Genomic DNA, 57120 nt, shown 5'->3' with positions numbered 1-57120 from the left:
CTCGAGGGGGAATCGAGACTATTTTCCAGGCGCAGAAAGCGGTTCTGGGAGAGTAATTATTTGGGGCGACTTAATCAGTCGCCTTTTTTATGTATGGCCTTTGGGCCAGCTATAAGATTAAAAGAACACGAGGAAAAATATCCATGAAAGCCTATCAGCGCCAGTTTATTGAGTTTGCACTGAACAAGCAGGTTTTGAAATTCGGCGAATTTACCCTGAAGTCAGGCCGTATCAGCCCCTACTTTTTTAACGCAGGCCTGTTTAATACCGGTCGCGACCTGGCTTTGCTCGGCCGTTTTTACGCCGAAGCTCTGATTGACTCAGGCATCGATTTTGACTTGGTGTTTGGCCCGGCTTACAAGGGTATCCCTATCGCAACCACCACAGTGGTGGCATTGGCCGAGCAGCATGAACGCGATGTGCCTTACTGCTTTAACCGCAAAGAAGTTAAAGATCACGGCGAAGGCGGCACTCTGGTGGGTAGTCCGCTGCAAGGTAAAGTAATGCTGGTGGACGATGTAATCACCGCCGGAACCGCTATCCGTGAATCGATGGAAATCATTAATGCGAATAACGCGTCATTGGCCGGTGTGCTTATTTCCCTGGATCGCCAAGAGCGTGGTCGTGCGGATATCTCTGCTATTCAGGAAGTTGAACGCGATTACGGCTGTAAGGTGATATCAATCATCACTTTGGCTGACCTGATTGATTATCTGGAAGAGAAGGCTGAGATGGCCGATCATCTGGCCGCGGTACGTGCTTATCGTCAGCAGTACGGCATTTAATTTCAGTTTTAAGCATTATAAAGAAAAGGGCCATTGGCCCTTTTTTGCTTTCTATTTTTAGAACAAATTGCTTATAGCAGCTGTGCAGCAATCAGCGGCCAGCGGGTGTCGAAATCCTGCGTTGGGCGATACTTAAACTCTGAACGCACAAAGCGCGACAGCAGGCCTTCGCAAAATGCCAGCAATTGACTGGCGAGCAGGGTTTCATCAGTGGTATATCCTGCACCTTCACGCATTTTCTTTTCGCGCAGAACCTGGCGAAGCTGAACCTCAATACGTTCAAACAGCTGGTTGATTCGACCTTGCAACCGGTCTTGTTCAAACATCAATGCATGTCCTGTCATGATGCGAGTCAGACCCGGATTACGTTCAGCAAATCCCAATATCAACAGCAGAATGAGACGAAGCCTATTTAGCGTATCTTTCTCATCCTGCAAGATAAGATTGATACGGGTGATAAGGCTGTCCTCGATAAACTCGATAAGACTGTCAAACATCCGCGTTTTGCTGGGAAAATGGCGGTAAAGTGCAGCTTCAGATACACCGACATTGGCGGCAAGCTTTGCCGTAGTAATACGCTGGCTGCCATCGCTGGACTGGAGCATTTGCGCTAACGCCTGCAAAATCTCCTCGCGCCGGTTCCTTTTAGTATTTTCTTTTTCTGCCATGTCTGAATAGACCCTTGCTAAAAAACGGCTCAAAATTATAAAAAAACCGCACAATGGCCGCTTAAATCGAGAGATCTTGCGGCTTATCTACCCCCTCTGCTTTTGTCCAGCGATAGACAAAGCCCAGCCTTCCAGAAGCAGTGGAGTATAATTAGTGTTTATTGCATCGGCTTGATATAAATAAGGATCTGTTCAATATCCTGCGGCCCTGCACCGCGATGTTGAACAGATTCTTACTGGCGCCCAGAGTGACCAAAGCCACCTTCGCCACGTTCACTGCTGGTAAAGTCTTCAACCAGATTGAATTCAGCCTGAACTACAGGAACAAATACCATCTGTGCGATACGTTCGCCTGGTTCAATAGTGAAAGTCGTTTGACCACGATTCCATACCGACACCATTAACTGCCCCTGATAATCCGAATCAATCAGACCCACCAGATTACCCAAAACCACGCCATGCTTATGCCCCAAGCCTGAACGAGGCAGGATAACCGCTGCCAGATTGGCATCGCCGATGTGAATAGCCAGGCCGGTAGGAAGCAAAGTGGTTTCACCCGGATGCAGCTCAACGGCATTGTCCAGAACTGCACGCAAATCTAGTCCAGCGGAACCTGGTGTTGCATAAGCCGGCAATGGGAAATCTTTGCCAATGCGTGGATCAAGGATCTTAATGTCTATTTTTTTCATCATAACGGCTGACAATCTCATTTATTAAAGCTTGGCCAAGCTGCTGTTTATCACTGAGGGGTAAACGCAGATCTCCATGTTGCCAAAAAAGATGCAAAGCATTGGTATTGCTATTAAAACCATGCCCGGCAAGTGAAACATCATTTGCGCAAATCAGGTCTAGATTCTTCCTGATTCGTTTTTGTTGGGCGTATTCTTCCATATTCTGGGTTTCTGCGGCAAACCCAACGACATACGGCCGATGTTCTTTCATGGCACCAACCCCGGCGACAATATCAGGGTTTTTAACCATTTTAAGAGTGATTTCATCACCTTGTTTTTTTATTTTTTCGTCGGCTATCGTGATAGCACGATAGTCTGCCACAGCGGCGCAGGAGATAAAAATATGTTGAGAGGCGACGCCATTATTAACCGCGGCTTCCATTTCCAGCGCGGTAGTCACGTCGATTCTAGTCACATTTTTTGGCGTTTCCAGTGAAACTGGACCGCTGACCAGAGTTACCTGGGCACCGCGCCTGGCAGCGGCTTCGGCAATGGCAAAGCCCATTTTTCCTGAGCTGTGATTGCTGATGTAACGAACGGGGTCCAGCGCCTCACGCGTTGGTCCAGCAGTAACCATTATCTTCAGATGCTTCAAGTCCTGGTGAGGCGTGAAGTGCTCAACGGCCATGCCGACAATCACCATCGGGTCGAGCATGCGCCCTGGCCCTACGTCGCCACAGGCCTGGCTGCCTTCATCAGGTCCCCAAATCAATGTGCCGCGAGCCGTAAGTTGTTGCAGGTTTTCCTGAGTGACGGCAGCACGATACATCTGCTGGTTCATGGCAGGAACAACGGCGACAGGCGCAGCGGTAGCCAGACAGATAGTCGTCAGCAGGTCATTCGCCATCCCGGCATTGATACGCGCCAGTAAATCGGCGGTGGCGGGAGCGATGATAACCAGGTCAGCCCATTTACCGAGCTCAATATGGCCCATCGCGGCTTCTGCGGCCGGGTCTAGCAGCGAGTCAGAGACTGGATAACCCGAAACGGCTTGCAGGCTGAGTGGTGTAATAAAAGCTTTGGCCGCTTCTGTCATCACGACTCTAACTTCTGCCCCACGGTCGCGGAGCCGCCGTACCAATTCAGGTGCTTTGTAGGCAGCAATGCCGCCGCTGACGCCAAGCACAATATGTTTGCCGGAAAGTCCCGTCATCATGATTGTCCGATTGAAAGTCCAAAGAGGCGATATTTTAGCATACTGCTCATTCATGACAGCTATACGCTTTCATTATTAGCGAGGGGGTTTGCGGGTTTTGCGAGATGTCTCGCAGGATAAAATCTTCTGCAAACCTTGCGTTATCAGGCTGTGCGACAATCCTGGCTAATGAGGTGTGATGATGAAAAAGCACAAAATAGTTTGGAGCGGAGGGACGGGGCCAAGAGAAAAGTTGATCGCCCATGGGGCAGCCAGCTTGTCAGATTGTGAACTGCTGGCCATTTTTTTACACACTGGCGTGCGTGGCATGAATGTGATGGCGCTGGCAGAAAGTCTGGTTACACATTTTGGATCAATTTATGAAATTTTAGCTGCGGATTATCAGGACATAATCAGTTTTCACGGCATGGGGGCGGCAAAGTTTGCCCAGCTCTCTGCTGTGACTGAACTATCACAACGGCGCCATGCCCGTCAGCTCGCATGCGAAAATGTGCTGCTGAATCCACAGATAACCCGTCAGTATTTACAAAATCTGCTGTCAGATCGGGAGAGAGAGGTGTTTTTGGTACTTTTTCTCGACAATCAACACCGTGTTATTCGCCATGAGGAGATGTTTGCTGGTACTATTAGCAGCGTCGAAATTCATCCGCGTGAAATTGTGCGCGAAGCGATGAAGGTTAATGCGACAGCGCTGATTCTGGCGCATAATCACCCGTCCGGCAGAGCTGAACCCAGTTTTGCGGACAGAAGGGTAACCGAACAGATAGTAAAGGCGTGCCAACTGTTGGACATTCGCGTACTTGACCACCTGGTGGTTGGGGGAGGAGATACCGTCTCTTTTGCCGAGCGCGGTTGGCTTTAAACGCCTTTTTATAGATCCTTAGGGATCTTTAGCTGTTCGGGACTTGAGCACTTACGCTCTAGAGCGTATACTACGCCACCTTTGAGAATCTTGGGTTTGGCGTTAAGAGCCTATCTCAGCAGGTTTCATTACCGGGAAGCATCATGCATGCTGATGGTTAACCTGATGATTTATGGTTTTTACCCGACGACAGTGAGTCGGTTCTCAGTGGAGTTTGCTGAGATGGGCTCTCAAAGCCTGACGAGGCGGCCATACCCTATACGAAGCTCGAGCTGATTTGATTTTTGGAGAATAGACACATGTCCCGAGTCTGCCAAGTTACTGGCAAGCGCCCGGTGAGCGGTAACAACCGTTCCCACGCAATGAACGCGACCAAACGCCGTTTTCTGCCAAACCTGCATTCCCATCGTTTTTGGGTTGAAGGTGAGAAGCGCTTTGTAACTCTGCGTGTATCTGCTAAAGGTATGCGTGTGATTGATAAGAAGGGTATCGAAACGGTCTTGGCCGAAATTCGTGCCCGTGGTGAGAAGTATTAAGGAAAGGAACTGAAACATGGCTAAAGGTGTTCGCGAGAAGATCAAGCTGGTTTCTTCTGCTGGTACTGGTCACTTCTATACCACCACGAAGAACAAGCGTACTAAGCCGGAAAAATTGGAACTGAAGAAATTCGATCCAGTTGTCCGCCAGCACGTGATCTACAAAGAAGCTAAAATTAAGTAATTTTAGCGGATTAATAAAAACCCGGCCTCGGCTGGGTTTTTTTATGCCCAAAAATCCCCTTCGTACTTGAAGCCGTAGCTGTGCTATTCAGCCCATCCCTGGACTTCACCCCTCCGGGGCCGCTGTAAACAGCGTTCAAATCTGCTCCCGGCAGCTTTGTGGCTACACACTCTCACCCCAGTCACTTACCTGTGTAAGCTCCCAGGGACTCGTTCATTTGCCGCCTTGCTTCAACTCCAATTACTTCGGGGATAATTTTACTGCTTGAAGCCGTAGCTGTGTTGGCTACACTACTCGGCACATTAATGTCCCCAGGAATACTTCATGCCAGAACTACCAGAGGTTGAAACCAGTCGCCGTGGGATAGAGCCCTATTTGGTTGGCCACAAGATTATGCACGCCGTGGTGCGCAATGCCCGCCTTCGCTGGCCAGTCTCGCAGGAGATTATGTCGCTAAGCGATCAGGTGGTTATCAGCGTGCAGCGTCGAGCAAAGTATTTGCTGGTGGAGCTGAAAACAGGCTGGATTATTATCCATCTGGGCATGTCCGGTAGCCTGCGAGTATTAGCCGAGGAAACCGAGCCCGCCAAGCACGACCATGTAGATTTAGTGATGGATACCGGCTTTGTGCTGCGCTATACCGACCCGCGCCGCTTTGGGGCCTGGCTTTGGACGCAAGATTTAGAAGGTAGTAGCGTGTTGTCGCACCTTGGCCCTGAGCCGCTGAGTGAAGATTTTCACGCGGAATACTTGCGAGATAAATCGCAGAAGAAGAAATCGGCAATTAAGCCTTGGCTGATGGACAACAAACTGGTGGTTGGCGTGGGTAATATTTACGCCAGCGAATCACTGTTTGTGGCGGGAATTTCACCTGATCGTCCGGCAAATTCGCTGTCGTTAGAAGAGTACGCACTGTTGGTAGCGACCATCAAAGCGGTATTGCTGCGCTCGATTGAGCAGGGCGGAACGACATTGCGCGACTTTTTACAATCCGATGGCAAGCCAGGTTATTTTGCGCAGGAGCTGCAGGTGTATGGCCGCGCTGGCGAACCTTGTCGCGTTTGCGGCACGCCTATTCAAAGCAGCAAACACGCGCAGCGCAGCACCTTCTTTTGCCCGAACTGCCAGCGTTAGTCGGCGGCAATTTTCTCAAGCAGGGCTTTAGTAACGTGTTCAGGCAGGAATGGCGTGATATCTCCCCCATGTCGCGCCACCTCTTTAACCAGCGACGATGAAATAAACGACCATTCTTTGGAAGGCATCAGAAATACGCTTTCCAACGTCGGCATCAAGTGGCGATTCATACTAGCCAGCTGCATCTCGTATTCAAAGTCTGATACCGCCCGCAGTCCACGAACCAGAACGTTGGCTTGATGGTCTTTCGCGAAGTTTGCCATCAATGAGCTAAAACCGATAACTTCGACATTTGCGAGGTGAGAGGTTGCCTGAGCCGCCAGCGAAACACGTTCTTCGAGAGTAAACAGCGTTTTTTTGTGCGGACTGGCGGCAATGGCCAGAATGACTTTCTCGAACATCAAAGAAGCGCGGGTTACTAAATCCAGATGCCCGTTGGTCAGTGGATCAAAAGTTCCCGGATAGATTGCTTTGGTGCTCATTGTGGCTCGCTTTTTTGCAGTTGATGGCTGAAGGCCCACAGGGCCGCATACTTGTTGAAAGTATACTGCGCATTTACGCCAGCGATAAGCAGGCCCTGTTTACCATCTAGAAAACCTGCGCGTAGTACCCAGGTTTTTAAAAAAGCGGCCAGCGTATGGCTGATAATAGAAAAATAGCTGCAACGTTTGCCTTGTTGAAATCGTTGCTTTGCCCAGGCTTCGGCATAGTTCATCTGCTTACGCTGAAAGGCGAAAAAATCACGACAGGTCAAATGCAGCAGATCCCCTTTGAGATCGACAATTTTAGCATTGCCAGTATCTACGGCTTCATGCACCAGGTCATTGTTATAGCGAAACTTGTCGGCTTTATATAAGCGGCAGACGCGATCAGGATACCAGCCACTGTGGCGCATAAAGCGGCCCATGAACAGGTTGCGACGGCCCAGGCGATAAACTTTGCTGTCATCAGGCTGTTGCAGGCACGCTTCGATAGATTGACGTAGTTCAGGCGTAACACGTTCGTCGGCATCGATCATCAAAATGTAGTCACCGCTGGCATAGTCCTGTGCGAGCTGGCGCTGTTTGCCAAACCCTTGCCAGTCAGTATTTTCAAATACTTTAGCGCCTAAATCGCGGGCCAAAGCCGGAGTACCGTCGCTACTTCCTGAATCGAGGAGGATAATTTCATCTGCCCAACTGACTGAGTTGAGACAGTCTTCCAGTAGGGAGGCTTCGTTTTTAGCTATCAGCACCACCGACAGGCGTAGTTTGGCAGACATTATTTAATGACTCCGTGGGGGAAGATGAGGCTCCATCAGCTGCAACAGGCGTTGCAGTGCGCCCTGATTTTGACGCAGCACGTCTACCGCGTGGCGACCGTAGTACAAACGATAGTCTTCGTCGGTCAACAGCGTGGAAATCTCTTTAACCAGCGAGGCACTGTCTGTCACGGTAATCAGGCCATCCGCCTGCGCAAGTTTGGCGCAGATATCTTTGAAATTGAAGGTATGTGGACCCATTAGCACCGGTATTGCGTGCGCAGCGGCTTCCAGCGGATTATGACCGCCTCGTTCAACCAGACTGCCACCAACGAAAGCAACATCAGCAATTCCGTACAGTAGCATCAGCTCGCCCATGGTATCTCCGATTACCACCTGAGTTTGCGCCGAAGGCACTTCTCCACTACTGCGTTGAATATAGGTTAGACCCGCTTTTTGAGTTAAATCGCAGGCCACCGGGAATCGTTCAGGATGGCGCGGCACGAGGATCAGCAGCAGATTAGGAAAGGTTTTTAGCAATTCGCGGTGGGCTTCAAGCAGAATAGCCTCTTCGCCGTCGTGAGTGCTGGTGGCAATCCATACCTGACGACGCGAGGCCCATTGGCTGCGCAATGTCAGTGCGCGAGCGGCGAGTTCAGGAGTGACAGAAATATCAAACTTCAGGCTTCCGGTGACCGCAAGATGAGAGCGTTTAAGTCCTAAAGAGATAAAGCGTTCGCCATCCTCGGTATTTTGCGCCGCAATCAGGGTGATTTTTTTCATCACGCGCTGAATAAATTTGCCTATCTTGGCATAACCTTTGGCGGAGCGAGCAGACAGGCGCGCATTGGCGATCACTAGCGGAATATCTCGCTGATGCAGAGCAGAAATAAGATTTGGCCACAACTCTGTTTCCATGATAATCACCAGCTTGGGGCGAACCTGATCAAGAAAACGCTCGATGGAGCCGGGTAGATCATACGGCAGATAGACGTGGCTAACATCTTTGCCGAAAGCAGAAACGGCACGTTCCGAGCCAGTCGGCGTCATAGTAGTCACGGTGATCGGCAGGGAAGGATAGCGATGACGCAGCGCTCTTACCAACGGAACCGCGGCCAGTGTTTCACCCACAGAAACGGAATGCAGCATAATGCCGTCCGCCACGACCTTACCTTTGCAAAATCCATAGCGCTCTGCCCATCTTTTGCGATAGAGCGGCGCCTTCCGGCCACGCATCCAGAGACGAATCCAGATCAGCGGCTGAATGAGGTAAAGAAGAACGGTATACAGCGTTTGTAACATAATATCCGTAAAATCTAAGGGTAAAGGCCGAATTCTAAATTTTAAGCTGAGCGAAAGCCATCATTATTGATCGGCACTGATGGCTGCCAAAGCTGCATATTGCTTACAGATTGTCTGTAATTCAAAACGGGACAACGTTTTTGCATCGATAACCGGTGGGTTATTGTAGATATCCAAGATGGTTTCGGCTAACGAGTCGACGTTAATCTCAGAAAGGCCGCGAGCCAAATCTCCGATCAGGATCTCCTCTGGGCCACCCGGGCAGCGCGTGCTGGCGACTGGCGTATTCAAAATTAGCGCTTCTGCCAGAACGTTGCCAAAGCCCTCGCTGTCCGAACTCATGACCAGCAATTTGGCGTTTTTGATATATGGGAAAGGTTTTTTCTGGAATCCCAGGAATATAACCCTTTCGGCAATGCCCAGGCTTAACGCCAGCGTTTTGACTTCGGCGATTTTTTCTTCAGGACCCGTGCCCAAAAGAACTAAGGGCGCAGAAAGCCTGGTTTTGGCATAGGCCTTGAGTAAGCGATCGTGCCTTTTCTGCACATGAAAACGCGCCACGTGGATCAGATAAGGTTGGCCAGCTAGCTCACACTCTTCTGCCGCTAACTCTCTGGTATGCACTAAATCAAACGGATTGTTGATGACTTCCAGGTGCCTGGCGCGCACGCCCATATCCGTTAGCAAGTCTTTTCCGGCAAATTCGGAGACAGAAACAATATTTTTGTTCTGATATACCGACGCCATCTTTTGCTTTTTAAACCAACGATTCAGACCTTTTCTGTGACCCAGATAGGTGGATGACAAGACACCGTGAATGCAGAACCACAGGCGGTTGTCGGAATAGAGTGCGCTTTTACTGACGATACGGTCAGTTTTATGCAGATTAGAGATGATTAAATCAAATGCTGGCCCGGAGTGTTCTAACTCTTTGAAACATTCATCTAACTGCTTCGCTCGTCGAGATAACTCGTTGAGCTTGCGCCAGGGAGTGCGGCAATCATCGTTAACCACTTTGTATTCGAGCTGCGCCGGAATGGCGTAAGAACACACGTCGCGTAATGAAAGCAGAGCGACCTGATGGCCTTGCTGGATTAAACCTTCCGAAAGAGTCAGAACAACCTTCTCAGCTCCACCGCCCGGTAAGCCATCGATAATCATGAGTATGCGCATATTATTTTATTAGGCTCCAGTAGAGAGAGGTAAGCTGCGAGGAAGGCTATGGCGGCAAGATGTGGGGAAATTTTTACGCGTGGGCACTCTCTCGACCGAATAAATAGCTTTTCTCTTCAGCGTGGATGCATGAGTGGCTTGTGTTTCAAGCGCATCACAGACAAATTCGTCAGGTCGGTATTCTTGGGGTAACAGTGCCGGTCGAAAATGCTTCATGGAAATAACCTATCTGCCGTATCAATAATTTTTGGGCGAGTATTTCATCAAGATATCATTCGGAAGTTCGAGCACCATGGCGCCATGGTGACTAATGCGGCCAAAACTCCAGGGAACACGAGTGTTTGTTTTTTATCCGATTTTGATTCCAAATCGCCATCAATAGTTAACTAATTTAAAATTAAGCTGTTGATTTTAATCATATTAAACGAAATTAAATTAACGCGTAAAATGCCACTACCAGGCCGATTTTTAAGGCGAATACTGGTAACAGTCGAAAATGCTTCATGGGATCAAACTATTTATCGCATCAATCAATGCCTAAGCAGTGATTGCATCAAGATATCATTCAGAAGTGCGAGTACGATGGAATCGTCGACAACTGTGTGCTCTATTTGATCAGGTCTGGTTTAAAAAAAACATCAAACAATCAAAGCAGAGCCACCTGATGGCCCTGCTATATTAAACCTTCCTAAAAGATTAGAACAACTTTCTCAGCCCTATGGCCGAAGAAGCCATACATAATCATGAGTATGCGCATATTATTTTATTAGGCTCCAGTAGAGAGAGATAAGCTGCGACGAAAGCTTTTGCGGTGAGCAGTCGATGATTTTTTCACGCGCTCGTTCTCCTTCAATTGAACCCAGAGCCTGTTTTGGTAGTGCCATTACGGCCGCACGAAGACCTTCAATATCTAACGCATCACAGACATAACCGTTAACGCCAGCAGTAATAAATTCCGCGCCGCCGCAGGTTGGCGTGGTGATCACTGGTAATCCACAGGCCATGGCTTCCAGGATAACGTTTGGAAACGGGTCATACAGCGTTGGCAATAGCAGGCCGTCGGCCATCTGGTAAAAGTCCTGCGTTGAGGTTTGCATGCCAAAGAAATGCACCCGATTTGCGCATCCCAGGCTGGCACTCAACGTGCGATAGCGTTTTTCATCTTTATCTTGCCCCACGACCAGTAAATGTCGATCGGTAGGTGCGATAGCCTTGATTGCCGCGTCTAGGCCTTTTCGCTCAAAGCCTGAGCCGACGTAAATCAGGCAAGTGGCATCTGTAGGTATTTGATGCTTGACGCGTAGCGCATGGCGTTCCGCTTCACTCGGCGGCAAATAGCGTTGGCTATCGATAGCGTTATAAATGACGTAGATCTTGTCTTCAGGTACGCCAAACTCAGTAATGATTTCTTTTTTCACCATCTCGGCATTGCAGATAACCGCTTTTAACTCCGGAGCGGCGTACATCTGCTGTTCGGCCTGCATTACATAGCGATGGTAGCGATCGGCGAAAAGCTGTTTGCTTTTCCAGCCAGGCAGTACTCGGGAACGCTCCTCAAGCCAGCGACGATGCACACCGTCTCCGGCGCGAAAGATATCGCAGCCCGGAATACGCTCGTGGCTTTGTACCAGATCGAAGTCTTCTTTTTGCCACAGCTGGCGAGCTGCATTGGCAAATCCGCGTTCACGGCTAATCCGGCCAAATTTCCACGGGTCGCAAATGTGTACCTGCCATCCGGCTTTGACTTCACCCTGCCACTGACGAGTGATGACATTCAGCTCAAGATCCTGATTTTCCAACGCTTCTAATGCACGGGAAATAAACCGCTCTGCGCCGCCGTCAGGGCGATATTTTTGGCGCACCAGCGCCAGTCGAAAATGCTTCATGGGAGTAACCTTTCTGCCGCATCAATAACTACCTGAGCGGGAATTGCATCAAGATATCGCTCGGAAGTGTGAGTATTTATAGTATCGGGATCGGGCAGAGGACCATAGTCACCCGCCCAAATCACCTCGCCTTTGGCTTGCCAAGGTTTCCAGAAGGTTAGTTTGGAGGGACCAAAAAGCGCGACCAGTGGCGTTTGAAGCGCGGCGGCCATGTGCATGGGGACGGAGTCTACGCCGATAAACAGCGCTGCCTGGTCAATAAGTGCCGCAAGTTGGCGAAGGGTAAGTTTCCCCGCCAGCGAGGTGATATTTAAGCCAGGGCACAGGACCAAGATTTTTTCCACCATCTCCAGCTCGCGTTTGTCTGGTCCGGCGGTCACTACAATTGGAAAACCTTTTGCCGACAGCGCGCGGAATGTCTCTGCCATTTTTTCTTCTGTCCAGCATTTGAAAAACCAGCGCGATGTTGGCTGAACCACGATAAAGGGCAGTTTTACACCATGCTCATGCAACAGATTGCTAATCACCTGCTCATCTTCCGGGGAATAGCTCATCGTGGCTTGGTTTTCTATCGACGCCAAATTCAGAGGTGCAAGGATAGCGAGATTCTGCTCGACAGTATGCAACTTGCCGTGTCCCTCAGTGCTGACGAGCTGCGTATGGCAGAACGGCCAAATTTTGCCACGACGTTTAGGAAAATCGAAACCAAGTCGTATCGGTGCTCCACTGAGCCGAGTCACTATCGCGCTGCGCCACTGGTCACCAAGATTCACGACCAGGTCGTATTTACGCTGCATCAGCCGGCGCACCAGACGGATTTCATGGCCTGTGTGAACACGAGGGCCAAGCTTTTTCCACTGGCGGTCAATAGTGAACATATTGGTGAGCGCCGGAAGGCAGGCCAGCATATCGCGAGTCTCGTGATACATCAGCATATCAATTTCGGCGTCAGGAAAGTGCTGACGCAGCGAATTGATAACCGGCGTGGTCAACAGCATATCGCCGTGATGGCGAAGCTTTATAATAAGGATACGCCGCGGTGGTGAGGACATTTTGGTTGCTAAGGCCTGAGTCATCATTATTCACTATTATTTTATTATGGGTTGATTCTAAAGGAGCTAGAAGAATGTGGCTACTCTTCCAGACCGCTCTTGCTATGGGTCGAAAAATATCAAAGAATAGACAACAATTTCGCTGGATCGTTGTCGAACTTCCTGTTCATTAGGTTTAAGTATGACCAGACTAACCTTTATCACCTCAATTGATATTAAGGGCAAAGCCTTAGACAGAATCATCAGGATGACGTTAACGGGAGCTATGTCCTGTTTCCAAGGTTACAGATGATCTGTTAAAGATATGCTGTCATGTCGGTCTATGTTGCTCACTGTGAAATGGCGATCGTTGCGTAGCAGGTGAGAAAATTTATTGCGTTCTGTATCAGCGAATTAGCTGACTTAGCAGCGCATTGTAGGACTTACATTAGCTGAAAATTATCAGCAGAGAGTTAATCAAGATGGCTAATAAACGTTGGAAAATCACTCTTTCTAACAATATTTTGAAATGGTACAACCCGTTATTTGGTCAGTTGAAGCCAAAGGAATCTTTCGATCCAAAGCGTATTTACACCAGCATCGTTATTTACTCGACCACGGCGCTGGGAGATTTGATGTTCAATACTCCAGCAATTCGGGCGATTAAAAAACGCTATCCTCACGCTTTTATTACTCTTGTATCAAGCGTGAAAAATAAAAGCATGGTAGAAAAGTGTGAGTATTTCTCGGAAGTGATCTATTGGGATCAAAAGGTAAAAGATTTATTCCAGATTTCCTGGAAAGTTAGAAAGCAGCGCCCCCAACTTGCCATCTTGCTTCATTCAAAATTACCTTATGACGTGCTGAGTGCCGCAATCGCTGGCTGCGAGTATGTTATCAGAGATAACTATGCTCCCAAGCCAATGGGGATGGAGCTATGGTTGGCTGATTATTCCAAGGCTTTTACAGGTCATCTGATCGAACGTAAGCTGAAACTGGTTTCAGTTTTGGGATGTGACACCAGCGATACCTCGATGTTTGTACCGGCCCCTTTTACGCCAATAAAAAAAGACTTTTCTCGCAAAATCATTGGATTCCAGATGGGCGCATCAGAACCTCATCGCTGTTGGCCGGTGGCTCGCTACGTCGAATTAGCCAAAAAACTGCTCACTTCAGACCATCACTGTGAAATTGCGCTGATTGGAACTTCGCTAGAGTTGCAACTTGAACAAGCTTTTATGTCGAAGCTCAATGATGAAGAAAAATCTCGAACTATCAGCTATGTAAATAAAACTAACCTGCCTCAGCTGTTGGCGCAAATTGATAATTTTGATGTACTGGTGACCGGAGATACTGGTCCTATGCATTTGGCTGTCGCGTTAAAAACTAAAACAGTTTGTCTTTTCGCAACCGCAGAGCCGAAATTTACCGGGCCGTTTCAAGATGAAGACCTTCATTGCATCATCAAGCTACGTCCTGAGGAATTTGCTCCTGGTGGACAGCCGTTGGCTTCAGTTTCCGCTGATAAAGTCTTTAGTTGTATTGAAGCGCTTACCGCTATGAGTGAATAGTTTTTACGTGAGCGGTAACAAACGGGAGGCATTCTTTTTTCGTGAAATCAGTGAGAATAAAGCCAGGCGGCCCAATCATCACTGTTGCGAATGTATTAATGGCACAGGAAAAGAGCAGCTCTCTTCCTGTGTGATCATTTCCTAAATATTCAATGCATTCAGGGCAGAGAACACTTCTGTTGCTGAAATAGTACCAATATTTCTGGTTTTATCAGCCGTCAACGCGATTTGATTCTGACCGTAGCCGCCAATCAGGCCCGGATCGGTTGGCCCGTATAAAGTAATATTCGGCCGATCCAGTGCGGCCGTCAGATGGCTCAGGCCAGTATCCACCGAGACGACAGCTTGAGCACCCGCCAGAATTTCAGCCACTTTCTCCAGACTCGATTTCGGCAAGACCTCGACGTAGTCGAAACCTTCAGCCAAACGTACCGCCCGGTGATATTCGTGATCCGCCCCCCAAGGCAGTTTAATTTTCAGTCCTGAAGACGCGAGCAGGCCGATAAGCTCACGCCAGCGTTCTTCAGGCCAGTGTTTATCCGCACGGGTTGTCGCATGCAGGAACACTAAATAGTTTTCAGGCAATGCGGGTTTACCGGAAAGGAAGCGGGCAGCGATAGCGTAATCACCCTGTGTCGACGGTTTTTCGTAACCGAGGCTCAGCGCAAACAGCTCGCGAATACGCTCAACGGCGTGCTGCTTTTTGTTGATTAGGTGTTTCTTATCAAAGAACCAGCAGGCGAAAGGCTCTCGGGCAGTTTTACTGTCCATGCCGTGCTTCTCACCTTTGGCAACACGTGTCACCAGCGCTGCGCTTTTCACCAGTCCCTGCGCGTCAATAATGATGTCGTAATTACGCGATTGCAGAACTCTTTTAAAATCACAGCGTTGCTGACGCGTTTCAGAACCGAACCAGTTTTTGCGCCAGCGACGGATAGCAACCGGGATCACGCGGTCAACAGCCGGATGCCATGAAGGGATCTGTGCGAATCCCTCTTCAACGACCCAGTCAAATTTAATGTCAGGGATTGCTCGCATCGCATCAGTTAGCGCAGGAAGCGTGTGTAAAACGTCCCCCATAGAGGAGGTTTTAACGATTAGGACCCGCATTCCAGCTCCTTATTAGCTGCCAGGAGTTGTTGTAGCTCACTGAATACTTGATTGGGTTGAATATCGATAAGGCTCTGATGATAACCCTCTGCGGCATCACCTTTGCGAACTTTGTGATAGCCGGTTATCAAGCGAATCACGCGTGCCTGATGACTCAGCGGTGGCGTAAAGTCCGGGCTGCTTGGACCATACAAAGCGACCAGCGGTTTGTTCAACGCAGCGGCAACGTGCATTAATCCTGAGTCGTTAGTGACAATAGCCCGGCAAGCGGCGATCAGCACCACGGCCTGATCCAGAGAGGTTTTCCCTGCAATATTCAGGCAAAAATCCCGTGCGGCTGGAGACAGGGCCTCGCGGATATCTTCACCTGCGGGATGATCTTTTGCTGAGCCGAACAGTGCAATCCGATAACCAGCATCAATGAGCTGGGCAGCGAGGGCGGCATAGTGGAAGTGCGGCCAGCGCTTGGCAGGCCCAAACTCTGCTCCCGGACAAAACCCGATTAGCGGACGTTCGCCGGTCAGTGAAAAGGATTCACTAACGTTAACAATTTCAGTTTCGCTAACGGCGAGCCGAGGCCAGAGGATTGGCTGTGGTAAATCCTCGGCAGATTTTATCTTCGAAGCGTCATAGCCCAGCGCCGCATAGCGCTGAACCATGAGAGGAAACGCGGCTTTGTCGAGCTTGCGGATATCGTTGAGCAATCCGTAGCGCATCTCGCCGCGCCAGCCTGTGCGCTTCGGGACCGAGGCGAAAAAGGGGACCAGCGCCGACTTGAATGAATTAGGCAGCACGAAAGCCTGTTGATAAGCCTCCTTGCGCAATGCAACGCCCAGACGGCGGCGCTCACCCAATTCGAGCGCACCGTGACCCAGCGGCATAGCCAGAGCCTGATTAACCTCAGGCATTCTATCGAGCAGAGGACGGCACCACGCGGGCGCCATCACATCTATCTCGGCATCGGGATTATTCGCTTTGATCGTGCGGTACAAACTCTGCGACATCATCATGTCGCCCACCCAGGACGGGCCAATAACCAGCGTTTTCATCGCGTTAATTCTTTCCCTTAAACTTGACGATTAAGCCAGGCCATATACTCGGCTACGCCTTCAGCGACAGTTTTGAAAGGTTTATCGTAGCCTGCACCGCGAAGCTGAGTCATATCTGCCTGCGTGAAGGACTGGTAACGGCCTTTCAGCTTTTCAGGGAATGGAATGGTTTCAACCGCGCCAGTTTTATGGAATGCCAACACGGCGTCGGCTACTGCCTGGAAGGACTCCGAACGACCAGTACCACAGTTGAAGATACCGGATTTGCCGTTCTGCCAGAACCACAGGTTCACCGCGGCTACATCGCCAACGTAGATGAAATCGCGTTTAAAGTCTTCGCTGCCTGCAAACAGTTTTGGATTTTCGCCAGCGTTAATCTGATTATTCAGATGGAAAGCCACGCTCGCCATGCTGCCTTTATGACCTTCACGTGGGCCATAAACGTTGAAGTAACGGAAACCACAAATCTGAGATTCTGCGTGCGGCAGGATTTCACGCACGTACTGGTCGAACAGGAATTTGGAGTAGCCGTAAACGTTGAGCGGTTGCTCATATTTACGATCTTCAACAAAGCTAGTGTTCTGGCTACCGTAAGTGGCTGCAGAAGAGGCATAAAGGAATGGAATGCTGCGATCGAGGCAGAAATGCAGGATATCCTTAGAATACTGATAGTTGTTGTCCATCATGTATTTGCCGTCCCACTCAGTGGTGGAAGAACACGCACCCTGGTGGAAAATAGCGTCGATATCACCCAGATCATCACCGGCAACGATGCTGGCAATAAAGTCTTCTTTATCTGCGTAGTCCGCGATATCCAGGTCGACAAGATTGGTAAACTTAGTACCATCTTTAAGGTTATCAACCACTAAAATATCGCGATATCCCATATCATTGAGCGATTTAATAATATTGCTACCGATAAAACCGGCACCGCCAGTGACGATAATCATGGGAATCACCTTAAATTTAAGTAGTAAAGGGGCACCATGCCCGCTCATTCAATTGTGCATATCATAACACTTCATAGGCCAGCCTACATGGGTAAGCTATCTGATTAGTATCAGAATGCAACTAACCTTCCATCCCCGTGATATATGCTGCAAAAATAACATTTATCTGTCTGATTACTCGTTATTACCCCTCTCTGTTAGTAGTCTCTGTGTTAGATGGACTATTTAAGGAGATAATGTCATGTCTGCTTCATTTTATCGGCGCCTGGAAGATGAACTCGCTCAGGCTCGCTCGGAAGGACTCTTCAAGCAGGAACGTATCCTCACCTCGGCACAACAGGCACAGATCACTCTCGCCGATGGCAGGCAGGTGCTTAATTTCTGCGCTAACAATTACCTGGGGTTAGCCAATCACCCGCAGGTGATCGCTGCGGCCAAAACGGGCATGGATCAACACGGCTTTGGCATGGCGTCGGTGCGATTTATTTGTGGCACGCAAGATATTCACAAGACTCTGGAAAATCGGTTAGCCGAGTTTTTGGGTATGGAAGACGCCATTCTCTATTCCTCCTGTTTTGATGCTAACGGAGGGCTGTTCGAAACGCTGCTTAATGAAGAAGACGCAATCATTTCCGACACCCTGAACCACGCCTCGATTATCGACGGAGTTCGCCTTTGCAAGGCGCGCCGTTATCGCTACGCCAACAATGATATGCAGGAGCTCAAAGCCTGTTTGGAGCAGGCTAAATCTGCCGGCGCGCGTCACATTTTGATCGCCACCGACGGCGTATTTTCAATGGATGGCGTGATTGCCAATCTGCGGGGAATTTGTGATTTAGCCGAGGAGTATCAAGCGTTGGTCATGGTCGATGATTCGCACGCGGTGGGCTTTGTGGGGGAAAACGGCCGCGGCAGCCACGAATATTGTGAGGTCATGGGACGTATCGACATTATTACCGGCACTTTGGGCAAGGCGATGGGCGGTGCTTCCGGCGGATACACTGCTGCGCGCAAAGAGGTAGTTGAATGGCTGCGCCAGCGTTCGCGGCCATATCTTTTTTCTAACTCATTGGCCCCATCAATTGTTTGCGCCTCGCTGGAGGTCCTTGCCCTGTTGGAACAGGGGGGAGATCTGCGTCGTAAGCTTTGGGACAACGCCAAGCTGTTCCGCCAGAAAATGTCCGAGGCCGGGTTCAAGCTGGCCGGTGCCGACCACGCTATCATCCCGGTGATGTTGGGGGATGCCCAGTTGGCGCAGCAGTTTGCCAGCAAACTTCAGGAAAAGGGGATTTTTGCGACCGGATTTTTCTTCCCTGTCGTGCCGCGAGGGCAGGCGCGTATTCGCACGCAAATGTCGGCGGCGCACAGCCGTGAAGATATCGAACGGGCCATCGAGGCCTTTATCAGCACCGGTAAAGAGCTGGGTGTTTTGGCTTGATACCAGATTAAAAAAGTCTGTGCGATCAACTAAGGAATGAAAATGAAAGCATTGGCCAAGCTTTATCCTAGGCAGGGCATCTGGATGACTGACGCGCCGGTTCCGGAGCTCGGTCACAATGACATCATGGTCAAGATCCGTAAAACGGCAATTTGTGGCACCGATGTGCATATTTATAACTGGGATGAATGGTCGCAAAAAACGATCCCAGTGCCGATGGTGACCGGCCACGAATATGTCGGCGAAGTCGTCGAGATTGGGCAGGAGGTTCGAGGCTTCAGAATTGGCGATCGCGTGTCGGGCGAGGGGCATATCACCTGCGGTCATTGCCGCAACTGTCGGGGCGGCCGCACTCATCTGTGCCGCAACACGCAAGGTGTGGGGGTAAACCGCGCTGGGGCTTTTGCCGAATATCTGGTGATCCCGGCGTTTAACGCTTTTAAGATACCCGACAACATTTCCGATGATTTGGCGGCGATTTTCGACCCGCTGGGCAATGCCGTTCACACTGCCTTGTCGTTTGATTTAGTGGGTGAAGACGTGCTGGTATGCGGCGCTGGGCCAATCGGCATTATGGCGGCAGCTATTTGCCGTCACGTCGGCGCACGGCACGTAGTTATCACTGACATGAATGAGTATCGCCTCGATTTGGCGAGAAAGTTTGGCGTTACCCGAGCGGTAAATATCAGCAAGCAAAATCTCAATAGTGTGATGACCGAGCTGGGCATGACTGAAGGCTTCGACGTTGGGCTGGAGATGTCGGGCGCGCCACCGGCGTTTCGCTCCATGCTCAATGCCATGAATCACGGCGGACGCATCGCGCTGTTGGGCATTCCGCCATCTGACATGTCAATCGACTGGAATCAGGTTATTTTCAAGGGTTTGTTTATCAAGGGGATTTACGGGCGTGAAATGTTCGAGACTTGGTACAAAATGGCCGCGCTGGTGCAGTCGGGGTTAGATTTAACGCCACTGATCACTCACCATTTTTCTATCGATGACTTCCAGCAGGGCTTTGATGCCATGCGCTCGGGCCAGTCGGGTAAAGTAATTTTAAACTGGTAGATTTGACCGTCTGTTGTCGTCGTGAAAATAAAGGCCAGCAATCAAGCTGGCCTCTTTGAATGTTAAAGCTTTTATCACCAAATGCTTATGGTTTTGGCGGCTCGGCGATAGGCGCTGGCGTTTGCAGCATCTGTGGGGCTGCCTGCGCTGGCGCTTTGCCCCAGTCGCTCCACTGGCGTTCAACAAAGTTGACGACGGCGGAGTTTTTGATGCTTTCACCCAGCACGCTGAACATCGCCCCAGCATAAACTTGCGGGATTTTATGCTTGATAGGGCAGCTGCCAATCCCTTTCTGTTTAGGCTTCGGCGGTTTCACAGGTTTGGCCGGTTTAAGCGGCGGCGGTGGCGCAGCGTGTGGATTATAAGTCATCGCCGTGTTGAGCAGATCGCTGGGGCGAACCAGCTGAATATCAGATGGAAGATTTGCCAACTCTTGCTGAACCGCAGCCACCGTTGTCGGGTGTGGGTGACCAATGGCGATAGCAAAACCGTTACGACGGGCCAAAGCGATGGCACGCTGAAACTGATGACGGATCTCGGCATTATTCTGCACGTCGTCCAGGAACACGTTGCGTTTAATCACCTTAACCGAGGTGCCTTGGGCAGCCTGAACTGATTTAGTTCCGGCAATCGTCATACTGTCGAGGAAAAACAGATGGTGCGGTGCCATGGCCTGAATGACATTTTGCATGCCGCTCAGGCTCGAGGTCATTTTACTGCCCTGATGATTGTTAATACCCACTGCGTAAGGAATGCTGGCCACTGCCTGGTCAACAATACGTTTGACCTCTTGGCTACTCATATCCGGCGTCAGGGTATTTTTCTCGAGAGGCTGTTTACTCAGCGGTTGCATCGGTAGATGGATCAGGATTTCTCGGCCCTGCTGGTGGGCCTTCAACATCATTTCATGCGAGTCGGGCGCATTGGGGAAAATAGCCACCGATACGTTGATCGGCATTTTCAGCACCTGATTTTCGTTCTTTGCCTGATAACCAAAGTCATCAAACAAGATGGCCAGCTTGGCAGCCTGAACGTTTAGTGTGAACACCAGCGCACCACATAACGTCGCTAAACGTCTCTTTTTAAATCGCAATGTTATCTTCCCAACCACGGCTGTGGGTTAACGGCCTGACCCTGACGACGAATCTCGAAGTACAGAGAAGGCTGACCTTGACCACCACTGGTGCCCACTTGTGCAATCGGCTGACCGGCTTTAACCTGGTCGCCCACATTCACCAGTGCGCTCTGGTTATATCCATACAGGCTCATGTCCCCTTTGCCGTGATCAATCACCACAACCAGGCCATAACCCTGCAACCAGTCTGCCAGCAGCACGCGTCCATCGGCGATGGCTCTTACATCACTGCCCTCGCGGGCGGCAATAACAATACCTTTATAGCGCAGCTCACCCTGCAACTCTTCGCCAAACTGATGCAGAGTGTTGCCGCGAACTGGCCAGATATCTTGCCCGGCCGGACGGCCAAGACCGCCGGTGCGCGATACCAGAGCCTGTTCACTTTGAGTTGGTTTATAGGTTGAGCCTTTTGATTTCGCCTGTTTTTCTTTTGCCTGAACCGCAGCCGCTTCCTGGGCTTCTTTTTCTGCCCGGGCGCGAGCTGCGCGTTCGGCGGCGGCAATTTTGTCCTGCAGGCGGGTCTGGTTGGCACGTAAATCGACCAGGCTGGCTTCATCTTTATGCAACGATGATTCCAGAGAAGTCAGTGTTTTTTGCCGTGCAGCGCGGGCCTGCTCAAGCTGTTGCTGTTGGCTTTGCTGTTGTGTCAAAGCTGATTTCTGCTGCACCTGTTTGGATTGCAGGGTAACCCGCTGCGAGGCCAGGTCACTGCGAGTCTTTTTCAGCGCGTCAATATTCTGCTGGCGAGCCTGATTCAGGTAGCTGAAATAAGCCAGAATACGCTCGCTGCGTTGGCTTTCCTCCCCGCTTAAGACCAGCTGTAATCCGCTCTGTTTGCCCAATCTGAAAGCGGCATCGAGCTGTTTAGCGAGGATATCTTCCTGAGTCTTTTGCTGTTTTTGCAGTTTGTCGATGGAGGTGTTCAGATTGGAAATATCTTTGTTTAACCCGGATAGGGTCAATTGGGTATCGCGCAGCTTGCGGCTGGCGGCTGCGATGATTTTTTCCTGGGATTGAAGCTGGTCGAGCAGGGATCCACGCTGAAGCTTTTGTGCTTTAACGCTTTTCTCCTTTTCAGCGATGTTTTGCTGAATGTTCTTGAGTTGATCCTTGTTGTCATCGGCCAGGCCGGTCCGTGGCTGAACCAGCAGCACGCTGCAAACTAGCAGGGCTGAACCGGAAAGGACTTTTCTCATCAAACTGAAATAGATAGATTTGCTCAAACTTTTTTCCGCTTGTCGACCCAGGATGATAGACAATCTGATCCCTATTGGCTTTATCGTAACACTAATCAACAACATGATGCGAAAACAAAAAATCCGCGCGCTATCATTCAAGATAGTCTGTTCCAGAGTGCCTGCCAGCAGATAAACATTATTTGAATGAAGAGCAATATTCGGAAGTATTTTAGGTAAACACCCCTTGATTTTTTCGGGATACGCCTCAGTTTATGGTAATTGGCGGCGCATTCGAGCTGTAATTGCGCAAACCGCAAGGTATACTCGTGAGCCTTGAATTTTCCCCTAACTGTCGGGAGTTGTTACACCCCATGCAAGATATTATGCCATTCGTTAGCGCGCACCCGGTTCTGAGCCTGGCGTGGGTTGCACTGCTGATTGCAGTGATCTTCACAACGGTAAGAGCCCGTTTTTCTAAAGTGAAAGAGATCACCCGCGGTGAAGCAACACGTCTAATCAATAAAGAAGAAGCCGTGGTCGTTGACGTTCGTGCTCGCGAAGAGTTTCGTAAAGGTCACATTTCTACTTCAGTGAATCTGCTCAGCGCAGATATTAAAAGCAACAACCTGGGCGATCTTGCCAAGAGCAAGGCACTGCCGGTGATTGTTGTTTGTGCTAACGGTCAGACTTCCCGTTTAGCCGCCGAAGGCCTGGTGAACGCTGGTTTTGAGCGTGTTTATAGCCTGAAAGAAGGTATTGCTGGCTGGAGCGGCGAAAATCTGCCTTTGGCCCGCGGTAAGTAAAGAATACTCCAACCTAATGACATGATTCCGAGGTGCGATATGGCTAAGATTGAAATGTTTACCAAAGCAACCTGTCCTTATTGCCATCGTGCTAAAGCCTTGCTGAACAGTAAGGGTGCAGCCTTTGACGAAATTGCAATTGATGGTGATGCAGCAAAACGTGAAGTCATGATCGAGCGCAGTGGCCGCACGACCGTGCCTCAGGTATTTATCGATGGTAAACACATTGGTGGATGCGACGATTTACACGCACTTGACGCCCGCGGTGGTCTTGACTCTCTGCTGTAAGTAGAGGTGCGCGATTGCGCGTCAAGGCGGGTGTTTAAAGGATTATTATTAACTTAAGGGTACTATTTTAATGTCTGAACAGAACAACACCGAGATGACTTTCCAGATCCAACGTATCTATACCAAAGACATCTCTTTTGAAGCTCCAAATGCTCCACAAGTTTTTCAGAAAGAGTGGGAGCCGGAGATTAAACTGGATCTGGATACCGCTTCCAGCCAATTGGCCGAAGGTGTATTTGAAGTTGTCCTGCGTGTGACCGTTACTGCTTCTGTAGCTGAAGAGACTGCATTCCTGTGTGAAGTTCAACAGGGTGGTATTTTCTCTATCGAAGGTATCGACGGCACTCAGATGGCTCATTGCCTGGGCGCATACTGCCCGAACATTCTGTTCCCTTATGCGCGTGAGTGCATCACCAGTCTGGTTTCGCGCGGCACGTTCCCGCAACTTAATCTGGCACCGGTAAACTTTGACGCTCTGTTCATGAACTATCTGCAACAGCAGTCAGAAACCGAAGGTGCGCAGCCACATCAGGATGCCTGATGAAAACTGTCAATGCTTCAATGACCGTTATCGGTGCCGGCTCGTACGGCACCGCTTTAGCGATTACCTTAGCCAGAAATGGCCACCCTGTCGTGCTTTGGGGGCATAACGCTGCCCATATTAAGGTACTTCAGTCCGCTCGCTGCAATGAAGCATTTCTGCCGGGCGTCACTTTCCCTGATACGCTGATTCTTGAGACCGACCTTTCCGACGCTGTAGCGGCTAGCCGCGATGTGTTGGTGGTGGTTCCAAGCCACGTATTCGGCGACGTTTTGCGTCAAATCAAACCTTTCTTACGCGCCGATGCCCGCATTGTCTGGGCGACCAAAGGCCTCGAAGCCGAGACGGGCCGTCTGCTGCAAGATGTCGCACGCGAAGAACTGGGCGATACCATTCCTCTGGCCGTGGTTTCCGGGCCGACCTTTGCCAAAGAATTAGCTGCAGGTATGCCAACGGCTATCGCGCTGGCCTCAACCGACGCGCAATTTGGTGAAGATTTGCAGCAATTGCTGCACTGCGGGAAAAGTTTCCGCGTATACAGTAATCCTGATTTTATCGGTGTTCAGCTCGGCGGAGCGGTGAAAAACGTAATCGCCATCGGCGCAGGCATGTCTGACGGTATCGGTTTTGGTGCTAATGCGCGCACCGCCCTGATCACCCGCGGATTAGCCGAAATGAGTCGCCTGGGTTCGGCATTGGGCGCCTCTCCGGCCACCTTTATGGGCATGGCTGGGCTGGGTGATTTGGTGCTAACCTGCACGGATAATCAATCACGCAATCGTCGCTTCGGTATTATGCTGGGAGAGGGCCTCGACGTGCAGAGTGCTCAGGACAAGATTGGTCAGGTGGTCGAAGGTTATCGCAACACCAAAGAGGTTCGAGCTCTGGCGCAGCGTTTTAACGTCGAGATGCCGATTACCGAACAGATTTATCAGGTGTTGTATAACGGTAAAGACGCGCGTGAAGCTGCAACCAGCCTGCTGGCTCGCGCCAGTAAAGATGAGTCGGGCAGCCGCTGAACCGGCACAGCAATGCGATTGATATGAAGCCGCCAGTGTTAAAGACTGGTCGGCTTGCTATTCTCTGTTACAGAGCTTTATTTAATTCGCTTTAAGGAAAGATGATGTCGTCAGAAGAGTTGGAACTGGTGTGGAACAACATTAAATCAGAAGCGAGAGCACTGGCTGAGTGTGAACCTATGCTGGCGAGCTTTTTCCATTCGACATTGCTCAAGCACGAAACCCTCGGGAGTGCGCTGAGCTATATTCTTGCCAACAAGTTGGGCAGCCCAATTATGCCTGCTATCGCCATTCGTGAAGTAGTCGAAGAGGCTTACCGTAACGACGAGCAGATGACCCTGTCGGCAGCGCGCGATATTCTTGCCGTGCATTCCCGCGATGCTGCGGTCGATAAATATTCAACGCCGCTGCTTTATCTTAAAGGTTTCCATGCGTTGCAGGCTTACCGCATCGGCAACTGGCTGTGGAAGCAGGATCGTCAGGCGCTGGCGGTATATTTCCAGAATCAAATCTCTGTGACCTTTGGCGTAGATATCCACCCTGCGGCACGAATCGGCTGTGGGATCATGCTCGATCATGCCACCGGCATTGTGATCGGCGAAACCGCAGTGGTTGAAAATGACGTCTCTATTCTGCAATCCGTTACTCTGGGCGGTACCGGTAAGACAGTAGGCGATCGTCATCCAAAAATCCGTGAAGGGGTGATGATTGGCGCAGGAGCGAAGATTCTGGGCAATATCGAAGTGGGTGCCGGGGCAAAAATTGGTGCTAATTCGGTTGTGTTGCAGTCAATACCGCCGCACGTCACGGCAGCAGGTGTTCCAGCACGGATTGTTGGTCGTCCAGAAAGCGAAAAACCTTCAATGGACATGAACCAGTACTTCAACGGCACTCAAGGATTCGAGTTCGGCGACGGTATCTAATATTTCGGCGGCATGTGTTCGCATGCCGTTTCAGTTCTGCACTAGCAACGTAAATACTTTTCTCTCAAGACTGGTTTCCCCGTCTTGTCTTAAGCCCTATATCCTACAACCCGCGGAATTACGCTTCCTTTGGCAGCTCTTTAATCACTGCACCAGGGTAGCCCAGTTGTCTCCAAGCTTCATATACCACTACAGAAACGGCGTTCGACAGGTTCATGCTGCGGCTGTCTGGCTGCATTGGGATGCGGATTTTATGCTCGGGCGGCAGATTATCGAGAATGGTGGCAGGCAGGCCGCGACTTTCCGGACCAAACAGCAAATAGTCATTGTCCTGATAAGACACGGCGCTGTGTGCCGGTGTGCCTTTGGTGGTCAGAGCAAACAGGCGTTGTGGCGCTTCACTCGCTAAAAAAGCGTCATAGTTTTCATGATGCTTGATGTTGGTAAATTCGTGATAATCCAGACCAGCGCGACGCAGGCGTTTGTCATCCCAGGCAAAACCCATTGGTTTAATCAGATGCAGCTGGCAGCCAGTGTTGGCGCATAGGCGAATAATATTGCCGGTGTTTGGTGGGATTTCTGGTTCAAATAAAACAATGTTAAGCATGCGGACCGCGCCCCTCTAAGTCTTGAGGGACGCAGGATAGCAGAATCTTCACCGTTGTTGCAGCGGCAACCAAATAATCAGACGTAGACCGCCCAAAGGGCTGTCCTCGGCTCTTACCCAACCCCGATGTTGCTGCACCGCCGTTTCAACGATTGCCAGCCCCAGGCCGGTACCGCCAGACTCGCGATCGCGGGCTTCATCGGTACGGTAGAACGGACGGAAAATCTGTTCGCGATCTTCTTCGCTCACGCCTGGACCATCGTCATCGACCATGATGGTGACGCCATCGCTGTCCGCCGTGAAATTCAGCGCAATGTGTTGATGTGAATAGCGCAAGGCGTTACGCACGATGTTTTCCAGCGCGCTGTCCAGGGCATTCGGATTACCAATCAGCCTCCAAGGACCCGGAGGGGCGGTGACTTCAAGAGTCTTGCCAACTTGTTCGGCTTCAAACTGTGCGTTATCAATGACATCAGCCCAAAGTTCATTGGCTTTCAATTGTTCGCGTGTCAGCTCGTTTTTGTGCTGACTGCGTGACAACACCAGCAGATCGTTGATCATGCCGTCCAGCCGCTGGGCTTCCATTTCGATACGCTGCAACTCTTTGCCTTCTCCGTGGCGGCGACGTAATAACGCCGTAGCCAGCTGTAAGCGAGTCAGAGGGGTACGTAATTCGTGAGAGATATCAGAAATCAGCCGCTGTTGCGCGGTCATCATACGTTCAAGCGCACTAACCATCTGGTTAAAGCTGACACCGGTAGCCAAAAATTCCTGCGGGCCGGATTCCAGCTCTGGATGCTGTTTAAGATTACCGCGCGCCACATCGTCGGCGGCATTTTTTAACTGACGCGCCGGTTTCGCCAGGCTCCAGGCCAGCCAGAGCAGCAGCGGAGCACTGATTAACATGGTGACAATCAGCAGCAGCAGCGGACGGTCAAACATCAGGTTGATAAAGTCGGACTGGGCGCTGCCTGCTGGACGGATAAGGTACAGCTGGTAGTTATCTTCGCCATCACGCACGGCAAAAGGCCCGACCATCTCTACGCGACCGTATTTCTTTTTCTTGGGGCGATCGGAGTTGTCAGACTGGCCGATAAAGTTACGCACAATCTGCATTTCATTGCGTTGCGCCCCAATCACCCGGCCTTCACTGGTGACCAGCAGCAAACGCTGGCCCGGCGGCGCCCATTTGTCGATAGCGCGAAACAGTCGGCGCCACCACATCAGGTCATTCGCCGGATCGCCTGCAAGCTCGGCTTCAACGTGTTGTTCAATCATCAGCCCTTGCCGCTGTTCACTGTCGAGCAACGGGGTCAACTGACGAGAGTCGAGCTTGGGTACCATCAACACCAACATGAGCACCAGCGCGAGGGTAAACCAGAAAATGGCAAAAATACGCGCTGTAAGGCTGTTGATCATGTAGCTGATACCATCAGATAGCCGCGGCCACGCAGCGTTTTAAACCATGGGTGTCCATCCTGGCGATCCGGCAGTTTGCGGCGCAGGTTGGAAATATGCATATCAATGGCGCGGTCGAATGGCGTCAGGCGTTTGCCCAATACTTCCTGGCTTAGATGCTCGCGTGAAACCACTTGGCCTAAGTGTTTTGCCAACAGATACAGCAGGGTAAATTCGGTGCCGGTCAAGTCGAGCGGCTGCCCGTCAAAGCTGGCTTCCTGGCGACCAGGGTTAAGCTGAAGACCATCAACCTCGAGAGTCGGTGAACTGTTGGTTTCGCCGGCCTGCTGTTGCTCGCTCCAGTTTGAGCGGCGCAGCATGGCCCTGATGCGCGCTACCAGCTCGCGATCGTTAAATGGCTTAGGCAAGTAGTCGTCTGCGCCAAGTTCGAGGCCCAGCACTTTGTCCAGCTCGCTTCCACGGGCTGTTAACATGATTACCGGCGTTTGATGACGCTGGCGCAGTTCTTTTAATGTCTCAATGCCGTTTTTCTTCGGCATCATGACATCGAGCAGTAAAAGCCCGATGCTGCTGTCGAGCTTCTCCAGCGCCTGCTCGCCGTCGTAGGCAACCACAACGCTAAATCCTTCGATTTCTAACAATTCTTTCAAAAGTGAAGTCAGTTCACGATCGTCATCAACTAACAAAATTTTATTCATTGTATTTACCTCTAGACGCAAAATACGTCATCAATTGCCGCTATTCCATGACTTTACGTAGTTTTACAAGCACTGACGCTAGTTTGCAGCTCCAGGGTTAGACTGCTTTTCAATGATTCGCTCAGTGCGAAAATATATAGGAGTTCGTGATGTGTAAGGTAGCTGCAATGATTATGGCCTCAATGCTCTCACTTAGTTCAAGTGTAGTGTTGGCAGAAAGCGCTAAATCTTTGCCTGCAGATACTTTAGCTCATGATGGCAATATGTTGGATAGGCGTAACACGATGTTCGACGGAATTAATTTAACCGAACAGCAACGCCAGCAAATGCGTGATCTTATGCATCAGGCTCGCAAAGATTCACCGCAAATAGATTTGAAGCAAATGGATACCATGCATGAGCTGGTAACCGCCAAGAATTTTGACCAGGCCGCTGTAAGATCGCTGGCAGAAAAAATAGCGCAGGAGCAGGTCAATCGCCAGGTAGAAATGGCCCGTATCCGTAACCTGATGTTTAATCTACTCACTCCTGAGCAAAAAGAGGTTTTAAACCAGAAGCACGAGCAACGTATGCAGCTTCTCGCCGCGCAGATTTCCGGCGTCCAACCTTCTTCTGATCAACAGCCTACAAGTATCCAGAAGCGCGCAAGCAGTACAGAGTAGTAGTACGAGTCAACATTAGTAAGCAGTAAGTTGTAAAAGCAAATCACATCTTTTCCTTGCCATAGACACCATCCCTGTCTTACCCCACCGAAAGGTGGGGCTTTTTTTTGCCCAAATGTCTAAAATAACGGCCCTAAGAAATGTAACGGATTTGTTGCATTATCAGTCAGATGTCATGGCGAACAATGCTATCCTTAGGGCAGACGGCTCATTTGATGACAAAACTCGGTCTTTCTCGAATAACTTAAATTTCCATCTAAGGTTTGTCACCTGACCCTTGTATAATCAGAGCCTGTAAGTAAATTGCATTGAACAAAGCTGAATTACGACGTGCAGGTGACCTGCATCAATTCAGTTTAAGCATTTTGTTATATGATTTGAGTATCCAAGCGAAGAACCAGGAATGCGACCAGAAAGGTCCGGTTTGGCAGGTATGCTCAAGAATTCTTAAGAAATTGCATCTAAAAGTTCAGAGGTAGTCATGATCAAAAAAATCGGTGTACTGACAAGTGGTGGCGACGCCCCCGGCATGAATGCGGCGATACGCGGCGTTGTTCGCGCAGCACTTACCGAGGGCCTTGAGGTCTTTGGTGTTTACGACGGCTACCTTGGACTCTATGAAGATCGCATGAAGCAGCTTGACCGCTACAGCGTTTCAGATGTGATTAATCGCGGCGGCACCTTCCTGGGTTCAGCGCGTTTCCCTGAATTTCGCGACGAAGCAGTGCGGGCCAAAGCCATCGAGAACATGAAAAACCGCGGTATCGATGCACTAGTGGTCATCGGCGGCGACGGTTCGTATATGGGCGCGAAACGCCTCACCGAAATGGGTTTTCCCTGCATCGGCCTGCCTGGCACCATCGATAATGACGTAGCAGGTACTGATTACACTATCGGCTATTTTACCGCGCTAGAGACTGTGGTCGAAGCCATTGACCGTCTACGCGACACTTCATCTTCTCATCAGCGTATTTCTATCGTTGAAGTCATGGGCCGCTACTGCGGTGATTTGACTCTGTCAGCGGCAATTGCTGGTGGCTGTGAATTTATCGTGATCCCTGAAGTTGAGTTCAACCGTGACGACTTGGTCGAAGAGATCCGAGCCGGTATCGCTAAAGGGAAGAAACACGCCATCGTTGCCATCACCGAACACATCTGTGATATCGCTGATCTGGCGCGTCATATTGAAACCGAAACCAAACGCGAAACTCGCGCGACCGTTTTGGGCCATATTCAACGCGGCGGAGCGCCTTGCGCCTTTGACCGTATTCTGGCTTCACGCATGGGCGCGTATTCTATCGAGCTGCTGTTGCAGGGCTATGGCGGTCGCTGCGTCGGTGTACAAAACGAAAAATTGGTGCATCACGATATCATCGACGCAATCGAAAATATGAAGCGCCCGTTCAAGACAGAAATGTGGGAAACCGCTAAAAAGCTGTATTAATTGTCACTAATAAAACTAAAGCCTTCATTTATGGAGGCTTTTTTTTGACCCAATTTCGTATATTTCCAAATGGAATAGAAATAAATTTTTAATTCTTTAATTGTTTTCTTTTTCTCTGGCAGGCTTTAACACTCTGATTAAAAAACCTATGCAACTATAAAATTCTCTGGGAGAAGCGCGATGCGTAAATTGGGAGTAGGGCTGGCATTACTGTTGGTCACAGCGGGTGCCATGGCTAAAGATATCCAGATTTTGAACGTTTCCTATGACCCAACGCGTGAACTCTATCAGGATTATAACCAGGTATTCAGCAAATACTGGTTGGCGAAAACTGGCGATAAAGTGACAATTCGTCAATCACATGGCGGTTCAGGTTCTCAGGCAACGTCTGTCATTAATGGCATCGATGCCGATGTAGTGACCCTTGCGCTGCAATCGGACGTTGATGCCATTGCCGATCGTGGTCGCATCAACAAGGACTGGGAAACCCGCTTACCGGACAACTCTGCACCTTACACTTCTACCATCGTGTTCCTGGTGCGCAAAGGCAACCCAAAAGGTATTCACGACTGGAATGATTTGATCAAACCGGGTGTGTCAGTGATTACACCAAACCCGAAAACCTCAGGTGGCGCTCGCTGGAACTATCTTGCAGCCTGGGGTTACGCGCTGCATCACAACAATAACGACAAAGCCAAGGCGACCGATTTCCTTCGCGCTCTGTTTAAAAACGTTGAAGTTCAGGATTCTGGCGCACGCGGTGCAACCAACACTTTCGTAGAGCGTGGCATTGGCGATGTGCTGATTTCATGGGAAAACGATGCGATTCTTGCCGATCAAAAACTGGGCAAGGGCAAGTTTGAAGTGGTCTATCCAAGTGAGTCAATCCTGGCTGAACCAAGCGTTTCTGTCGTAGATAAAGTGGCCGATAAGCGCGGAACCCGCGATGTTGCCACTGCCTATCTGAAATATCTGTATTCGCCAGAAGGTCAGACTGTCGCCGCTCGTAACTACTATCGTCCTCGTGACCCCGAAGTGGCGAAACAGTTTGCCAAGCAGTTCCCGGCAATAAAACTCTATACTGTTCAACAAATTGCAGGTGGCTGGACCGCTGCGCAGAAAGATCACTTTGCTAACGGTGGCATCTACGATCAGGTAAACAAACGTTAAGCAGGAACTGACTTTTTAGAAGCAAAAAAACCCCGCAATGCGGGGTTTTTACTATCAAGGTTTCGGCAATCAGGCTTTGGCTTTCGCTTCGGCTGCGGCTTTAACGATAACGGCGAAGGCGTCGGCTTTCAGGGAAGCGCCGCCAACCAGTGCACCGTCGATGTCTGGCTGGGTGAACAGTTCAGCAGCATTGCCAGCGTTTACAGAACCGCCGTACTGGATGATAACTTGTTCAGCAACCGCGGCATCTTGCTTGGCAATGTGATCACGAATGAATTTGTGAACTGCCTGAGCCTGCGCTGGAGTAGCAGATTTGCCGGTACCGATAGCCCAGACAGGTTCGTAGGCGATAACCGTGCCTTCGAACGCTTTCGCGCCCAGAGTAGACAGCACGGCGTCCAGTTGTTTGGCACATACGGCTTGAGTTTGTCCGGCTTCGTTTTCTGCATCGGTTTCACCGATACACAGCACTGGGATCAGACCCGCTTCTTTCAATACGCCGAATTTCTTGGCAATAAATTCGTCGCTTTCTTTATGGTAAGTACGACGCTCTGAATGGCCGATAATGATGTATTGAGCACCAATATCTTTCAGCATGTCGGCAGAAATTTCACCAGTGAACGCGCCTGACAGGTTAGTGTCAACGTTCTGTGCGCCCAGCGCGATACGGCTACCGGACAGCGCGTGTTTAGCCTGTGACAGGTAAACTTCAGGCGGTGCGATAGCTACGCCACAGCCTTCAACGGTGCTCAACTCGGTACGCAGAGCGGCAATCAGTTCGTTAACTAAATGTGTGCTTCCGTTCAGTTTCCAGTTACCCATCACTAATGGATGTCGCATTTTATTTCCTCCATAAGGGGACGCGAGTGTCGATTAAAATTTCTGCCGAAAAGGCAGATTAACTGCACAACAGTATAGAGATGATCAGGCCCAAAGGCTTTGCTTTTCGTCATAATCCCGTCGTATTTGCAGCCACAACTTTGTTGGCTTCCCTTACTCACCCGAATCACTGACCGGTGTCAGCTCATCGGGATTCGTGTGTTTGCCGCCTCGTTGTGACGTCAACTACTTTGGGATTGCATCTGGTTGATTTCGCTGTATTTGCAGCCACAACTTTGTTGGCTTCTCTTACTCACCCGAATCACTGACCAGTGTCAGCTCATCGGGATTCGTGCGTTTGCCGCCTCGTTGTGACGTCAACTACTTAGGGATTGCATCTGGTTGATCCCGTCGTATTTGCAGCCACAACTTTGTTGGCTTCTCTTACTCACCCGAATCACTGACCGGTGTCAGCTCATCGGGATTCGTGCGTTTGCCGCCTCGTTGTGACGTCAACTACTTAGGGATTGCATCTGGTTGATTTCGCGGTATTTGCAGCCACAACTTTGTTAGTTCGCCAGTGACAGTTTTACCGGCTCGACGGCGAGGGTCAGGCCTTTCTCGCCATTGTCGGAAATTACATAGCGCACTGCACCAACCTGCTGTTGATAGAACTGCATGCCCTTACCTTTATCGATCAGGCTATTGACCTTCGCGACGCTCTGATCGACCGAAAGCGTTGGGTCGAATTCACGGATAACGTTCGCCATGTAGCTAATCGCTGTGGCATGCGCGGCCTTTTCATCGGGACCCTGGATCGGCATGTAAGTGATCTGCATGCTTTTGATTTTTCCCGTGCCTTTCTCTAACGCCGTGGAGGCGTAGAGGTCTTCGTTAATTTTACTGGCGGCGCGGGTCAGCAAGACGGCATCGGGCTTGTCAGGTATTGCGCGGAACTCCCCGATTTGCTGCGTCGGGTTGGCGATGTTGTATTTTTCACGGAAATTTACCAACGTCTGTTCAAACGTGGGTGCTCCCGGCATTAGATAGGGCGCCCGAGGCACATCTTCTCTGGCCTGGTTATCGGGCGGCGGATCCGCAAAGGCCATCCCGCAGCCTAGGGTCAAAAATAGCAACGTCGAGACCAGGCGAAGGGGGATAGCGATTTTCATAGTGTTTAGCATGAGTTACCAGTAGTGCTCGCTGGTCATGTGACCAGGTTTTCTACGCAGATGTTTGCGCATCTCGCGGCTGTCTTTGAGCACCTGTTGGGTGTCGCGAACCATTTGTGGATTGCCACACAGCATGATGTGGCTGTCGTGAGCTTCCATTCTCAGGCCAACCGCGCTTTCCAGTGAACCATCTTCAATCAGCGCAGGCACGCGGCCAGTCAACGAGCCTGGCGTCTCCTCACGGCTTACCACCGTTTGAATGTGTAATTTGCCATTGTAACGCTGTTGCAACTGCTGCATCTGTGGCAGATAGCTTAAATCACGTGAAAAACGCGCCGCATGAACCAATACGATGTTTTTGAACCGTTCGAGCCCCTTGCCTTCCTGCAGGATAGACAGAAACGGGCCAATCGCCGTGCCGGTCGCCAGCATCCACAGGTTTTCACACTCGGGGATCTCGTCGATGACGAAAAAGCCCTGCGATTCTTTGGTGACCATGATTTCCGCGCCCGGCTGCATGTCATGCACCAGAGGGCTGAGTTTGCCTTCGGGGACCGTCACCAGATAAAACTCGAGATCGTTATTGCTCGGAGCGTTCACAAAAGAGTAAGCGCGCGTCACGCGTTCACCGTTTATTTCCAACGAGAGTTTGGCGTACTGCCCGGCGGCAAAGTCATTGATTGGCGCATTAATCACGATGCTGAACAAACTTTCTGTCCAGTGCTCCACCCTCGCTACTTTACCTGTTACCCATTCAGCCATCGACTCTCTCTCCAGTTCTATAGGATTGAAATTACCGGCTGATCTTATTCCATATTTTGCAGAAGGATTATCGATTAAATGTTATCAGGCCGAAGTTAGCTCCGGCCTGCAAGCGCAAATCAGATGATAAATTTGTGCAGCGCCGGGTCTTTACGATCGAGATAATGCGTTGAGCGGATGCGACGAATGGTGCGCGATTTTCCGCGGATTAACAGGGTTTCAGTGGTCGCCATATTGCCTTGACGGCTGATGCCCGCGAGCAGATCGCCCTGAGTAATTCCAGTCGCCGAGAAGATGACATTGTCATTACGCGCCATGTCCTCCAACTGCAGCAATTTTCCTGCTTCGATGCCCATTTGCTGGCAGCGAGCCAGCTCTTCTTCGCCTAAACGACGATTCTCGGGCGTGTCGCCTTTAACGTGGTGACGAGCAAGCAAACGGCCTTGCATATCGCCATCCAGAGCTCGGATCACTGCGGCGGAAATCACCCCTTCCGGCGCGCCGCCGATGCCGTACATCACGTCAACTTCGCTTTCCGGCATGCAGGTCAGAATAGTGGCGGCCACATCGCCATCGGGGAAGGCAAACACGCGCACGCCCAATTGGTGCAACTCGCGGATGACCGCATCATGGCGCGGTTTGGCCAGAATCGATACGGTAAGCTCATTCAGAGGTTTATTCAGCGCGGCGGCAATAAGTCGCAAATTATCTACCAGCGGCAGACCGAGATTGATATGGCCCTTGGCTGCTGGCCCTACCACCAGTTTTTCCATGTACATATCTGGCGCATTGAGGAATGAGCCTTGGTCGCCGACCGCTAATACCGCCAGCGCGTTTGACTGGCCCATGGCCGTCATTCTCGTGCCTTCGATGGGGTCAACTGCAATGTCAACCGCGTCGCCCTGACCTGTCCCGACTTTCTCGCCGATATACAGCATCGGGGCTTCATCGATTTCGCCTTCGCCAATGACGATTTCACCGGCGATATCGACCTTGTTAAGCATTATGCGCATTGCCTGCACTGCGGCGTTATCGGCCAGATTCTTGTCACCACGACCCAGCCATTTATAACCAGCCAGTGCCGCAGCTTCAGTCACGCGGGAAAATTCGATAGCTAATTCACGTTTCATGATAAATCCGTTTTGAGAAAAATCAGGGCGGTGAGCAAAGGCTCATCTCAGGCCTCAAAGTCTACCATAGCAGGCAGGCATAAAAAAAAACTCCCCGAGAAGGGGAGTTTGATGGGGCTTGAAAAGTTTGGAAATTAACGCCGATTTATTCGTGATCTTCCCATGAGCGAGCGCGCGCAACGGCTTTCTGCCAGCCTTTGTAGCGGAAGTTACGCTCGGTGGTTTCAATACCCGGACGGAACTCTTTTTCGATGATCGCTTTGCTGCGAACTTCTTCGAGATCGCTCCAGAATCCCACCGCCAGACCAGCCAGATAAGCTGCACCGAGCGCCGTTACTTCACGTACTTCAGGGCGTTCAACGCGGGTGCCGAGGATATCTGACTGGAACTGCATCAGGAAGTTGTTGGCAACCGCGCCGCCGTCAACGCGCAGTGATTGCAAACGCGTGCCGGAATCGGCCTGCATTGCGTCGATCAGGTCGCGAGTCTGGAAGGCGATCGACTCGAGAGTTGCGCGAATGATGTGGTTGCTGTTGGCACCACGGCTGAGGCCGAAGATTGCGCCACGGGCATACGGGTCCCAGTAAGGCGCGCCCAGACCGGTAAAGGCAGGCACCACGTAAACTCCATTGGTGTCTTTCACTTTACTGGCAAAGTATTCAGAGTCGGCAGCATCGTTGATGAGCTTGAGTTCGTCACGCAGCCATTGAATCGACGCACCGCCAACGAACACCGCACCTTCCAGCGCATAGTTCACTTCACCGCGCGGGCCACAGGCAATCGTAGTCAGCAGACCATTCTTGGACACGACCGCTTCGGTGCCAGTGTTCATCAGCAGGAAGCAGCCGGTTCCGTAGGTATTTTTAGCCATGCCAGGCTGAACGCACAGTTGGCCGTACAGCGCCGCCTGCTGATCACCGGCAATACCGGCGATTGGAATACGCGTCCCGCCTTTACCACCAATGTTGGTCTGGCCGTAAATTTCCGAGGATGGGCGTACTTCCGGCAGCATTTCACGTGGAATATCCAGCGCTTCCAGCAGGCGATCGTCCCACTCGAGGCTGTGAATGTTGAACATCATGGTGCGCGAGGCGTTGGTGTAGTCGGTGATGTGCACGCGCCCCTGCGTCATTTTCCAAATCAGCCAGGTATCGACAGTACCGAACAACAGCTCACCGCGTTTGGCGCGCTCGCGAGAGCCTTCAACGTGGTCGAGGATCCATTTAACTTTGGTGCCTGAGAAATACGGGTCAACCACCAGGCCAGTATTGTGTCGGATGTATTCTTCCATCCCGGCTTCTTTCAACTGTTCACAGATTTCGGCAGTACGACGACATTGCCAGACGATGGCATTGTAAATCGGCTTGCCGGTCTCTTTTTCCCAGACGATAGCGGTTTCACGCTGATTGGTGATACCAATACCGGCGATTTGGTCTGAGTTAATATCTGCTTTAGCCAACACCTCAACCAGGACAGAGCTCTGTGACGACCAGATTTCCATCGGATCGTGCTCGACCCAACCTGCTTTAGGGTAGATCTGGGTGAACTCACGTTGCGCTACGCTAACGATATTAGCATCGTGATCGAGCACTACGGCGCGAGAGCTGGTTGTACCCTGGTCGAGGGCGACGATATATTTTTTTTCGTGTGATTTATCTGCTGTCATGATTTATGTCCTGCAAAGTGGGCTGTGAACAGTTTAACCTATCAGGCTTTACGCTGAGTCTGCTGCGCGGCAGTCTCTTCTGGTGCAATGGAAACAGTCTGAGGGAGATGATTACTAATCAATGCCTTGTAACCAACCGCACCCAGACATGCACCGATCAGCGGGCCGAAGATAGGTACCAGGAAGTAAGGGATATCACGCGCTCCGGTGAAGGCGACTTTTCCCCAACCTGCGAAATAGGCAAACAGCTTAGGACCGAAGTCACGGGCCGGGTTAAGGGCGAATCCGGTTAATGGGCCCATAGACGCACCGATTACTGCGATCAGTAAACCAATCAGCAGCGGAGCCAGAGCACCGCGCGGTACACCGTTGCCGTCATCGGTTAATGCCAGGATCAGGGCCATCAAAATGGCGGTAATAACGGTTTCAACCAGGAATGCCTGCAACACGCTGATGTGCGGGTTAGGGTAAGTCGAGAAGATACCGGCCAAGTCCAGGCTGGCAACGCTGCCGCGCACCATGTTGTGACTCTGCTCGAAGTCCAGGAACAGGTTGTAATACAGGCCGTAAACCAGCGCTGCGGCACAGAAAGCACCGGCGACCTGCGCGATGATATAAGGCACAACCTTGCGACCTTCGAAATTGGCGAACAGGCACAGGGCGATGGTGATAGCTGGATTAAGGTGCGCACCGGAAATTGCTGCCGTCAGGTAAACGGCCATTGAGACCCCGAGGCCCCAGATGATGCTGATTTCCCACTGGCCAAAGCTTGCACCAGCCAGTTTCAATGCTGCTACACAACCAGCGCCGAAAAAGATAATCAGGCCGGTTCCCAGAAACTCTGCAATGCACTGACCTTTGATTGTAGAACTCATATTTTGGCTCATAATCGAATCCTATAAAGGATAGTTGTTTAGGGTAGGGTTGAGGTCACTTAATTTTTCTTGTTTAGTGTTATTGATTTTAACATCTCTGATGAAATGAGAATGTGATGTAAATTTATCGTTAACGAGCATAAACGAGAAATACCGAAATCAAAATGTGTGTGCCATGTCATAAAAATGAGCGAATACGAGTGTTTTTTAGAAACCGTTAATCGAATAAAGGGGTTTTCAAGATAAGAACTATCGTATTTAGTGGGACATTGGCGCTTTCTTTCAGTATTTCCTGATAGTACGGCCGTTATAATTGCAACAGACTGCGAGTAGGGCCTGCATGTCGCTAGACAGGGACCGTATGCCTACATACAATCGGGGTTAATTAAGTCGCGGCGTTAATTTCAGCCAGTAGTTAATTGAATTATCGAGCTGCGTCGGGAAGATGTGGCGAGTCTTAAAAGATGTACGCTTTGCGAACATTAAGGGGAATAAACATGTCATTTGAAGTATTTGAAAAGCTAGAAACTAAAGTTCAGCAAGCGATTGATACTATTACTTTGCTGCAGATGGAAATCGAAGAACTGAAAGAGCAGAACAACAATCTGTCTCAGCAGGTTCAGCAGGCTAACGGTAATCACGAATCTCTGATCCGTGAAAATACTCACCTGAAAGAAGAGCAGCACGTGTGGCAAGAGCGTTTGCGTTCATTGCTCGGTAAGATGGAAGAAGTTTGATTTTACCTTCGTTCTTGAAGCTGCAGCGGCGTTAGCCACGCTCGCTCACCCGAATCACTGACCTGTGTCAGCTCATCGGGATTCGGCTCGCTTGCTGCCTTGCTGCAACTCCAATTACTCGGTTAAATCTTTGATTTTGATTTAGTTCTTGAAGCTGCAGCGGCATTAGCCACGCTCGCTCACCCGAATCACTGACCTGTGTCAGCTCATCGGGATTCGGCTCGCTTGCTGCCTTGCTGCAACTCCAATTACTCGGTTAAATCTTTGATTTTGATTTAGTTCTTGAAGCTGCAGCGGCGTTAGCCACGCTCGCTCACCCGAATCACTGACCTGTGTCAGCTCATCGGGATTCGGCTTGCTTGCTGCCTTGCTGCAACTCCAATTACTCGGTTAAATCTGCGCTATTCCAAAATAAAAAAAGACGCCTTTGAGTGCGTCTTTTTTGTTGTCTTTTTTACATAAAAGACAAAGGGTTATTCGTTTATTAAGAAAAGAACTATTCGATATCGAGCGGGTCTTCGGACAGGATGATACCGGTATTATCTGCATAAAGATGGTCGCCGGAGAAGAAAGTCACGCCGCCGAAATTAACGCGAATATCGCTTTCACCGATGCCTTCACTTGCCGCGCCAGCCGGGATAGCTGCCATTGCCTGAATGCCGATGTCTAACTCTTCAAGGTCGTCAACCTGACGGACTGCGCCGTAAATCACGATGCCTTCCCACTCATTTTGCAGGGCAAGATTCGCCAGTCCTGCATCAAGCAACGCACGTCGTACCGAGCCACCACCGTCGACAAGAAGAACGCGGCCACGGCCATTTTCTTCCAGCAAATCATAGAGCAAGCCATTATCTTCAAAGCATTTCACTGTGGTGATTTGCCCACCAAATGAAGTACGTCCACCAAAGTTGGAGAACAGCGGTTCAACGACATTCACTTCTTCATGATAAATGTCGCACAGTTCTGAAGTATCGTATTTCATAGGATTTTTTTCTGGTTGCTCGCGTGAGTGGTAAGTATATCCCTTTCTGATAGTTGTTGGCAAAATCATCACCTGTCAGTTTGATTTGACGGCTTTATAAACAGCTGTTCACTTCTGCTGGCAACAAAAAGGGAGGCCTGAGCCTCCCTATAAGCATCTGAAAAAATGAGTGAATTACAAAATGAAGCGGCTCAAATCTTCGTCGGCAACCAGTGCATCGAGGTGGCTACCTACATATTCAGCATCAATGGTGATGGAAACGCCGCTGCTCTCGCTTGCGTCGTAGGAAATATCTTCCATCAAGCGCTCCAGCACGGTATGCAGACGACGCGCGCCGATGTTCTCGGTGGTTTCGTTAACCTGCCATGCAGCTTCCGCAATGCGACGGATACCATCGGTAGTGAAAGTGATGGTCACGCCTTCGGTTTGCATCAACGCCTGATACTGGTAAGTCAGAGACGCACTCGGCTCAGTCAGGATGCGCTCGAAATCTTCGGTAGACAGTGCCTGTAGTTCAACGCGGATCGGTAAACGACCCTGCAACTCAGGGATCAGGTCTGACGGATTGGCAGTCTGGAATGCGCCCGAAGCGATGAACAGGATGTGGTCAGTTTTAACCATGCCGTGCTTGGTCGAAACGGTACAGCCTTCAACCAGCGGCAGGAGATCACGCTGTACGCCCTCGCGGGAAACGTCAGGACCGGAGCTTTGACCGCCGCGCTTACAGATTTTGTCGATTTCGTCGATGAACACGATGCCGTGCTGTTCAACGGCTTCGATTGCCTGCTCTTTCAGTTCTTCTGGATTAACCAGTTTCGCCGCTTCTTCTTCAACCAGCAGTTTGTAAGCTTCTTTGATTTTCAGCTTGCGCGCTTTCTGTTTCTGACCGGCCATGTTCTGGAACATTGACTGCAACTGGTTGGTCATTTCTTCCATACCTGGAGGAGCCATGATTTCAACGCCAGCTGGAGCATCGGCTACATTAATTTCAATTTCTTTATCATCAAGCAGGCCTTCACGCAGTTTTTTGCGGAAAGACTGACGCGCCGCAGATGGCTCGTGTGCCTCATCCGGCTGGCCCCAGTTGTTTTTGGCTGGTGGGATCAGCACGTCGAGAATGCGCTCTTCTGCCAACTCTTCTGCGCGGTAGCGGTTCCGTTCAATGGACTGCTGGCGCACCATTTTGATGGCCGAATCGGTCAGATCACGAATGATGGAATCGACCTCTTTACCAACGTAACCGACTTCGGTGAACTTGGTCGCTTCAACTTTGATGAACGGCGCGTTGGCCAGTTTTGCCAGACGGCGAGCTATTTCGGTTTTACCGACACCGGTCGGGCCGATCATCAGAATATTTTTAGGTGTGACTTCGTGGCGCAGCGCTTCATCGAGCTGCATACGACGCCAGCGGTTACGCAGCGCAATGGCAACCGCGCGTTTCGCTTTGTCCTGGCCGATGATGTAGCTGTCTAATTCGCTGACAATCTCGCGTGGGGTCATTTCAGACATAATATTCGATCCTTACGCTTGGGATTGCTTAGGCAATTCCAGGAAATTGAGGTTATGGTTGGTATAAATACAGATATCACCGGCGATATTCAGCGATTTCTCGGCAATTTCACGAGCGCTCAAATCGGTGTTTTCCAGCAGCGCGGTCGCGGCTGCCTGGGCGTAAGCGCCACCTGAACCAATAGCAATCAACCCGTTGTCTTGACGGATCACGTCACCGTTGCCGCTAATCAGCAGCGAGTCGGTCTCGTCGGCTACAACCAGCAGCGCTTCAAGACGACGCAGCATGCGGTCGGTTCGCCAGTCTTTTGCCAGTTCTACCGCGGCTTTGGTTAAATGACCCTGATGCATTTCCAGCTTGCGCTCAAATAGCTCAAACAGTGTGAAGGCATCGGCTGTACCGCCGGCAAAGCCCGCGATCACCTTATCTTTGAAGAAGGTACGTACTTTAACGACGTTACCTTTCATTACGGTGTTACCCATTGTGGCCTGGCCATCGCCACCCACTACCACATGGCCATTACGGCGCACACATACAATTGTTGTCACGAGCTTTTCCTCGTTGCAGACGGAAGAGATCCCGGCGAAGTTATGCAAACCTTAATGGGTTACATAACTTCGCGGGCCATATTGTATGTATAGATTGGGGAGGATTATGGGTTTTCAACCCCCGACGGGGACAGGAATACAGCTTGAAATGCCAGAACCTTTCAAACGAGACAGCGTACCGTCTGCGCCTGCGCGATTGTTATAAGGACCGATCACCACGCGATTCCAGCCACCGTTTGAGGTGACGCGGCTCTCAAAGCCTTCAAATGCCAGCTTGGCGCGCACGGACTCGGCCTGCTCTGTACCGCGGAAAGAACCACACTGCACGATAAAGCGCTGGGATTTTTCCTGCTCTTTAGGTTTCTCTTTTTCCGGAGCATTCTGAGCGAGAGTTTGCTGCTGCGGTTTTTCTCGTTCCGGTTTTGCCTGGGTGATCATTGGCTGCTGTGGTTTTTCATGCTCAGGTTTAGGCTGAGTGAATACTGGCTGCTGCTGGACCGGCCGCGGCCTTGGCTGAGCCGGCGCATTCTGTTGCGCCTGTGGAGCCCTTACTGGCTGCTGCATAAACGTTGGCTGGCTGGCCTGCTGTCTTGAGGTCGGCGCAGTGTGCGTTGCCTGTGAAGGATCGTTATACGGCACCTCACTAAGCTGCGTCGGCGTCTGGCGCATATCGGCCTGCATCTGCTCAAGCAGTTGTTTTTGCTCTGGCGTTAGCTGGGTTTTAGACGAGATGTCGCCGCCCGAGGTAGGCTCGGTTGGGGTTTGCACGCCCATCTGACGATTCTCGAGTTCTTTGATATAGCGCCAACGCTCTTCCGGTTTGGGCGGCAAGCCTGAACCTGGACGCACTGCATGGGTCGGCAAAATCTCAGCCTCTTCCATCTTTTTATGGCTGATAAAGTAAAGGCCACCCACGAAGACCACCAGAACGGCGACGGCGATTGCCACCACGGTTTTGGAAACCATCGGGGAACTGCTTTTCTTGTTACGGCTGGTACTTTTCTTCCGCCGTGCTCCTGAGCGTCCACGGCTCACATAGTCTTTTTGTGCCACTATCGTTTCGCTGTGTCGTTATGTTTAGAGAAGTACGTCATTTTACAGAATCCTGAAAACTTGACTGTTAACTAGCGCTTGGGCGCAGCAGTGCTGCCGCGAATAACCAGTTCACTTTCGAGCAAACGTGAACCGCTTTGGACTGCATGACCGTTTAATTGTTCCAACAATAATAACATGGCTTCCCGGCCAATCTGGAATCTTGGTTGAGCAACCGTGGTAAGTGGTGGATCGTAGAACTGGCTGATTTTTATGTCATCGAACCCAACAATAGACAAATCTTGCGGAATAAGCAGCCCTAATTTTTTCGCTTCACACATTGCGCCGATAGCCATGATGTCATTATGACAAAAAATCGCCGTCGGTGGCTTTGGCTGACTCATTAACGTCGCCAGTGCCTGAGCACCGGATTCGTAGGTGAAATCACCGTGGGCGATGTACTGACTCTCTACCGTTTGCCCGTTGCGGCGCACTGCCTGAATATAGCCTTGCAGGCGATATTGGCAAAGCGGCATATTTTCTGGACCGGCGATGCAGGCAATGCGCTGATGCCCAAGGTCAATCAAATAATGTACTGCTTCGTAGGCTGCCGTCAGGTTATCGATGTGTACCGTCGGGAGTTCAAGCTCTGGCGCAAACTCATTCGCCATCACCATTGGTGGCAGGTTGCGTTGTTCTTCTTTGCTGGCATCGAAGGGTAAATCCGAACCCAACAGCAACATACCGTCAATTTGTTTAGTAATTATGAGGTTAATAAAGGTTTTTTCTTGCTGATTTTGCTGGGCGCAGTCACCAATCAACACCAGATAACCATTTTCAGCAGCGGTTCGTTCGATCCCCTGGATCACATCGGCAAAAAACGGATCGCAGATATCAGGGATGATCACCAGAATAGTCCGCGATTCGTTGCGTTTAAGATTACGGGATAGAGAATGAGGCGAGTAGCCGACGGCAATGACTGCCTGTTCAACCCGCTGGCGTGTCGTGGCGGAAACCTTCTCAGGATTCATCAATGCTCTTGAAACCGTGGCGGTGGACACTCCGGCCATTTCCGCCACGTCTTTCATCGTGGCGGTAGGGATAACTCTATTCTGATCCAACGCATCTCTCCTTGCATCTGCATCAATCTGACACGACATCATGGGTGTTAATTTTTATAATTTATTTACCGCATCCGTGCTTACTTACTCGCAAACTATTTTGCTACGTAATGGATTGCGTAGCTCATCACATTCTAAACAGATTGTGACTAGGATTATTTACCTAATTGCATAAAAAATGTGACTTACGTGGTTTTTTCGCGCTGTGTTCCAAAAATCCTGCCCGTCGTTAAATTAATTATCAATAGGATCAACATCCAGCGTCCATTTAACCTTTTTTGCCTGCGGCAGACTGGCAATCAGAGGCATTGAACTTTTGATTACGTGTTGTAGCACTTTACGTGACGGATGCTGGATAAGCAGCTGCCAGCGGAATCGTCCACTGCGCTTGGCCTGCAGTGCCGGAACGGGTCCAAGTACCCACAGTGAATCATCCTTTAACGGGCTGGCTTCCAACAGATTGCGCAGCTGCTGCAAAAACATCGCCGATTGCTGATTGTCATGGTCTTCTGAACGGAACAGCACGTGACTGGTAAACGGTGGCAAAAAAACGCTTTTACGCTCTGCCAACGTCTGTTTAGAAAAGGCGTCATAACCTTGCTGTAACAAGACTTGTAATAAGGGATGTTCCGGGTGATGAGTTTGCAGCACCACTTCGCCCTGTTTACCGGCGCGTCCTGCACGTCCTGAGACTTGGGTATAAAGTTGGGCAAAGCGCTCGGCGGAACGGAAGTCTGCCGAGAACAGTGCGCCATCGACATCAAGCAGTGAAACGAGTGTGACGTCAGGGAAGTGATGACCTTTGGCCAGCATTTGCGTGCCGATCAAAATTCGCGCGCCGCCTCGATGCACCTCCGCCAGATGCTGTTCCAGCGAGCCTTTGCGGCTGGTGGTATCCCTATCGATACGAGTGATCGGTGTGTCGGGAAACAAGGGCGCCAGCTCGTTTTCCAGCTGTTCTGTGCCAACACCCACCGACACCAGCTGCGTCGAGCCGCACTGCGGGCACTGATGCGGCACCGAGCGCTGACTGTCACAGTGGTGACAGCGCAACTGCCGATGATTCTGATGAAATGTATAATAGTGATCGCAACGCTGGCACTCGGCTATCCAGCCACACTCGTGGCACAGCAGCGCCGGCGCATAGCCGCGACGGTTAAGGAAAAGCATTACCTGGTTATCTGCTTTGAGATGCTGCTGCATACGCTGGATTAGCGGCTGCGACAGGCCCACCTTCAGCGGTAGTCCTTTTATATCCAGCAGATGATGCACGGCCGGCTTGGCATTACCCGCGCGCTTGGTCAGTGTTAACTGACGATATTTGCCAAGTTGCACGTTGTGCAGCGTTTCCAGGGCCGGGGTGGCGGAACCCATGATAATCGGAATGTTTTCCGCATGGGCGCGAAAAACTGCCAGATCGCGAGCGTGATAGCGCCAGCCTTCCTGCTGTTTGTAGGAACTGTCGTGCTCTTCATCAATGATGATCACGCCAAGGCGAGCAAATGGGGTGAACAGTGATGAGCGGGTGCCGATGACAATCCCGGCTTCGCCGTTTCTGGCGCGCAGCCACACTGACAATCGTTCGCTGTCGTTCAGACCAGAGTGCAGCACGTCGACCGGCGCACTAAAACGTTCGCGAAAACGGGCGATGGTCTGCGGCGTCAGGCCGATTTCCGGCACCATCACCAGCGCCTGGCGACCTTGCGCGAGAATATTTTCCAGCACGCTGAGATAGACTTCAGTTTTACCCGAACCGGTGATCCCCGCCAGCAGCCAGGCAGAGAACTGTTGATCTTCGCTACGAATAGCCCCGACGGCGGTGGCCTGTTCGGTATTCAGGCGCAGACGCTCACCCACCACCGAGAAGTCTTTGCGCCAGTCCTGCGTGACCGGCGCTACGCTTTGCAAATCCGCAAGCCCTTTGGATCTCAAGGCCTGTAGCGCCGCTTCGTTAAGTTCTAAATTGTTTATCTGATGGCGATAGATTTTGCCGTGCATCAGCGCAGCCATCGCCTGCTGCTGTTTCGGCGCGCGTTTTAAGGTATCTAAAGGTGTCGCGCGGCCCTGCTCGGTGGCGAACCATTGTAATAACGGGGTGAGTTGCGCAGGTTTTCCCTGCCGTAAAAGCACCGGCAGCGCGTGAGACAGCACTTCTCCGAGCGGAAAGTGATAATAATCGGCGGCCCAGTGCAACACGCGCCATAAATCTGGGGTAAACAGGCTCGCGCTGTCGAGCACAGCCACTACCGGTTTGAGTTTTTCAATCGGGAAATCACTGCTGTCGCTGACGCCGGTAACAATACCAATCGACTCTCGTTTGCCAAACGGAACGCTGACCCGACAGCCGGGGACCACCTGCATACCGGGTGGTAATATGTAGTCAAAAGTGCGGCTTAATGGAACGGGTAGAGCAACGTGAGCAACAGGCATTTGTGGTCCAGACTATAAAAAAATGACGAGATAGTGTACACTGGGTGTCTCGGAATGCATGAACATGATTGCGCGGTCAGATTTTATTCTGTATGATTCGCCGCCTTTGATGCATTCCGTATCAGAGACCTAATCATTAACACCACGCGTGGTGTCCGGCGGTAACACGGTTGGATAGCGACGCGGCCTAAACAGAGGTTTTCCCATGAAAGAAGGTATTCACCCTAAATATACCGTTGTTACTGCTAACTGCTCATGCGGTAACGTTATCAAGATCGGATCTACCGTTGGTCACGATCTGAACCTGGACGTTTGTGGCGAATGTCACCCGTTCTACACTGGTAAGCAACGTGAAGTGGCTACTGGTGGACGTGTTGACCGCTTCAACAAGCGTTTCAGCGTACCGAGCAGCAAATAAGCTTCGCTCGAGAGCAAAAAAAGGCGCCGGTGGCGCCTTTTTTATTGCCTGTTTTTCTTCCACGTCTCTCTTCCCTGAAAACGTCAGACTCTCCTTAATACTCCCAGGTATCAGGATCAACGCCCAGTTCACGCATGAGAATTTTGGCGGCTTCCGGAATTTCATCACTGCGTTCTTTACGCAGGTCTTCATCGTTTGGCAGCGGCTGGCCAGTGAAGGCGTGCAGAAAAGCTTCGCACAGCAATTCACTGTTTGTTGCATGACGCAGGTTGTTAACCTGACGACGCGTGCGCTCATCTGTCAAAATTTTCAATACTTTCAGAGGAATGGAAACCGTAATTTTTTTAACTTGTTCGCTTTTCTTACCGTGTTCAGCGTAAGGGCTGACATATTCGCCGTTCCACTCAGCCATGGGACACCTTAAATTTATCAAATAGAAATAAAATTCTGAAAACCCGGCGATTATGCCCGATTTTCGCAGATCTCACTATAGACGTTGTCCGTAAATCCTGGCCTGAATGCTGTTCGCTTTGTCAGCGGAGACAGGTTCGTGTTTTACTGTGCCAATCAGCGTTGCTGCGTCCGCATAATACGCCATACAGCTATAATTTTAGCGGTTATTATTACAATGCTCAATCTATACGCAAAGAAGTTTAGATGTCCAGATGTATTGACGTCTATCCCGCTAACGATTAATCTTTACACCCTCATCCTCATTTATCCCGTCAGGGAGCAACAAATATGACGCTCAAGCAAGGCACAATCGCGGTAAACAGTGGACTCAACATTGACCAGCAGTATGGCGGTGTTGTTCCCTCGATCACTCTTTCTACTACCTATAGCTTTGAAGATTTCAATCAGCCGAGAGCCCACGACTATTCTCGTCGCGGCAATCCGACGCGTGATGTCGTTCAGCGCGCACTGGCAGATTTGGAAGGAGGTGCGGGTGCCGTGCTGACTAGCAGTGGAATGTCGGCGATTCATCTTGTTTGCACCGTGTTTCTTAAACCGGGTGATTTACTGGTAGCGCCGCACGATTGCTACGGCGGCAGCTATCGTCTGTTCGACAGCCTGAGCAAGCGCGGTGCGTACCGCGTGCTGTTTGTCGATCAAGGTGATCCCAAAGCGTTGCAGGAAGCGCTGGACCAAAAACCCAAGCTGGTACTGATTGAAACCCCAAGCAACCCGTTGTTGCGCGTGGTGGATATCAAAGCTATTTGCGATGCGGCGCATCAAGCGGGCGCGCTGGCGGTAGTGGATAACACCTTCCTCAGCCCGGTACTTCAGCAGCCGCTTAAACTGGGTGCTGACCTGGTAGTGCATTCCTGTACCAAATATTTGAATGGTCACTCTGACGTGGTTGCCGGAACGGTAATTTCCAAAACGGCCGAGCATGCGACCGAGCTGGCATGGTGGGGCAATAACATTGGCGTTACCGGCGCGGCGTTCGACAGCTATCTGCTGCTTCGCGGTTTGCGTACCGTCGGCGTGCGTGTAAAACAGCAGCAGGAAAATGCGCTGGCAATTGTTGCTTATTTACAGAAACAATCGCTGGTTAAAAAACTGTATCATCCATCCTTGCCTGAGAATCAGGGGCACGAAATTGCGCGACGTCAACAAAGCGGTTTCGGGGCGATGGTAAGTTTCGAGTTTAATGGTGATGAGACTAGTCTGCGTCAATTCCTTAAAGAACTTAAACTTTTCACACTGGCCGAATCATTGGGTGGCGTTGAAAGCCTGATTTCTCATACCGCCACCATGACCCACGCGGGTATGGCGCCGGAAGCACGTAAAGCCGCAGGGATATCCGACAGTCTGCTGCGCATTTCTGTCGGTCTTGAAGATAGCGAAGATTTAATTGCCGACCTGGAACACGCTTTCCAGTCGGCGGCGAAGAGGTAAGTAATGAATGCAATAGCGGTTGCAGCACCGGCAGGAAGCCGGCAGTTACATAAATTTGGTGGTAGCAGCCTGGCCGATGCGAAGTGTTATCTTCGCGTAGCTGGCATCATGGCCGAATACGGTAATCCTGGCGATATTATGGTGGTTTCTGCCGCAGGCAGCACGACTAACCAACTCATTAGCTGGCTGAAATTGAGCCAGAGCGACAGGATCTCGGCTCATCAGGTGCAGCAGGCGCTGCGCCGTTATCAAAGTGATTTGATTACCGGCCTGCTGCCTGCCGAAATGGCTGAACCGCTGATTGCGACATTTATTCACGATCTTGAGCGCTTGGCCGTGTTGCTGGACGGTAAAGTCACCGAAGCCATTTACGCTGAAGTCGTCGGGCATGGTGAAGTCTGGTCTGCCCGTTTGATGTCGGCGCTGCTGGCCCAGAAAGATCTGCCTTCTGCCTGGCTCGACGCCCGCGATTTCCTGCGTGCCGAGCGTGCTGCACAGCCTCAGGTCGATGAAGGTCGTTCCTACCCGCTGTTGCAACAGCTGATGGCTCAGCATCCGCATCAGTATCTGGTCGTCACTGGTTTTATCTCGCGCAATCAGGCGGGTGAAACTGTACTGCTTGGCCGTAACGGCAGTGACTATTCTGCGACGCAAATTGGCGCGCTTGCAGGTGTCAGCCGTGTCACCATCTGGAGCGACGTGGCCGGGGTTTACAGCGCCGATCCGCGTAAGGTGAAAGATGCCTGCCTGCTGCCGCTGCTGCGTCTGGATGAGGCTAGCGAGCTTGCCCGTCTGGCGGCACCTGTGTTGCATACCCGTACTCTACAGCCAGTTTCAGGCAGCGATATCGATTTGCAGCTGCGTTGCAGCTATCAGCCAGAGCAGGGTTCAACCCGTATCGAGCGCGTTCTGGCGTCAGGAACTGGTGCGAAGATAGTCACCAGTCATGACGATATCTGTCTGATTGAACTGGCTGTTTCCCCGGAACATGATTTTGCGCTGGTGCATAAAGACGTTGAGCTGCTGCTAAAGCGCGCTCAAGTTAAACCGCTGGTCACTGGTGTTCATCCCGATCGTAATCTTTTGCAGTTGTGCTACACCTCGGAAGTGGTGGGCAGCGCACTGGCTGTCCTGGAAGAAGCCGCCTTGGCGGGGCGTTTAACTCTGCGTGAAGGTCTGGCATTAGTGGCGCTGGTCGGTGCGGGAGTTTGCAAGAACCCCCTGCACAGCCATCGTTTTTATCAGGAAATTAAAGACCAGCCGGTGGAGTTTGTCTGGCAGGCGGAAGACGGTATTAGCCTGGTGGCGGTACTGCGCGTCGGTCCTACTGAACATCTGGTCCACGGGCTGCACAACACTTTGTTCCGCGCGGAAAAATGTATCGGCCTGATGCTGTTCGGCAAAGGTAATATTGGTTCACGCTGGCTGGAGTTGTTTGCCCGCGAGCAGAAAAATATCTCCGCTCGCAGCGGTTTCGAATTCGTGTTGGCTGGTGTGGTCGACAGCAAACGCAGCTTGCTGAGTTACGATGGGCTAGACGCCAGTCGCGCGCTGGCCTTCTTCGACGATGAAGCACGTGAACACGACGAAGAGTCGCTGTTCTTGTGGATGCGCGAACACCCTTACGATGATCTGGTGGTGCTCGATGTGACCGCCAGCGCCGACCTGGCCGATCAGTACCTTGATTTCGCCAGCTACGGTTTCCATGTGATCAGCGCCAACAAGGTTGCGGGGGCGTCGGATGGCAACAAATATCGCCAGACTCGCGATGCCTTCGCTAAAACCGGTAGCCACTGGTTGTACAACGCCACTGTGGGCGCAGGCTTGCCGGTTAACCATACCGTTCGCGACCTGCGTGAAAGCGGTGACAGCATTCTGGCGATCAGCGGGATTTTCTCGGGCACGCTGTCGTGGCTGTTCCTGCAATTTGACGGCACTCAGCCATTTACCGAACTGGTAGATTTGGCGTGGCAGCAAGGCCTGACTGAGCCGGACCCGCGCGTTGACCTTTCTGGTCAGGACGTGATGCGTAAGCTGGTTATTCTGGCGCGCGAGGCGGGTTACGACATCGAGCCAAATCAGGTTCGCGTCGAATCACTGGTGCCGCAGGGTTGTGAAGACGGTTCAGTGGATCAGTTTTTTGAATGTGGCGAGGCGCTGAACCAGCAAATGTTGCAGCGTTTGGAGGCTGCCAAGGAGATGGGGCTCGTATTGCGCTATGTGGCGCGTTTTGACGCCAACGGCAAGGCGCGAGTCGGCGTTGAAGCTGTACGTGACGACCATCCTTTGGCTTCTTTGCTGCCGTGCGACAATGTTTTTGCAATCGAGAGTCGTTGGTATCGTGATAACCCGTTAGTGATCCGTGGGCCGGGTGCCGGACGCGATGTCACGGCTGGTGCTATCCAGTCTGACCTTAACCGCTTGACCCAGCTGCTTTAATTTTCACCCCCTGCGGATCCTCGCCGTGGGGGGAAGTTTCATCTTCCCGATTAACTTGAAATTCCCTCAGTTTGGTTGAATATTAATCATACTCCGAAGCTAATTTTGAGTTGACTCTTTGAGCAAAATGTCGCATTTTACATCTAAACGTTTAGACGTCTAGATGCTTATCGTAAAGCAATAATTAAAATGAAATGATGCACAAGGTAGGGATCGTATGAGTTTTTTCCACGCCAACCAGCGCGAAGCGTTGAACCAGAATCTGGCCGAATTGCAGGGTCAGATTAACGTATCTTTTGAATTTTTCCCGCCACGCACCAGCGAAATGGAAGATACGTTGTGGAGCTCCATCGATCGTCTCAGCAGCCTTAAACCTAAATTCGTTTCGGTAACCTACGGTGCCAACTCGGGTGAGCGTGATCGCACCCACAGCATTATTAAGGGCATTAAAGAGCGTACCGGACTCGAAGCTGCACCACATTTGACCTGTATCGATGCTTCGCCTGATGAGCTGCGCCAAATTGCGCAAGACTACTGGCTGAGCGGGATCCGTCATATTGTTGCGCTGCGGGGTGATTTGCCGGCCAACAGCGGCAAGCCAGAAATGTACGCTACCGATTTGGTGCACTTGCTTAAAGACGTCGGCGACTTTGATATCTCTGTTGCGGCTTATCCCGAAGTTCATCCAGAAGCGAAAAGCGCGCAGGCGGATCTGATTAACCTGAAACGTAAAATCGACGCTGGTGCCAACCGCGCGATTACCCAGTTCTTCTTCGACGTAGAAAGCTATCTGCGTTTTCGCGACCGCTGCGTTTCAGCCGGTATTGACGTTGAGATCGTGCCAGGCATTCTGCCGGTTTCCAACTTCAAACAGTTGCAACGTTTCGCCACCATGACCAATGTGCGTGTGCCGCGCTGGATGACCAGCATGTTTGAAGGTCTGGATGACGACGCCGAGACCCGCAAAATGGTCGGTGCCAACATCGCAATGGACATGGTTAAAATCCTCAGCCGCGAAGGGGTGAAAGACTTCCATTTCTACACGTTGAACCGCGCGGAGATGAGTTATGCCATCTGTCACACGCTCGGTGTGCGCCCCGGAATACCGGCATCTTTAACGCTGTAGCGGCGTTGGCCGCCTTCGTTCACCCCGGTCACTGACCTGTGTCAGCTCCCGGGGATTCTCTGCGTTGCCGCCTTGCCACAACGCTAAATCTGCGCGGTACTTGTTGTGACGATTTAGATAACGAAAAACCCAGCCTTGTGAGCTGGGTTTTTTAAAGCGCTAAAAACTAAAATGGGTTGTCCAAGAGATTTCGAGAGGTAGCAAGGCGGCTACCGCTTGAAAGATTAAAGGTATTAGCCGGTATTGCGCATTCCGGCGGCAACGCCTGCGATAGTGACCATCAGCGCCTGCTCAACCCTGGCATCCAGCTCGCCTTGTTCTTCCAACTGGCGCGAACGGTGCAGCAGTTCGGCTTGCAGCACGTTTAACGGGTCGGTGTAAACGTTACGCAGCGCGATAGACTCGGCTATCCACGGCAGGTCGGCCATCAGATGGTCATCGTTCGAGATGGCCAGCACTACTTTGATGTCACTGCTGAGCTGGTCACGCAGTTTCTGCCCCAACGGCCACAGGTCTTTACTCACCAGTCGCTGATCGTAGTACTCCGCCAGCCACAAATCGGCCTTGGCAAATACCATTTCCAGCATGCCGATACGTGTCGAGAAGAATGGCCAGTCGCGGCACATAGATTCCAGCACGTCGCGCTTACCGGCATCCACCACTGCTTGCAGACCCGCACCGGCACCGAGCCAGGCTGGCAGCATCAGGCGGTTTTGCGTCCAGGCAAAAATCCACGGAATAGCGCGCAGACTTTCCACGCCGCCGCTGGCTTTTCGCTTGGCAGGGCGTGAACCCAGAGGCAGCTTGGCCAATTCCTGTTCAGGCGTGGCAGATCGGAAGTAAGGCACGAAATCTTTGTTCTCGCGCACGTAGCCACGGTACATGGCGCAGGAAACGTCAGACAATTGGTCCATCACATCAATCCAGGCCTCTTTCGGCTCTGGCGGCGGCAGCAGGTTTGCTTCGAGAATAGCACCGGTATACAGCGCCAGACTGCTGATAGTCACTTCTGGCAGACCGTATTTGAAGCGGATCATCTCGCCTTGTTCGGTGACGCGCAGGCCGCCTTTCAGACTGCCCGGAGGCTGCGACAGCAATGCCGCGTGAGCCGGAGCGCCACCGCGACCGATAGAACCGCCGCGTCCATGGAACAGAGTCAGCAGCACGCCAGCTTTCTCACAGGTTTTGATCAGTGCATCCTGCGCGCGATACTGCGCCCATGAAGCCGCCATTACACCAGCATCTTTCGCCGAGTCGGAATAACCGATCATCACCATCTGCTTACCCTGAATAAAGCCGCGATACCAGTCAATGTTCAGCAACTGGGTCATGACATCATCGGCGTTGTTCAGATCGTCGAGGGTTTCAAATAATGGAGCAACCGGCATCGCAAACGGGCAACCGGCTTCTTTCAGTAAAAGATGTACTGCCAGCACGTCAGACGGCGTGCGCGCCATCGAAATAACGTAGGCAGCAATCGATCCTTCCGGCGCTTCTGCAGCAACCTGGCAGGTATCCAGCACTTCTTTAGTGTCTGCGCTTGGCGTCCAGTTACGTGGCACCAGCGGGCGAGCAGAGTTCAGTTCGCGGATCAAAAACGCCTGTTTATCGCTTTCTGACCAGCTTTCATAATCACCAAGGCCGAGGAAACGGGTGATTTCGGCAATCGCCTGCGTATGGCGGGTGCTTTCCTGACGGATATCAATGCGCACCAGCGGCACGCCGAAACAGCGCACGCGACGCAGGGTATCGAGCAGCTGCCCGTTGGCGATAATACCCATATTGCAGGCCTGCAGAGACTGATAGCAGGCGTACAGCGGATCCCACAGCTGATCATTATTTACCAGCAGGTCTTTCGGACGTGGCAGCTTCTCGCCTTTCAGGCGCGCTTCCAGATAAACCTGGGTCGACAGCAGCTGAGTCCGAATATTTTTCATGATGGTGCGGTAAGGCTCTACCACGTCTTCGCCACCGGCCAGCTCGCGTAGCTCCGGGGTAGCCTCCGTCATCGACAGTTCAGAAATCAGCACGTGAATGTCGCGCAGGAACAAATCGGTAGCTTTCCAGCGGCTGAGTTGCAGCACGTGGCGGGTGATCGCCGCAGTAACGTTTGGGTTTCCGTCACGGTCGCCGCCCATCCAAGAGGTAAAGCGAACCGGCACCGCTTCCACTGGCATTTTATAATCCAGCGATGTTTCCAGCTGTTCGTTGAATTCGCGCAGGAAAGCTGGCACGCCTTCCCACAGGCTGTTTTCTACTACAGCAAAGCCCCATTTAGCTTCATCAACCGGCGTCGGGCGTATTTTGCGGATTTCATCGGTATGCCATGACTGAGCAATAAGCTGACGCAGGCGACGCATGATTTGCTTGCGTTCGTAGTCGGCGAGGTCGCTATGATCGAGTTGTTTCAGGCAGCTATTAATTTCAACCAGCTTGTGGATCAGAGTACGACGAGCAATTTCAGTGGGATGCGCGGTGAGAACCAGTTCGATAGACAGCTGTTCAACCGCGTCGCGCAGTTGCTGATCGGTAAGGTTCTTCGATTTAAGGCGCTCAATCAGCTGCGCTAAAGCCTCTGGATTGCTGGCCGCTTCGCCATGCGGAGAAATGCTGTGATATTGCTCGGCGACGTTAGTCAGATTAAGAAACTGACTGAACGCGCGGGCAACCGGCAGTAATTCGTCGTTGGATAAGTTTTGCAGCGTAGTCAGCAATTCCTGACGATCTGCTTCATTACCCGCACGTGAGGATTTGGACAGTTTGCGGATTTTCTCTACGCGATCAAGAACCTGCTCTCCCAGCGTGTCCTTGATGGTCTCTCCAAGCAGTTTGCCCAACGTGCTGACATTACTTCGCATTGCGGAATATTGTTCGTTCATATTACCTCTGACCCGTTTCTTGTTTGAATTTTTATGTCTTGTAAATAACTTTCACCCGTAAGGCATTTACGCCTCTGTCTATCCTGCCTTCATGGCAAATTTCAGTATTCCAATTTCATTACTGTAGAAACTTACCGCAAAAACCCTGAATTTCTCATTACTAAAATGCTGAATCGAGCAATCAGACTGAAATTTAATTACAGCCGGTGGGTTATTAGTCTGGCTAATCAGTAACTTTGTACAATATCAAAGGGCATCTCATGATGCCCCTTTTTTGTTACATTATTTTAACAACCCTTCTGCGATTAATGATGGCAGAAATGGTGAACGACCTGAGAGATCAGTTCGCGGGTCGGTTTGATAAAAGCGGTATCGATGTATTCATCTGGCTGGTGCGCCTGATCGATTGAGCCTGGGCCCAGCACCAGAGTCGGACAAAGCTCCTGAATAAACGGCGCTTCGGTGCAGTAGTTAACAATCTCGGTCTCAGTTCCCAGCAGTTTTTCGACAACCTGCACCAGACGGTGATCCGGCGGGCATTCATAACCTGGAATTGGCGGGTGCAAGGCTTCGATAGTCAAACGACCCGGCCAGCGGCTGCTTACTGGTTCCAGCGTTTCGTTGAGTAAATCATCTAAATCTGACAGCGTCAGGCCCGGCAGTGGGCGAATATCCATGTGCAGTTCACAGCAGGCGCAAATACGGTTGGCTGCATCGCCACCATTAATATGGCCAAAGTTCATGGTCGGATAAGGAATGGCAAAGCCGCTGTGGTTATAACGATCCTGCAGCGTTTTACGCAGGCCCATCAGGTGAGTGATGGAATCGTGCATCAGCTCGATGGCGTTGATACCGCGCGCAGGATCGCTAGAGTGGCCTGACTGGCCGGTAATGCGGATAGCATTGGAAATATGACCTTTGTGTGCGCGCACCGGCTTCAGCGACGTTGGCTCGCCAATAATTGCGCAGTCCGGGCGAATAGTCGAAGTTTTGGCAAAATAGCTGGCACCGGCCATGGTGGTTTCTTCGTCGGCGGTGGCAAGAATATATAGCGGCTTAGTCAGCTTCTCGGTGTCGATATCACGCAGCGCATCGACGATAAACGCGAAAAAGCCTTTCATATCCGCAGTGCCCAGGCCGTAAAGCTTGTTTTCGTGCTCGGTCAGTACGAAAGGATCGCGCGTCCAGCGGCCATCGTCGAACGGAACGGTGTCAGTATGACCCGCTAACAGCAGGCCACCGGCGCCTTCGCCAATGCTGGCCAGCATGTTGAATTTATTACGCGTATTGGGTACCGGCTGAATCTCCACTTTAAAGCCTAAATCAGTAAACCATCCTGCCAGCAAGTTGATTAAGGTTTCATTGCTCTGATCCAGTGCGCTGTCGGTGGCACTGATCGAAGGCGTGGCAATTAACGCACGGTATAGCTCAATAAATGGAGGTAATTTCATCTTCACTGTTGACAGCCTTTGGTTAGGGTAATATAAATATTCATGCATTTAATGTGAATAAAAATACATTAAGCGGGTTCGTAAGGAAACACTAAAATCAGACGGGTTTCTGAGTTAGTATTAATGCAACGAACGTGCTGAATTTCGCGGGCTTCTGGCGTAAAAAACGCAGTGAGCCCTCTATTTTTGAAAAAGAAGGTGAACTGAGCCCATGTTGAATACGCTGATTGTTGGTGCCACCGGTTATGCTGGAGCTGAACTTGCGCTCTATCTGAATCGTCACCCACATATGAACATAACCGGTTTAACGGTTTCAGCGCAAAGTGCAGATGCAGGAAAATTACTTTCCGATCTGCACCCGCA

At 51.0% G+C, this 57120-nt stretch carries 55 protein-coding genes (2 of these 55 only partly in view); 23 read left to right on the top strand and 32 right to left on the bottom strand.

The genetic code is table 11. The annotated features are described in order from the left end of the window. Both rph and pyrE read left to right on the top strand, forming a co-directional pair. Positions 1 to 56 carry the end of a ribonuclease PH gene (rph, locus tag AB3G37_RS23800; RefSeq protein ID WP_009637687.1) on the top strand. The gene continues 661 nt to the left of window position 1, outside the view, so 56 of the gene's 717 nt are visible here — the last part of the coding sequence; its start codon lies beyond the left edge, outside the window; the stop codon is at positions 54 to 56. An 87-nt stretch (positions 57 to 143) separates the two neighbouring features. Then, complete coding sequence (gene pyrE / locus AB3G37_RS23795) at positions 144 to 785, top strand: orotate phosphoribosyltransferase (RefSeq protein ID WP_369789267.1); 642 nt, start codon at positions 144 to 146, stop codon at positions 783 to 785. Between the two features lie 71 nt (positions 786 to 856). Here the strand turns inward: pyrE and slmA are convergent, their stop codons facing one another. The 3 genes from slmA to coaBC all read right to left on the bottom strand — a co-directional run bounded on the left by slmA (position 857) and on the right by coaBC (position 3340). After that, positions 857 to 1453: a nucleoid occlusion factor SlmA gene (gene slmA / locus AB3G37_RS23790; protein ID WP_009637689.1), complete on the bottom strand. Its 597-nt coding sequence runs from the start codon at positions 1451 to 1453 to the stop codon at positions 857 to 859. 233 nt (positions 1454 to 1686) lie between these two features. Then, complete coding sequence (gene dut / locus AB3G37_RS23785) at positions 1687 to 2145, bottom strand: dUTP diphosphatase (protein WP_037378789.1); 459 nt, start codon at positions 2143 to 2145, stop codon at positions 1687 to 1689. Next, positions 2123 to 3340: a bifunctional phosphopantothenoylcysteine decarboxylase/phosphopantothenate--cysteine ligase CoaBC gene (coaBC, locus tag AB3G37_RS23780; protein WP_369789266.1), complete on the bottom strand. Its 1218-nt coding sequence runs from the start codon at positions 3338 to 3340 to the stop codon at positions 2123 to 2125. Before coaBC ends, dut begins: the two co-directional genes overlap by 23 nt. A 181-nt stretch (positions 3341 to 3521) precedes the next feature. Here coaBC and radC point away from each other — a divergent pair, with 181 nt between their 5' ends. The 4 genes from radC (at position 3522) to mutM (ending at position 6056) form a co-directional block, all read left to right on the top strand. Further along, positions 3522 to 4202 carry a DNA repair protein RadC gene (radC, locus tag AB3G37_RS23775; RefSeq protein ID WP_369791023.1) on the top strand — a complete coding sequence of 227 codons (681 nt, stop codon included), beginning with the start codon at positions 3522 to 3524 and terminating at the stop codon, positions 4200 to 4202. Between the two features lie 299 nt (positions 4203 to 4501). Beyond that, positions 4502 to 4738, top strand: a complete 237-nt coding sequence (gene rpmB / locus AB3G37_RS23770) for a 50S ribosomal protein L28 (RefSeq protein WP_005164747.1) — start codon at positions 4502 to 4504, stop codon at positions 4736 to 4738. A 16-nt stretch (positions 4739 to 4754) separates the two neighbouring features. Beyond that, entirely contained in the window at positions 4755 to 4922 is a 168-nt protein-coding gene (rpmG, locus tag AB3G37_RS23765; RefSeq protein ID WP_004392084.1) for a 50S ribosomal protein L33, read from the top strand. Between the two features lie 324 nt (positions 4923 to 5246). Then, positions 5247 to 6056 (top strand): bifunctional DNA-formamidopyrimidine glycosylase/DNA-(apurinic or apyrimidinic site) lyase, encoded by an 810-nt coding sequence (mutM, locus tag AB3G37_RS23760; RefSeq protein WP_369789265.1) that lies wholly within the window; start codon positions 5247 to 5249, stop codon positions 6054 to 6056. On the opposite strand, the gene coaD is transcribed toward mutM, so the two are convergent. The 6 genes from coaD to rfaQ form a co-directional block, all read right to left on the bottom strand. Continuing rightward, positions 6053 to 6538, bottom strand: a complete 486-nt coding sequence (gene coaD, locus AB3G37_RS23755) for a pantetheine-phosphate adenylyltransferase (protein WP_009637696.1) — start codon at positions 6536 to 6538, stop codon at positions 6053 to 6055. The two genes, mutM and coaD, sit on opposite strands and share 4 nt — an antisense overlap. After that, the gene (locus AB3G37_RS23750) at positions 6535 to 7317 is read right to left on the bottom strand and encodes a glycosyltransferase family 2 protein (RefSeq protein WP_369789264.1); all 783 of its coding nucleotides are present in this window, start codon (positions 7315 to 7317) and stop codon (positions 6535 to 6537) included. The genes coaD and AB3G37_RS23750 overlap by 4 nt, the downstream gene beginning before the upstream one ends. Before the next feature lie 3 nt (positions 7318 to 7320). Continuing rightward, positions 7321 to 8598, bottom strand: a complete 1278-nt coding sequence (waaA, locus tag AB3G37_RS23745) for a lipid IV(A) 3-deoxy-D-manno-octulosonic acid transferase (RefSeq protein WP_369789263.1) — start codon at positions 8596 to 8598, stop codon at positions 7321 to 7323. A 63-nt stretch (positions 8599 to 8661) separates the two neighbouring features. Continuing rightward, positions 8662 to 9771, bottom strand: a complete 1110-nt coding sequence (locus tag AB3G37_RS23740) for a glycosyltransferase (protein WP_369789262.1) — start codon at positions 9769 to 9771, stop codon at positions 8662 to 8664. Between the two features lie 758 nt (positions 9772 to 10529). Continuing rightward, positions 10530 to 11657, bottom strand: a complete 1128-nt coding sequence (locus AB3G37_RS23735) for a glycosyltransferase family 4 protein (protein WP_369789261.1) — start codon at positions 11655 to 11657, stop codon at positions 10530 to 10532. Beyond that, complete coding sequence (rfaQ, locus tag AB3G37_RS23730; protein ID WP_369789260.1) at positions 11654 to 12736, bottom strand: putative lipopolysaccharide heptosyltransferase III; 1083 nt, start codon at positions 12734 to 12736, stop codon at positions 11654 to 11656. The genes AB3G37_RS23735 and rfaQ overlap by 4 nt, the downstream gene beginning before the upstream one ends. A 434-nt stretch (positions 12737 to 13170) precedes the next feature. Here rfaQ and AB3G37_RS23725 point away from each other — a divergent pair, with 434 nt between their 5' ends. Further along, the gene (locus AB3G37_RS23725; protein ID WP_369789259.1) at positions 13171 to 14259 is read left to right on the top strand and encodes a glycosyltransferase family 9 protein; all 1089 of its coding nucleotides are present in this window, start codon (positions 13171 to 13173) and stop codon (positions 14257 to 14259) included. Between the two features lie 141 nt (positions 14260 to 14400). Here the strand turns inward: AB3G37_RS23725 and rfaC are convergent, their stop codons facing one another. The 3 genes from rfaC to rfaD are packed head-to-tail and all read right to left on the bottom strand — an operon-like array spanning position 14401 to position 17368. Then, a complete protein-coding gene (gene rfaC / locus AB3G37_RS23720; RefSeq protein WP_369789258.1) occupies positions 14401 to 15369 on the bottom strand; it encodes a lipopolysaccharide heptosyltransferase RfaC in 969 nt (322 codons plus the stop codon). Continuing rightward, positions 15357 to 16418: an ADP-heptose--LPS heptosyltransferase RfaF gene (gene rfaF, locus AB3G37_RS23715; protein ID WP_369789257.1), complete on the bottom strand. Its 1062-nt coding sequence runs from the start codon at positions 16416 to 16418 to the stop codon at positions 15357 to 15359. Before rfaF ends, rfaC begins: the two co-directional genes overlap by 13 nt. A 17-nt stretch (positions 16419 to 16435) precedes the next feature. Beyond that, a complete protein-coding gene (gene rfaD / locus AB3G37_RS23710) occupies positions 16436 to 17368 on the bottom strand; it encodes an ADP-glyceromanno-heptose 6-epimerase (protein WP_369789256.1) in 933 nt (310 codons plus the stop codon). 241 nt (positions 17369 to 17609) lie between these two features. Here rfaD and AB3G37_RS23705 point away from each other — a divergent pair, with 241 nt between their 5' ends. Continuing rightward, positions 17610 to 18806: a glycine C-acetyltransferase gene (locus AB3G37_RS23705; protein WP_369789255.1), complete on the top strand. Its 1197-nt coding sequence runs from the start codon at positions 17610 to 17612 to the stop codon at positions 18804 to 18806. 42 nt (positions 18807 to 18848) lie between these two features. Continuing rightward, a complete protein-coding gene (tdh, locus tag AB3G37_RS23700) occupies positions 18849 to 19871 on the top strand; it encodes an L-threonine 3-dehydrogenase (protein WP_369789254.1) in 1023 nt (340 codons plus the stop codon). 85 nt (positions 19872 to 19956) lie between these two features. Here the strand turns inward: tdh and AB3G37_RS23695 are convergent, their stop codons facing one another. Together AB3G37_RS23695 and envC are read right to left on the bottom strand one after the other, a co-directional pair. Beyond that, the gene (locus AB3G37_RS23695; RefSeq protein WP_369789253.1) at positions 19957 to 20964 is read right to left on the bottom strand and encodes a divergent polysaccharide deacetylase family protein; all 1008 of its coding nucleotides are present in this window, start codon (positions 20962 to 20964) and stop codon (positions 19957 to 19959) included. Between the two features lie 2 nt (positions 20965 to 20966). After that, positions 20967 to 22307, bottom strand: coding sequence for a murein hydrolase activator EnvC (gene envC / locus AB3G37_RS23690; protein WP_369791022.1), 1341 nt, complete (start codon positions 22305 to 22307; stop codon positions 20967 to 20969). A gap of 248 nt (positions 22308 to 22555) precedes the next feature. Here envC and AB3G37_RS23685 point away from each other — a divergent pair, with 248 nt between their 5' ends. From AB3G37_RS23685 to cysE, 5 genes are all read left to right on the top strand, one after another. Beyond that, positions 22556 to 22987 carry a rhodanese-like domain-containing protein gene (locus AB3G37_RS23685; protein WP_009637710.1) on the top strand — a complete coding sequence of 144 codons (432 nt, stop codon included), beginning with the start codon at positions 22556 to 22558 and terminating at the stop codon, positions 22985 to 22987. Positions 22988 to 23026: 39 nt separating this feature from the next. Further along, on the top strand, positions 23027 to 23275 hold the full coding sequence (gene grxC, locus AB3G37_RS23680; protein WP_009637711.1) for a glutaredoxin 3: 249 nt from the start codon (positions 23027 to 23029) through the stop codon (positions 23273 to 23275). A 70-nt stretch (positions 23276 to 23345) separates the two neighbouring features. Next, positions 23346 to 23816, top strand: a complete 471-nt coding sequence (gene secB, locus AB3G37_RS23675; RefSeq protein ID WP_009637712.1) for a protein-export chaperone SecB — start codon at positions 23346 to 23348, stop codon at positions 23814 to 23816. Further along, entirely contained in the window at positions 23816 to 24835 is a 1020-nt protein-coding gene (gene gpsA / locus AB3G37_RS23670) for an NAD(P)H-dependent glycerol-3-phosphate dehydrogenase (RefSeq protein WP_369789252.1), read from the top strand. Before secB ends, gpsA begins: the two co-directional genes overlap by 1 nt. 104 nt (positions 24836 to 24939) lie before the next feature. After that, a complete protein-coding gene (gene cysE / locus AB3G37_RS23665; protein WP_009637714.1) occupies positions 24940 to 25758 on the top strand; it encodes a serine O-acetyltransferase in 819 nt (272 codons plus the stop codon). Between the two features lie 118 nt (positions 25759 to 25876). Here cysE and trmL read toward each other — a convergent pair whose 3' ends face one another. Genes trmL through cpxR form a run of 3 tightly spaced genes read right to left on the bottom strand, consistent with a single transcriptional unit; the run spans position 25877 to position 28482 of the window. After that, a complete protein-coding gene (gene trmL / locus AB3G37_RS23660) occupies positions 25877 to 26365 on the bottom strand; it encodes a tRNA (uridine(34)/cytosine(34)/5-carboxymethylaminomethyluridine(34)-2'-O)-methyltransferase TrmL (RefSeq protein ID WP_009637715.1) in 489 nt (162 codons plus the stop codon). A 48-nt stretch (positions 26366 to 26413) separates the two neighbouring features. Continuing rightward, on the bottom strand, positions 26414 to 27784 hold the full coding sequence (gene cpxA, locus AB3G37_RS23655) for an envelope stress sensor histidine kinase CpxA (protein WP_009637716.1): 1371 nt from the start codon (positions 27782 to 27784) through the stop codon (positions 26414 to 26416). Then, on the bottom strand, positions 27781 to 28482 hold the full coding sequence (gene cpxR / locus AB3G37_RS23650; RefSeq protein WP_009637717.1) for an envelope stress response regulator transcription factor CpxR: 702 nt from the start codon (positions 28480 to 28482) through the stop codon (positions 27781 to 27783). Before cpxR ends, cpxA begins: the two co-directional genes overlap by 4 nt. 149 nt (positions 28483 to 28631) lie before the next feature. Here cpxR and cpxP point away from each other — a divergent pair, with 149 nt between their 5' ends. From cpxP to AB3G37_RS23635, 3 genes are all read left to right on the top strand, one after another. After that, positions 28632 to 29144, top strand: a complete 513-nt coding sequence (cpxP, locus tag AB3G37_RS23645; RefSeq protein WP_369789251.1) for a cell-envelope stress modulator CpxP — start codon at positions 28632 to 28634, stop codon at positions 29142 to 29144. A 481-nt stretch (positions 29145 to 29625) separates the two neighbouring features. Beyond that, positions 29626 to 30588 (top strand): 6-phosphofructokinase, encoded by a 963-nt coding sequence (pfkA, locus tag AB3G37_RS23640; protein WP_009637719.1) that lies wholly within the window; start codon positions 29626 to 29628, stop codon positions 30586 to 30588. Positions 30589 to 30768: 180 nt separating this feature from the next. Then, positions 30769 to 31758, top strand: coding sequence for a sulfate ABC transporter substrate-binding protein (locus AB3G37_RS23635; protein WP_009637720.1), 990 nt, complete (start codon positions 30769 to 30771; stop codon positions 31756 to 31758). Positions 31759 to 31827: 69 nt separating this feature from the next. Here AB3G37_RS23635 and tpiA read toward each other — a convergent pair whose 3' ends face one another. From tpiA to AB3G37_RS23605, 6 genes are all read right to left on the bottom strand, one after another. Next, a complete protein-coding gene (tpiA, locus tag AB3G37_RS23630; RefSeq protein WP_369789250.1) occupies positions 31828 to 32598 on the bottom strand; it encodes a triose-phosphate isomerase in 771 nt (256 codons plus the stop codon). 548 nt (positions 32599 to 33146) lie between these two features. Beyond that, positions 33147 to 33749 (bottom strand): DUF1454 family protein, encoded by a 603-nt coding sequence (locus AB3G37_RS23625; RefSeq protein ID WP_369791021.1) that lies wholly within the window; start codon positions 33747 to 33749, stop codon positions 33147 to 33149. Between the two features lie 15 nt (positions 33750 to 33764). After that, on the bottom strand, positions 33765 to 34511 hold the full coding sequence (gene fpr / locus AB3G37_RS23620) for a ferredoxin--NADP(+) reductase (RefSeq protein ID WP_009637723.1): 747 nt from the start codon (positions 34509 to 34511) through the stop codon (positions 33765 to 33767). A 119-nt stretch (positions 34512 to 34630) separates the two neighbouring features. Continuing rightward, entirely contained in the window at positions 34631 to 35641 is a 1011-nt protein-coding gene (glpX, locus tag AB3G37_RS23615) for a class II fructose-bisphosphatase (protein ID WP_369789249.1), read from the bottom strand. Between the two features lie 145 nt (positions 35642 to 35786). Continuing rightward, positions 35787 to 37307, bottom strand: a complete 1521-nt coding sequence (gene glpK, locus AB3G37_RS23610; RefSeq protein WP_369789248.1) for a glycerol kinase GlpK — start codon at positions 37305 to 37307, stop codon at positions 35787 to 35789. A gap of 41 nt (positions 37308 to 37348) precedes the next feature. Beyond that, positions 37349 to 38194 (bottom strand): MIP/aquaporin family protein, encoded by an 846-nt coding sequence (locus AB3G37_RS23605; RefSeq protein ID WP_009637726.1) that lies wholly within the window; start codon positions 38192 to 38194, stop codon positions 37349 to 37351. Positions 38195 to 38679: 485 nt separating this feature from the next. On the opposite strand from AB3G37_RS23605, the gene zapB reads away from it, so the two are divergent. Then, on the top strand, positions 38680 to 38919 hold the full coding sequence (gene zapB / locus AB3G37_RS23600; RefSeq protein ID WP_009637727.1) for a cell division protein ZapB: 240 nt from the start codon (positions 38680 to 38682) through the stop codon (positions 38917 to 38919). A gap of 496 nt (positions 38920 to 39415) precedes the next feature. Here the strand turns inward: zapB and rraA are convergent, their stop codons facing one another. The 6 genes from rraA to priA all read right to left on the bottom strand — a co-directional run bounded on the left by rraA (position 39416) and on the right by priA (position 46542). Continuing rightward, positions 39416 to 39901 carry a ribonuclease E activity regulator RraA gene (gene rraA, locus AB3G37_RS23595; protein ID WP_009637728.1) on the bottom strand — a complete coding sequence of 162 codons (486 nt, stop codon included), beginning with the start codon at positions 39899 to 39901 and terminating at the stop codon, positions 39416 to 39418. A gap of 174 nt (positions 39902 to 40075) precedes the next feature. Then, positions 40076 to 41410 (bottom strand): HslU--HslV peptidase ATPase subunit, encoded by a 1335-nt coding sequence (gene hslU, locus AB3G37_RS23590; protein ID WP_369789247.1) that lies wholly within the window; start codon positions 41408 to 41410, stop codon positions 40076 to 40078. Between the two features lie 12 nt (positions 41411 to 41422). Then, complete coding sequence (gene hslV, locus AB3G37_RS23585) at positions 41423 to 41959, bottom strand: ATP-dependent protease subunit HslV (protein ID WP_009637730.1); 537 nt, start codon at positions 41957 to 41959, stop codon at positions 41423 to 41425. 114 nt (positions 41960 to 42073) lie between these two features. Beyond that, positions 42074 to 43012, bottom strand: a complete 939-nt coding sequence (gene ftsN, locus AB3G37_RS23580; RefSeq protein ID WP_071988439.1) for a cell division protein FtsN — start codon at positions 43010 to 43012, stop codon at positions 42074 to 42076. Positions 43013 to 43083: 71 nt separating this feature from the next. After that, positions 43084 to 44079: a DNA-binding transcriptional regulator CytR gene (gene cytR, locus AB3G37_RS23575; RefSeq protein WP_037378806.1), complete on the bottom strand. Its 996-nt coding sequence runs from the start codon at positions 44077 to 44079 to the stop codon at positions 43084 to 43086. Between the two features lie 267 nt (positions 44080 to 44346). Beyond that, positions 44347 to 46542, bottom strand: coding sequence for a primosomal protein N' (gene priA / locus AB3G37_RS23570; protein ID WP_369789246.1), 2196 nt, complete (start codon positions 46540 to 46542; stop codon positions 44347 to 44349). Between the two features lie 205 nt (positions 46543 to 46747). Between priA and rpmE the strand changes: the two genes are divergently transcribed. Continuing rightward, positions 46748 to 46960, top strand: a complete 213-nt coding sequence (gene rpmE, locus AB3G37_RS23565) for a 50S ribosomal protein L31 (RefSeq protein WP_009637734.1) — start codon at positions 46748 to 46750, stop codon at positions 46958 to 46960. 94 nt (positions 46961 to 47054) lie between these two features. On the opposite strand, the gene metJ is transcribed toward rpmE, so the two are convergent. Then, the gene (metJ, locus tag AB3G37_RS23560) at positions 47055 to 47372 is read right to left on the bottom strand and encodes a met regulon transcriptional regulator MetJ (protein ID WP_004392248.1); all 318 of its coding nucleotides are present in this window, start codon (positions 47370 to 47372) and stop codon (positions 47055 to 47057) included. 329 nt (positions 47373 to 47701) lie between these two features. On the opposite strand from metJ, the gene metB reads away from it, so the two are divergent. The 3 genes from metB (at position 47702) to metF (ending at position 52427) form a co-directional block, all read left to right on the top strand. Next, the gene (gene metB, locus AB3G37_RS23555) at positions 47702 to 48862 is read left to right on the top strand and encodes a cystathionine gamma-synthase (RefSeq protein WP_369789245.1); all 1161 of its coding nucleotides are present in this window, start codon (positions 47702 to 47704) and stop codon (positions 48860 to 48862) included. 3 nt (positions 48863 to 48865) lie between these two features. After that, positions 48866 to 51301, top strand: coding sequence for a bifunctional aspartate kinase/homoserine dehydrogenase II (locus tag AB3G37_RS23550; protein ID WP_369789244.1), 2436 nt, complete (start codon positions 48866 to 48868; stop codon positions 51299 to 51301). Positions 51302 to 51518: 217 nt separating this feature from the next. Further along, positions 51519 to 52427, top strand: coding sequence for a methylenetetrahydrofolate reductase (gene metF, locus AB3G37_RS23545; protein WP_369789243.1), 909 nt, complete (start codon positions 51519 to 51521; stop codon positions 52425 to 52427). Between the two features lie 233 nt (positions 52428 to 52660). Here metF and ppc read toward each other — a convergent pair whose 3' ends face one another. Further along, positions 52661 to 55306 (bottom strand): phosphoenolpyruvate carboxylase, encoded by a 2646-nt coding sequence (gene ppc, locus AB3G37_RS23540; protein ID WP_369789242.1) that lies wholly within the window; start codon positions 55304 to 55306, stop codon positions 52661 to 52663. 305 nt (positions 55307 to 55611) lie between these two features. Next, positions 55612 to 56763 carry an acetylornithine deacetylase gene (argE, locus tag AB3G37_RS23535; protein ID WP_369789241.1) on the bottom strand — a complete coding sequence of 384 codons (1152 nt, stop codon included), beginning with the start codon at positions 56761 to 56763 and terminating at the stop codon, positions 55612 to 55614. Positions 56764 to 56968: 205 nt separating this feature from the next. Here argE and argC point away from each other — a divergent pair, with 205 nt between their 5' ends. After that, a protein-coding gene (argC, locus tag AB3G37_RS23530) for an N-acetyl-gamma-glutamyl-phosphate reductase (RefSeq protein ID WP_369789240.1) crosses the window boundary here: on the top strand, positions 56969 to 57120 show its 5' portion. It continues 853 nt past the right edge of the window; 152 of the gene's 1005 nt are visible here — the first part of the coding sequence; it begins with the start codon at positions 56969 to 56971; its stop codon lies beyond the right edge, outside the window.

The sequence above is a fragment of the Rouxiella sp. WC2420 genome (genome assembly GCF_041200025.1).
In the GTDB taxonomy this organism is placed as follows: Bacteria; Pseudomonadota; Gammaproteobacteria; order Enterobacterales; family Enterobacteriaceae; genus Rouxiella.
This window is presented reverse-complemented; position numbering and strand designations above follow the sequence as displayed.

What these genes read in the sequence shown, in the direction of transcription:
- pyrE (WP_369789267.1), top strand. Translation starts at nt 144, where the DNA reads ATGAAAGCCTATCAGCGCCAGTTTATTGAGTTTGCACTGAACAAGCAG.
- slmA (WP_009637689.1), bottom strand. Translation starts at nt 1,453, where the DNA reads ATGGCAGAAAAAGAAAATACTAAAAGGAACCGGCGCGAGGAGATTTTG.
- dut (WP_037378789.1), bottom strand. Translation starts at nt 2,145, where the DNA reads ATGATGAAAAAAATAGACATTAAGATCCTTGATCCACGCATTGGCAAA.
- coaBC (WP_369789266.1), bottom strand. Translation starts at nt 3,340, where the DNA reads ATGATGACGGGACTTTCCGGCAAACATATTGTGCTTGGCGTCAGCGGC.
- radC (WP_369791023.1), top strand. Translation starts at nt 3,522, where the DNA reads ATGAAAAAGCACAAAATAGTTTGGAGCGGAGGGACGGGGCCAAGAGAA.
- rpmB (WP_005164747.1), top strand. Translation starts at nt 4,502, where the DNA reads ATGTCCCGAGTCTGCCAAGTTACTGGCAAGCGCCCGGTGAGCGGTAAC.
- rpmG (WP_004392084.1), top strand. Translation starts at nt 4,755, where the DNA reads ATGGCTAAAGGTGTTCGCGAGAAGATCAAGCTGGTTTCTTCTGCTGGT.
- mutM (WP_369789265.1), top strand. Translation starts at nt 5,247, where the DNA reads ATGCCAGAACTACCAGAGGTTGAAACCAGTCGCCGTGGGATAGAGCCC.
- coaD (WP_009637696.1), bottom strand. Translation starts at nt 6,538, where the DNA reads ATGAGCACCAAAGCAATCTATCCGGGAACTTTTGATCCACTGACCAAC.
- AB3G37_RS23750 (WP_369789264.1), bottom strand. Translation starts at nt 7,317, where the DNA reads ATGTCTGCCAAACTACGCCTGTCGGTGGTGCTGATAGCTAAAAACGAA.
- waaA (WP_369789263.1), bottom strand. Translation starts at nt 8,598, where the DNA reads ATGTTACAAACGCTGTATACCGTTCTTCTTTACCTCATTCAGCCGCTG.
- AB3G37_RS23740 (WP_369789262.1), bottom strand. Translation starts at nt 9,771, where the DNA reads ATGCGCATACTCATGATTATCGATGGCTTACCGGGCGGTGGAGCTGAG.
- AB3G37_RS23735 (WP_369789261.1), bottom strand. Translation starts at nt 11,657, where the DNA reads ATGAAGCATTTTCGACTGGCGCTGGTGCGCCAAAAATATCGCCCTGAC.
- rfaQ (WP_369789260.1), bottom strand. Translation starts at nt 12,736, where the DNA reads ATGATGACTCAGGCCTTAGCAACCAAAATGTCCTCACCACCGCGGCGT.
- AB3G37_RS23725 (WP_369789259.1), top strand. Translation starts at nt 13,171, where the DNA reads ATGGCTAATAAACGTTGGAAAATCACTCTTTCTAACAATATTTTGAAA.
- rfaC (WP_369789258.1), bottom strand. Translation starts at nt 15,369, where the DNA reads ATGCGGGTCCTAATCGTTAAAACCTCCTCTATGGGGGACGTTTTACAC.
- rfaF (WP_369789257.1), bottom strand. Translation starts at nt 16,418, where the DNA reads ATGAAAACGCTGGTTATTGGCCCGTCCTGGGTGGGCGACATGATGATG.
- rfaD (WP_369789256.1), bottom strand. Translation starts at nt 17,368, where the DNA reads ATGATTATCGTCACTGGCGGTGCCGGTTTTATCGGTAGCAATATTATT.
- AB3G37_RS23705 (WP_369789255.1), top strand. Translation starts at nt 17,610, where the DNA reads ATGTCTGCTTCATTTTATCGGCGCCTGGAAGATGAACTCGCTCAGGCT.
- tdh (WP_369789254.1), top strand. Translation starts at nt 18,849, where the DNA reads ATGAAAGCATTGGCCAAGCTTTATCCTAGGCAGGGCATCTGGATGACT.
- envC (WP_369791022.1), bottom strand. Translation starts at nt 22,307, where the DNA reads ATGTTGTTGATTAGTGTTACGATAAAGCCAATAGGGATCAGATTGTCT.
- AB3G37_RS23685 (WP_009637710.1), top strand. Translation starts at nt 22,556, where the DNA reads ATGCAAGATATTATGCCATTCGTTAGCGCGCACCCGGTTCTGAGCCTG.
- grxC (WP_009637711.1), top strand. Translation starts at nt 23,027, where the DNA reads ATGGCTAAGATTGAAATGTTTACCAAAGCAACCTGTCCTTATTGCCAT.
- secB (WP_009637712.1), top strand. Translation starts at nt 23,346, where the DNA reads ATGTCTGAACAGAACAACACCGAGATGACTTTCCAGATCCAACGTATC.
- gpsA (WP_369789252.1), top strand. Translation starts at nt 23,816, where the DNA reads ATGAAAACTGTCAATGCTTCAATGACCGTTATCGGTGCCGGCTCGTAC.
- cysE (WP_009637714.1), top strand. Translation starts at nt 24,940, where the DNA reads ATGTCGTCAGAAGAGTTGGAACTGGTGTGGAACAACATTAAATCAGAA.
- trmL (WP_009637715.1), bottom strand. Translation starts at nt 26,365, where the DNA reads ATGCTTAACATTGTTTTATTTGAACCAGAAATCCCACCAAACACCGGC.
- cpxA (WP_009637716.1), bottom strand. Translation starts at nt 27,784, where the DNA reads ATGATCAACAGCCTTACAGCGCGTATTTTTGCCATTTTCTGGTTTACC.
- cpxR (WP_009637717.1), bottom strand. Translation starts at nt 28,482, where the DNA reads ATGAATAAAATTTTGTTAGTTGATGACGATCGTGAACTGACTTCACTT.
- cpxP (WP_369789251.1), top strand. Translation starts at nt 28,632, where the DNA reads ATGTGTAAGGTAGCTGCAATGATTATGGCCTCAATGCTCTCACTTAGT.
- pfkA (WP_009637719.1), top strand. Translation starts at nt 29,626, where the DNA reads ATGATCAAAAAAATCGGTGTACTGACAAGTGGTGGCGACGCCCCCGGC.
- AB3G37_RS23635 (WP_009637720.1), top strand. Translation starts at nt 30,769, where the DNA reads ATGCGTAAATTGGGAGTAGGGCTGGCATTACTGTTGGTCACAGCGGGT.
- tpiA (WP_369789250.1), bottom strand. Translation starts at nt 32,598, where the DNA reads ATGCGACATCCATTAGTGATGGGTAACTGGAAACTGAACGGAAGCACA.
- AB3G37_RS23625 (WP_369791021.1), bottom strand. Translation starts at nt 33,749, where the DNA reads ATGAAAATCGCTATCCCCCTTCGCCTGGTCTCGACGTTGCTATTTTTG.
- fpr (WP_009637723.1), bottom strand. Translation starts at nt 34,511, where the DNA reads ATGGCTGAATGGGTAACAGGTAAAGTAGCGAGGGTGGAGCACTGGACA.
- glpX (WP_369789249.1), bottom strand. Translation starts at nt 35,641, where the DNA reads ATGAAACGTGAATTAGCTATCGAATTTTCCCGCGTGACTGAAGCTGCG.
- glpK (WP_369789248.1), bottom strand. Translation starts at nt 37,307, where the DNA reads ATGACAGCAGATAAATCACACGAAAAAAAATATATCGTCGCCCTCGAC.
- AB3G37_RS23605 (WP_009637726.1), bottom strand. Translation starts at nt 38,194, where the DNA reads ATGAGCCAAAATATGAGTTCTACAATCAAAGGTCAGTGCATTGCAGAG.
- zapB (WP_009637727.1), top strand. Translation starts at nt 38,680, where the DNA reads ATGTCATTTGAAGTATTTGAAAAGCTAGAAACTAAAGTTCAGCAAGCG.
- rraA (WP_009637728.1), bottom strand. Translation starts at nt 39,901, where the DNA reads ATGAAATACGATACTTCAGAACTGTGCGACATTTATCATGAAGAAGTG.
- hslU (WP_369789247.1), bottom strand. Translation starts at nt 41,410, where the DNA reads ATGTCTGAAATGACCCCACGCGAGATTGTCAGCGAATTAGACAGCTAC.
- cytR (WP_037378806.1), bottom strand. Translation starts at nt 44,079, where the DNA reads ATGAAAGACGTGGCGGAAATGGCCGGAGTGTCCACCGCCACGGTTTCA.
- priA (WP_369789246.1), bottom strand. Translation starts at nt 46,542, where the DNA reads ATGCCTGTTGCTCACGTTGCTCTACCCGTTCCATTAAGCCGCACTTTT.
- rpmE (WP_009637734.1), top strand. Translation starts at nt 46,748, where the DNA reads ATGAAAGAAGGTATTCACCCTAAATATACCGTTGTTACTGCTAACTGC.
- metJ (WP_004392248.1), bottom strand. Translation starts at nt 47,372, where the DNA reads ATGGCTGAGTGGAACGGCGAATATGTCAGCCCTTACGCTGAACACGGT.
- metB (WP_369789245.1), top strand. Translation starts at nt 47,702, where the DNA reads ATGACGCTCAAGCAAGGCACAATCGCGGTAAACAGTGGACTCAACATT.
- AB3G37_RS23550 (WP_369789244.1), top strand. Translation starts at nt 48,866, where the DNA reads ATGAATGCAATAGCGGTTGCAGCACCGGCAGGAAGCCGGCAGTTACAT.
- metF (WP_369789243.1), top strand. Translation starts at nt 51,519, where the DNA reads ATGAGTTTTTTCCACGCCAACCAGCGCGAAGCGTTGAACCAGAATCTG.
- ppc (WP_369789242.1), bottom strand. Translation starts at nt 55,306, where the DNA reads ATGAACGAACAATATTCCGCAATGCGAAGTAATGTCAGCACGTTGGGC.